General features: G+C 60.6%; 49 protein-coding genes and 1 pseudogene (1 of these 50 only partly in view). 30 read left to right on the top strand and 20 right to left on the bottom strand.

Going from position 1 to position 57,105, the window contains the following annotated elements; translation table 11 throughout:
- The first annotated feature begins 264 nt into the window (after positions 1–264).
- From D8U71_RS11115 to D8U71_RS11175, 13 genes are all read left to right on the top strand, one after another.
- The gene (locus D8U71_RS11115) at positions 265–1,887 is read left to right on the top strand and encodes a methyl-accepting chemotaxis protein (RefSeq protein ID WP_024011735.1); all 1,623 of its coding nucleotides are present in this window, start codon (positions 265–267) and stop codon (positions 1,885–1,887) included.
- On the top strand, positions 1,887–2,423 hold the full coding sequence (locus D8U71_RS11120; protein WP_110600177.1) for a chemotaxis protein CheW: 537 nt from the start codon (positions 1,887–1,889) through the stop codon (positions 2,421–2,423). The genes D8U71_RS11115 and D8U71_RS11120 overlap by 1 nt, the downstream gene beginning before the upstream one ends.
- Positions 2,420–3,694 carry a CheR family methyltransferase gene (locus D8U71_RS11125; protein WP_125927854.1) on the top strand — a complete coding sequence of 425 codons (1,275 nt, stop codon included), beginning with the start codon at positions 2,420–2,422 and terminating at the stop codon, positions 3,692–3,694. The genes D8U71_RS11120 and D8U71_RS11125 overlap by 4 nt, the downstream gene beginning before the upstream one ends.
- On the top strand, positions 3,691–4,374 hold the full coding sequence (locus tag D8U71_RS11130) for a chemotaxis protein CheW (RefSeq protein WP_122699373.1): 684 nt from the start codon (positions 3,691–3,693) through the stop codon (positions 4,372–4,374). The genes D8U71_RS11125 and D8U71_RS11130 overlap by 4 nt, the downstream gene beginning before the upstream one ends.
- Positions 4,371–6,641 carry a hybrid sensor histidine kinase/response regulator gene (locus tag D8U71_RS11135; protein ID WP_123443069.1) on the top strand — a complete coding sequence of 757 codons (2,271 nt, stop codon included), beginning with the start codon at positions 4,371–4,373 and terminating at the stop codon, positions 6,639–6,641. The genes D8U71_RS11130 and D8U71_RS11135 overlap by 4 nt, the downstream gene beginning before the upstream one ends.
- Positions 6,638–7,648, top strand: coding sequence for a chemotaxis response regulator protein-glutamate methylesterase (locus tag D8U71_RS11140; protein ID WP_125927852.1), 1,011 nt, complete (start codon positions 6,638–6,640; stop codon positions 7,646–7,648). The genes D8U71_RS11135 and D8U71_RS11140 overlap by 4 nt, the downstream gene beginning before the upstream one ends.
- Positions 7,649–7,696: 48 nt before the next feature.
- Positions 7,697–8,698, top strand: coding sequence for a PleD family two-component system response regulator (locus D8U71_RS11145; protein ID WP_024011741.1), 1,002 nt, complete (start codon positions 7,697–7,699; stop codon positions 8,696–8,698).
- A gap of 308 nt (positions 8,699–9,006) precedes the next feature.
- Positions 9,007–10,102, top strand: a protein-coding gene (gene prfB / locus D8U71_RS11150) for a peptide chain release factor 2 (protein ID WP_099758102.1) whose coding sequence is annotated in 2 segments (ribosomal slippage) — positions 9,007–9,078 and positions 9,080–10,102 — 1,095 coding nt in all. Because the reading frame shifts where the segments join, the coding sequence is not laid out codon by codon here.
- Positions 10,103–10,181: 79 nt separating this feature from the next.
- Positions 10,182–11,684 (top strand): lysine--tRNA ligase, encoded by a 1,503-nt coding sequence (gene lysS, locus D8U71_RS11155; protein ID WP_024011743.1) that lies wholly within the window; start codon positions 10,182–10,184, stop codon positions 11,682–11,684.
- Between the two features lie 105 nt (positions 11,685–11,789).
- Complete coding sequence (locus D8U71_RS11160; RefSeq protein WP_016771505.1) at positions 11,790–12,503, top strand: TetR family transcriptional regulator; 714 nt, start codon at positions 11,790–11,792, stop codon at positions 12,501–12,503.
- A gap of 221 nt (positions 12,504–12,724) precedes the next feature.
- Complete coding sequence (locus D8U71_RS11165) at positions 12,725–13,975, top strand: flavohemoglobin expression-modulating QEGLA motif protein (RefSeq protein WP_166554750.1); 1,251 nt, start codon at positions 12,725–12,727, stop codon at positions 13,973–13,975.
- Positions 13,976–14,127: 152 nt separating this feature from the next.
- A complete protein-coding gene (locus tag D8U71_RS11170) occupies positions 14,128–15,033 on the top strand; it encodes an alpha/beta hydrolase (protein ID WP_125927849.1) in 906 nt (301 codons plus the stop codon).
- Entirely contained in the window at positions 15,030–15,359 is a 330-nt protein-coding gene (locus D8U71_RS11175) for a hypothetical protein (RefSeq protein WP_125927847.1), read from the top strand. Before D8U71_RS11170 ends, D8U71_RS11175 begins: the two co-directional genes overlap by 4 nt.
- A gap of 236 nt (positions 15,360–15,595) precedes the next feature.
- Here the strand turns inward: D8U71_RS11175 and D8U71_RS11180 are convergent, their stop codons facing one another.
- From D8U71_RS11180 to D8U71_RS11190, 3 genes are all read right to left on the bottom strand, one after another.
- Entirely contained in the window at positions 15,596–16,384 is a 789-nt protein-coding gene (locus D8U71_RS11180; protein ID WP_024011746.1) for an OmpA family protein, read from the bottom strand.
- Positions 16,385–16,439: 55 nt separating this feature from the next.
- A complete protein-coding gene (locus D8U71_RS11185) occupies positions 16,440–16,844 on the bottom strand; it encodes a DUF4398 domain-containing protein (protein WP_024011747.1) in 405 nt (134 codons plus the stop codon).
- A 367-nt stretch (positions 16,845–17,211) separates the two neighbouring features.
- Positions 17,212–17,556, bottom strand: coding sequence for a hypothetical protein (locus tag D8U71_RS11190; protein WP_016771500.1), 345 nt, complete (start codon positions 17,554–17,556; stop codon positions 17,212–17,214).
- 213 nt (positions 17,557–17,769) lie between these two features.
- Between D8U71_RS11190 and ppc the strand changes: the two genes are divergently transcribed.
- The 7 genes from ppc (at position 17,770) to D8U71_RS11230 (ending at position 25,109) form a co-directional block, all read left to right on the top strand.
- Positions 17,770–20,400, top strand: coding sequence for a phosphoenolpyruvate carboxylase (gene ppc / locus D8U71_RS11195; protein ID WP_130887767.1), 2,631 nt, complete (start codon positions 17,770–17,772; stop codon positions 20,398–20,400).
- Between the two features lie 300 nt (positions 20,401–20,700).
- Positions 20,701–21,351 (top strand): adenylate kinase, encoded by a 651-nt coding sequence (adk, locus tag D8U71_RS11200; protein WP_024011750.1) that lies wholly within the window; start codon positions 20,701–20,703, stop codon positions 21,349–21,351.
- A 95-nt stretch (positions 21,352–21,446) separates the two neighbouring features.
- On the top strand, positions 21,447–22,121 hold the full coding sequence (gene tsaB / locus D8U71_RS11205) for a tRNA (adenosine(37)-N6)-threonylcarbamoyltransferase complex dimerization subunit type 1 TsaB (protein ID WP_125918686.1): 675 nt from the start codon (positions 21,447–21,449) through the stop codon (positions 22,119–22,121).
- 258 nt (positions 22,122–22,379) lie between these two features.
- Positions 22,380–22,688 (top strand): hypothetical protein, encoded by a 309-nt coding sequence (locus D8U71_RS11215; RefSeq protein WP_042606956.1) that lies wholly within the window; start codon positions 22,380–22,382, stop codon positions 22,686–22,688.
- Positions 22,688–23,548, top strand: a complete 861-nt coding sequence (locus D8U71_RS11220) for a DUF72 domain-containing protein (protein ID WP_039762423.1) — start codon at positions 22,688–22,690, stop codon at positions 23,546–23,548. The genes D8U71_RS11215 and D8U71_RS11220 overlap by 1 nt, the downstream gene beginning before the upstream one ends.
- Positions 23,549–23,577: 29 nt before the next feature.
- Positions 23,578–24,414: an isocitrate lyase/phosphoenolpyruvate mutase family protein gene (locus tag D8U71_RS11225; RefSeq protein WP_130887769.1), complete on the top strand. Its 837-nt coding sequence runs from the start codon at positions 23,578–23,580 to the stop codon at positions 24,412–24,414.
- A gap of 2 nt (positions 24,415–24,416) precedes the next feature.
- Positions 24,417–25,109: an extensin family protein gene (locus D8U71_RS11230; protein WP_123443063.1), complete on the top strand. Its 693-nt coding sequence runs from the start codon at positions 24,417–24,419 to the stop codon at positions 25,107–25,109.
- 3 nt (positions 25,110–25,112) lie between these two features.
- Here the strand turns inward: D8U71_RS11230 and D8U71_RS11235 are convergent, their stop codons facing one another.
- Positions 25,113–25,733: an energy transducer TonB gene (locus tag D8U71_RS11235; protein WP_130887770.1), complete on the bottom strand. Its 621-nt coding sequence runs from the start codon at positions 25,731–25,733 to the stop codon at positions 25,113–25,115.
- A 95-nt stretch (positions 25,734–25,828) separates the two neighbouring features.
- On the opposite strand from D8U71_RS11235, the gene D8U71_RS11240 reads away from it, so the two are divergent.
- Positions 25,829–26,608: a class I SAM-dependent methyltransferase gene (locus D8U71_RS11240; protein ID WP_177434110.1), complete on the top strand. Its 780-nt coding sequence runs from the start codon at positions 25,829–25,831 to the stop codon at positions 26,606–26,608.
- Between the two features lie 63 nt (positions 26,609–26,671).
- Here D8U71_RS11240 and D8U71_RS11245 read toward each other — a convergent pair whose 3' ends face one another.
- On the bottom strand, positions 26,672–27,325 hold the full coding sequence (locus D8U71_RS11245) for a TetR/AcrR family transcriptional regulator (RefSeq protein ID WP_130887771.1): 654 nt from the start codon (positions 27,323–27,325) through the stop codon (positions 26,672–26,674).
- 94 nt (positions 27,326–27,419) lie between these two features.
- Between D8U71_RS11245 and D8U71_RS11250 the strand changes: the two genes are divergently transcribed.
- On the top strand, positions 27,420–28,520 hold the full coding sequence (locus tag D8U71_RS11250; protein WP_130887772.1) for an efflux RND transporter periplasmic adaptor subunit: 1,101 nt from the start codon (positions 27,420–27,422) through the stop codon (positions 28,518–28,520).
- Between the two features lie 6 nt (positions 28,521–28,526).
- Positions 28,527–31,595: an efflux RND transporter permease subunit gene (locus D8U71_RS11255; protein ID WP_125927827.1), complete on the top strand. Its 3,069-nt coding sequence runs from the start codon at positions 28,527–28,529 to the stop codon at positions 31,593–31,595.
- 788 nt (positions 31,596–32,383) lie between these two features.
- Here the strand turns inward: D8U71_RS11255 and D8U71_RS11260 are convergent.
- The 3 genes from D8U71_RS11260 to plsB form a co-directional block, all read right to left on the bottom strand.
- Positions 32,384–33,073 (bottom strand): DUF4197 domain-containing protein, encoded by a 690-nt coding sequence (locus D8U71_RS11260; protein WP_130887773.1) that lies wholly within the window; start codon positions 33,071–33,073, stop codon positions 32,384–32,386.
- Between the two features lie 27 nt (positions 33,074–33,100).
- A complete protein-coding gene (locus tag D8U71_RS11265) occupies positions 33,101–33,499 on the bottom strand; it encodes a YbaY family lipoprotein (RefSeq protein WP_125925184.1) in 399 nt (132 codons plus the stop codon).
- Positions 33,500–33,618: 119 nt separating this feature from the next.
- Positions 33,619–36,120, bottom strand: coding sequence for a glycerol-3-phosphate 1-O-acyltransferase PlsB (plsB, locus tag D8U71_RS11270; protein ID WP_130887774.1), 2,502 nt, complete (start codon positions 36,118–36,120; stop codon positions 33,619–33,621).
- 236 nt (positions 36,121–36,356) lie between these two features.
- Here plsB and D8U71_RS11275 point away from each other — a divergent pair, with 236 nt between their 5' ends.
- The gene (locus tag D8U71_RS11275) at positions 36,357–36,566 is read left to right on the top strand and encodes a cold-shock protein (RefSeq protein WP_016771489.1); all 210 of its coding nucleotides are present in this window, start codon (positions 36,357–36,359) and stop codon (positions 36,564–36,566) included.
- A 138-nt stretch (positions 36,567–36,704) separates the two neighbouring features.
- Here D8U71_RS11275 and D8U71_RS11280 read toward each other — a convergent pair whose 3' ends face one another.
- From D8U71_RS11280 to D8U71_RS11295, 4 genes are all read right to left on the bottom strand, one after another.
- The gene (locus tag D8U71_RS11280) at positions 36,705–37,082 is read right to left on the bottom strand and encodes a hypothetical protein (protein ID WP_122610710.1); all 378 of its coding nucleotides are present in this window, start codon (positions 37,080–37,082) and stop codon (positions 36,705–36,707) included.
- Between the two features lie 75 nt (positions 37,083–37,157).
- Positions 37,158–37,967: a putative RNA methyltransferase gene (locus D8U71_RS11285; protein WP_130887775.1), complete on the bottom strand. Its 810-nt coding sequence runs from the start codon at positions 37,965–37,967 to the stop codon at positions 37,158–37,160.
- Entirely contained in the window at positions 37,967–39,118 is a 1,152-nt protein-coding gene (gene dapE / locus D8U71_RS11290) for a succinyl-diaminopimelate desuccinylase (protein WP_024011765.1), read from the bottom strand. Before dapE ends, D8U71_RS11285 begins: the two co-directional genes overlap by 1 nt.
- Positions 39,119–39,360: 242 nt before the next feature.
- Entirely contained in the window at positions 39,361–41,952 is a 2,592-nt protein-coding gene (locus D8U71_RS11295; protein ID WP_130887776.1) for a glycosyltransferase, read from the bottom strand.
- A gap of 214 nt (positions 41,953–42,166) precedes the next feature.
- On the opposite strand from D8U71_RS11295, the gene tcdA reads away from it, so the two are divergent.
- Positions 42,167–42,985, top strand: a complete 819-nt coding sequence (gene tcdA, locus D8U71_RS11300) for a tRNA cyclic N6-threonylcarbamoyladenosine(37) synthase TcdA (protein ID WP_125917994.1) — start codon at positions 42,167–42,169, stop codon at positions 42,983–42,985.
- 121 nt (positions 42,986–43,106) lie between these two features.
- On the opposite strand, the gene D8U71_RS11305 is transcribed toward tcdA, so the two are convergent.
- The 4 genes from D8U71_RS11305 to D8U71_RS11320 all read right to left on the bottom strand — a co-directional run bounded on the left by D8U71_RS11305 (position 43,107) and on the right by D8U71_RS11320 (position 46,268).
- A complete protein-coding gene (locus tag D8U71_RS11305; RefSeq protein WP_016771483.1) occupies positions 43,107–43,511 on the bottom strand; it encodes a SufE family protein in 405 nt (134 codons plus the stop codon).
- Positions 43,508–44,713 (bottom strand): cysteine desulfurase, encoded by a 1,206-nt coding sequence (locus D8U71_RS11310; RefSeq protein ID WP_130887777.1) that lies wholly within the window; start codon positions 44,711–44,713, stop codon positions 43,508–43,510. The genes D8U71_RS11305 and D8U71_RS11310 overlap by 4 nt, the downstream gene beginning before the upstream one ends.
- A 126-nt stretch (positions 44,714–44,839) precedes the next feature.
- Positions 44,840–45,874, bottom strand: a complete 1,035-nt coding sequence (gene dapD, locus D8U71_RS11315; RefSeq protein WP_041478134.1) for a 2,3,4,5-tetrahydropyridine-2,6-dicarboxylate N-succinyltransferase — start codon at positions 45,872–45,874, stop codon at positions 44,840–44,842.
- Positions 45,875–45,905: 31 nt separating this feature from the next.
- The gene (locus tag D8U71_RS11320) at positions 45,906–46,268 is read right to left on the bottom strand and encodes an ArsC family reductase (protein WP_269670131.1); all 363 of its coding nucleotides are present in this window, start codon (positions 46,266–46,268) and stop codon (positions 45,906–45,908) included.
- A 99-nt stretch (positions 46,269–46,367) separates the two neighbouring features.
- On the opposite strand from D8U71_RS11320, the pseudogene D8U71_RS28605 reads away from it, so the two are divergent.
- Positions 46,368–46,454: pseudogene (locus tag D8U71_RS28605) on the top strand (metal ABC transporter ATP-binding protein); the annotation flags it as partial.
- Positions 46,455–46,560: 106 nt separating this feature from the next.
- Positions 46,561–48,195: a Na+/H+ antiporter gene (locus tag D8U71_RS11330; protein ID WP_130887779.1), complete on the top strand. Its 1,635-nt coding sequence runs from the start codon at positions 46,561–46,563 to the stop codon at positions 48,193–48,195.
- A gap of 24 nt (positions 48,196–48,219) precedes the next feature.
- Here the strand turns inward: D8U71_RS11330 and D8U71_RS11335 are convergent, their stop codons facing one another.
- The 4 genes from D8U71_RS11335 to map form a co-directional block, all read right to left on the bottom strand.
- Positions 48,220–48,975, bottom strand: a complete 756-nt coding sequence (locus tag D8U71_RS11335) for a M12 family metallopeptidase (protein WP_130887780.1) — start codon at positions 48,973–48,975, stop codon at positions 48,220–48,222.
- Between the two features lie 187 nt (positions 48,976–49,162).
- Positions 49,163–50,362, bottom strand: a complete 1,200-nt coding sequence (gene dapC / locus D8U71_RS11340) for a succinyldiaminopimelate transaminase (RefSeq protein ID WP_130887781.1) — start codon at positions 50,360–50,362, stop codon at positions 49,163–49,165.
- A gap of 223 nt (positions 50,363–50,585) precedes the next feature.
- A complete protein-coding gene (locus D8U71_RS11345; protein WP_016771478.1) occupies positions 50,586–53,288 on the bottom strand; it encodes a [protein-PII] uridylyltransferase in 2,703 nt (900 codons plus the stop codon).
- Between the two features lie 40 nt (positions 53,289–53,328).
- Positions 53,329–54,111, bottom strand: coding sequence for a type I methionyl aminopeptidase (gene map, locus D8U71_RS11350; RefSeq protein WP_130887782.1), 783 nt, complete (start codon positions 54,109–54,111; stop codon positions 53,329–53,331).
- 373 nt (positions 54,112–54,484) lie between these two features.
- Between map and rpsB the strand changes: the two genes are divergently transcribed.
- The 3 genes from rpsB to pyrH all read left to right on the top strand — a co-directional run.
- Positions 54,485–55,222 (top strand): 30S ribosomal protein S2, encoded by a 738-nt coding sequence (rpsB, locus tag D8U71_RS11355; RefSeq protein ID WP_003222119.1) that lies wholly within the window; start codon positions 54,485–54,487, stop codon positions 55,220–55,222.
- 191 nt (positions 55,223–55,413) lie between these two features.
- The gene (gene tsf, locus D8U71_RS11360; RefSeq protein ID WP_016771476.1) at positions 55,414–56,277 is read left to right on the top strand and encodes a translation elongation factor Ts; all 864 of its coding nucleotides are present in this window, start codon (positions 55,414–55,416) and stop codon (positions 56,275–56,277) included.
- Positions 56,278–56,485: 208 nt separating this feature from the next.
- Positions 56,486–57,105, top strand: partial view of a UMP kinase gene (gene pyrH / locus D8U71_RS11365; RefSeq protein ID WP_003222124.1) — the 5' portion only. It continues 124 nt past the right edge of the window; the window shows 620 of its 744 coding nt (coding positions 1–620); its start codon is at positions 56,486–56,488; the stop codon falls past the right edge of the window.

Below are 57,105 nucleotides of genomic sequence, written 5' to 3' on the forward strand. Positions count from 1 at the left end.
GCAAGAAGTTGCGCAGTACTGCGCAACTTCTTGCGCACTTGGCTGCAGGGCTTGCACCGCTTGGGCTGCAGGGCAATTTACCCCTGAAATATTACGACCTACTGCGCAACTTCTTGCGCAGTAGGGGATTTGCCGGGACCGTGGTGTGGCCTTCGCGAGCAGGCTCGCTCCCCCAGGGACAGTGCTGCCAGCGAAAGCGTCTTATAAATGAAACACCGCGCTCGGCTATACTCCCCGCATTTCGATCAGGCACGAGGATTCACTGTGAAGAACTGGACGTTGCGCCAACGCATTTTGGCGAGCTTTGCGGTGATTATCGCCATCATGCTGTTGATGGTGGTGCTGTCCTACTCGCGGTTGTTGAAGATCGAGGCCAGTGAAAACAGCGTGCGCGACGATGCCATCCCCGGCGTCTATTACAGCTCGATGATTCGCGGCGCTTGGGTCGACAGTTATTTGCAGACCCAGGAGCTGCTCGGCCTCAAGGATGGCCAGGGCGTTTCCAGTGAAGACGCTGCCGACTACAAGGCGTTCGAGGCGCGTCTGCAAGAGCAGATGGCCAACTATCGCAAGACCATGGCCACCGATGAAGACCGATCCGAATTCGCCCTGTTCGAGAAGTACCACGATACCTACATGCAGATTCAGGATGCCGTGCTGGACCTGCACAAGCGCAATCTGGAAGCCGATGCCATCAAGCTGTTCAACGAGAAGCTGACCCCGGCGTGGTACACCGGGCGCATGAAGCTCAACGACATCATTGGCGAGAACAAAGTTGTTGCCGATACCGCCATGGCCAACATCGACGACGCGGTGGCAACGGCCAAAGTCAGCATGGTCATTTCCCTGCTGGTTGCGGTGCTGGCCGCCGGCCTCTGTGGTCTGCTGTTGATGCGCGCGATCATGGCGCCGATGAACCGCATCGTGACCATCCTCGACATCATGCGCACCGGCGATCTGAGTTCGCGCCTGAACCTTGATCGCAAGGACGAATTCGGCGCGGTCGAAACCGGCTTCAACGACATGATGACCGAGCTGACGTCGCTGGTATCCCAGGCCCAGCGCTCCTCGGTGCAGGTGACCACCTCGGTGACCGAAATCGCTGCCACGTCCAAGCAGCAACAGGCCACCGCCACCGAAACCGCAGCGACCACCACCGAAATCGGCGCAACCTCCCGTGAGATCGCCGCGACTTCGCGGGATCTGGTGCGCACCATGACCGAAGTGTCCACCGCTGCCGATCAGGCCTCGGTACTCGCCGGCTCCGGCCAGCAAGGCCTGGCACGCATGGAAGACACCATGCACTCGGTCATGGGTGCGGCGGATCTGGTCAACGCCAAACTGGCGATCCTCAACGAGAAGGCCGGCAACATCAATCAGGTGGTGGTGACCATCGTCAAAGTGGCTGACCAGACCAACCTGCTGTCGCTCAACGCGGCGATCGAAGCCGAGAAGGCCGGCGAGTACGGTCGCGGTTTTGCCGTGGTCGCCACCGAAGTCCGGCGTCTGGCCGATCAGACCGCCGTGGCCACCTACGACATTGAACAGATGGTCCGCGAGATCCAGTCGGCGGTGTCGGCCGGGGTGATGGGCATGGACAAGTTTTCCGAAGAAGTACGCCGGGGCATGTCGGAAGTGCAGCAGGTCGGCGAGCAGCTGTCGCAGATCATCCATCAGGTGCAGGCACTGGCGCCGCGCGTGCTGATGGTCAACGAAGGGATGCAGGCCCAGGCCACTGGCGCCGAGCAGATCAACCATGCGCTGGTGCAGTTGGGCGATGCCAGCAGCCAGACCGTCGAATCGCTGCGTCAGGCCAGTTTCGCCATCGACGAACTGAGCCAGGTGGCCGTCGGCCTGCGCAGCGGCGTTTCGCGATTCAAAGTCTGATGAGCGAAATCATCGCCAAGCGTGGCGCCGCGCCAGTGGCGAAGCAGGCGCTGTTTCTGCTGTTTCGCATCGGCAGCGAGCGCTATGCCTTGCGAGCCACCGAAGTGGCCGAAGTGCTGCCGCGCCTGCCGTTGAAGCCGATTGCCCGGGCGCCGCACTGGGTGGCCGGGGTGTTCGCCTATCGCGGGGCGGTGGTGCCGGTGATCGACCTCAGTGCGCTGACTTTTGGCCGGCCCGCCGAGGCGCGCACCAGCACGCGGCTGGTGCTGGTCAATTATCAGCCGGATCAAGCGCAAGCAGCGCAATGGCTCGGGCTGATTCTCGAGCAGGCCACCGACACGCTGCGCTGTCATCCGCAAGATTTCCAGCCCTACGGCCTCGATAACCGCGAGGCACCATACCTCGGCCCGGTGCGCGAAGATGCGCAGGGATTGCTGCAATGGGTGCGGGTCAATGACTTGCTCGATGACGCCGTGCGCAGCTTGCTGTTCCCCGATCCGCCGCGTGATCCGGCGCAGCTTGAGGCGCAGCCATGAGCAGTGAGCAGCGCTTTTTCGATTTCCTCAAGGAACGCATCGGCCTCGATGTCGCGTCGGTGGGCGCGGCGATCATCGAGCGTGCCGTGCGCCAGCGCACCACGCTGTCCCAGGCCGCCCACGCCGACGAATACTGGCAGCTGTTGCAAGGCTCGCGGGATGAGCAGCAGGCGTTGATCGAAGCGGTGATCGTTCCGGAAACGTGGTTTTTCCGTTATCCGGAATCCTTCGCCACCTTGGGCAAACTGGCCCGTCAGCGTCTCGCCGAGCTGAACAACATGCGCGCGTTGCGCATCCTCAGCCTGCCGTGCTCGACCGGCGAAGAACCCTATTCGATCGCCATGGCCCTGCTTGATGCCGGGCTCAAGCCGCATCAGTTCAAGGTCGATGGCATGGACATCAGCCCGTTGTCGGTGGACAAGGCGCGCCGTGCTGTTTACGGCAAGAACTCGTTTCGCGGGCAGGATCTGCAATTTCGCGATCGGCATTTCATGCCTGAGCAGGACGGCCACCGGGTCAACGAATACGTTCGCGAACAGGTGCGCTGGCAAGTCGGCAATGTCCTCGATCCGACACTGTTGGCGAGCGAGCCAGCCTTCGATTTCGTGTTCTGCCGCAACCTACTGATCTACTTCGACCAGCCGACGCAAAAGCAGGTGTTCGAAGTGCTCAAGCGCCTGACCCATGTTGACGGCGTGCTGTTTATCGGCCCGGCGGAGGGCAGTCTGCTCGGGCGTTTGGGCATGCGCTCGATCGGCATCCCGCAGTCGTTCGCTTTCAGCCGTCATAGCGAGCCGCACCCCGAACCGCTGCCGACGCCGAAACCGGTCGCCGTGCCGGCCAGCCAACCAATGCGCAGCGCGCCGTCGCCAGCGCCAGTGCGCAATCGGCCGTTCGCTGCCGTGACGCCTTTGCCGGTGACGAAAAAAACTGCCAACCCCGACGCCGCGACGCTGCTGGCGCAAATCGCTGCACTGGCCAACGAAGGCAAAAGCGCCGAGGCCCGTGCCGCGTGCGAACACTATCTGCGCAGCCATGAGCCGGTGGCGCAGGTGTTCTACTGGCTCGGGCTGCTCAGCGATGTCGCCGGCCTGAGCCTCGAGGCCCAGGGTTTTTATCGCAAGGCCTTGTACCTCGAACCGCAACATCCCGAAGCGCTGATGCACCTGGCCGCGTTGCTGCAGGCTCAGGGCGACACGGCGGGTGCCCGACGATTGCAGGAGCGCGCCGCCCGCAGCGGGCGCACCGCCGACAGTGAGCGTAAACGATGAGCGCGTCCGACACCTTGAACGTTACCCACGAAGACGCCCGCGCCATCGACGATTGCTGGAACCGCATCGGCATTCATGGCGACAAGTCCTGCCCGTTGCTGGAAGAGCATATTCACTGCCGCAACTGCTCGGTGTATTCCGCCGCCGCCACACGCCTGCTCGACCGCTATTCGTTGCAGCAGGACCAGCGCGAAGCAGTGGTCAGCAAAGTCGAAATCGACGTCAAGACCCGCTCGCTGCTGATGTTTCGCCTCGGCGAGGAATGGCTCGGACTGGCCACGCGCACGCTTGTCGAAGTCGCGCCGTTGCAGGCGATACATTCGCTGCCGCACCAGCGCTCGCGGGCCTTGCTCGGCGTGGCCAATGTCCGTGGCGCGCTGGTCGCGTGCCTGTCGCTGGTGGAACTGCTCGACCTCGGCGCCAGCGTCGCGCCGGCGGGCGGCGGGCGAGTCATGCCGCGCATGCTGATCATCGCTGCCCATGGCGGGCCGGTGGTGGTGCCGGTAGACGAGGTCGACGGCATTCATGCCATCGACGAACGCATCCTCGACGCGGCGTCACAGTCCGGTGCTCAGGCCAGTGCCAAGTACACCCGTGGCGTTCTGCAATATCGCGGTCGCAGCCTGCGCTGGCTGGATGAAGAACAGCTGTTGTCCGCCGTGACCCGGAGCCTGACATGACCCCCGAGCAAATGCGCGACGCCTCGCTGCTCGAGCTGTTCAGCCTCGAAGCCGAGGCCCAGACCCAAGTGCTCAGCGCCGGGCTGCTGGCGCTGGAGCGCAATCCGACCCAGGCCGATCAACTGGAATCGTGCATGCGCGCGGCGCACTCGCTCAAAGGCGCAGCGCGGATTGTTGGTATCGACAGCGGCGTCAGCGTCGCCCACGTCATGGAAGATTGCCTGGTCAGCGCCCAGGAAGGGCGTTTGTTGCTACGTCCCGAACACATCGACGCGTTGTTGCAGGGCACCGACCTGCTGATGCGCATCGCCACGCCGGCCAATGCGCCGCAACCCGCGGACATTGAAGCCTACGTGACGCTGATGGGGCGTCTGCTCGATCCGTCGGCGCCAGCCGCTGTGGTTGCCACGCCGCCAATGGCCGAGTTGCAGATCGAGCCCGCGCCAACAGCGACAGCGCCGATCATGGACGAGCCCGCCGAGCCGACCCCGCGTAAAAACAAACGCACCACCGAGGGCGGCGAGCGCGTCTTGCGCGTCACCGCCGAGCGCCTGAACAGCCTGCTCGATCTGTCGAGCAAATCGCTGGTGGAAACCCAGCGTCTCAAGCCGCATCTGGCGACCATGCAGCGCCTCAAACGCATGCAGAACAACGGCCTGCGCGCACTGGAAAATCTCAATGTGCACCTGAAGGAGCATGCGCTGAGCCTGGAAGCGCTCGAGTCGCTGGAAGATGCGCGACGTTTGCTCGCCGAGTCGCAGCAACTGCTCAGCGAGAAAAACGCCGAACTCGACGAATTCGCCTGGCAGGCCAGTCAGCGCGCGCAAGTGCTCTATGACACCGCGCTGGCCTGTCGCATGCGCCCGTTCGCCGACGTGCTCAGCGGTCAGGCGCGCATGGTTCGCGACCTCGGGCGCAGCCTTGGAAAACAAGTGCGCCTGGAGATCGAAGGTGAGAAAACCCAGGTCGATCGCGACGTGCTGGAAAAGCTCGAAGCGCCGCTGACTCACTTGCTGCGCAACGCTGTCGATCACGGCATCGAAACCCCGGAGCAACGCCTGCTCAAGGGCAAGCCCGAAGAAGGCCTGATTCGCCTGCGCGCCTCCCACCAAGCCGGTTTGCTGGTGCTGGAATTGAGCGACGACGGCGGTGGCGTCGATCTGGAGAAAGTCCGCCGCAGCATCGTCGAGCGGCAGTTATCCCCAGCCGAAACCGCAGCGCAATTGAGCGAAGAGGAGCTGCTGACCTTCCTGTTTCTGCCGGGATTCAGCCTGCGCGACAAGGTCACCGAGGTGTCCGGGCGTGGCGTCGGCCTGGATGCTGTTCAACACATGGTTCGCCAATTGCGTGGGGCCGTGGTGCTGGAGCAGACGGCGGGCGAGGGCAGCCGTTTCCATCTGGAAGTGCCGCTGACGCTTTCGGTGGTGCGCAGCCTCGTGGTGGAAGTCGGTGAAGAGGCTTACGCGTTCCCGCTGGCGCACATCGAACGCATGTGCGATCTGGCTCCCGAAGACATCGTGCAGGTCGAAGGGCGTCAGCATTTCTGGCACGAAGGCCAGCATGTCGGGCTGGTTGCGGCCAGCCAGTTGCTCAATCGCCCGGCCAGTCAGAACGATGGCGCTACCCTGAAAGTCGTGGTGATCCGCGAGCGCGAGGCGATTTATGGGGTGGCGGTCGAGCGCTTCGTGGGTGAGCGCACGCTGGTGGTGTTGCCGCTGGACGAGCGTCTGGGCAAGGTTCAGGACATCTCCGCCGGGGCCTTGCTCGATGACGGCTCGGTGGTGCTGATCGTCGATGTCGAAGACATGCTGCGTTCGGTGGACAAGCTGCTCAACACCGGGCGCCTGGAGCGCATTGCCCGCCACGGCAATCAAGCTGCCGAAGCGGCGCGCAAACGAGTCTTGGTGGTCGACGATTCGCTGACCGTGCGTGAGCTGCAACGCAAACTGCTGCTTAATCGTGGCTACGACGTCGCGGTCGCAGTGGACGGCATGGATGGCTGGAATGCGCTGCGCTCGGAGAACTTCGATCTGCTGATCACCGACATCGACATGCCGCGCATGGACGGCATCGAGCTGGTCACGCTGCTGCGCCGCGACAACCGTCTGCAATCGCTGCCGGTGATGGTCGTGTCGTACAAGGATCGCGAAGAAGACCGCCGCCGTGGACTGGATGCCGGCGCCGACTATTATCTAGCCAAAGCCAGTTTTCATGACGACGCCCTGCTCGATGCAGTGGTCGAGCTCATCGGAGGAGCGCGGACATGAGGATCGCAATCGTCAACGACATGCCCCTGGCGGTGGAGGCTCTGCGCCGAGCGTTGGCCTTCGAGCCGGCGCATCAGGTGATCTGGGTCGCCAGCAACGGCGCCGAGGCGGTGCAACGCTGCGCCGAATACACCCCGGATCTGATTCTGATGGACCTGATCATGCCGATCATGGACGGCGTCGAAGCCACGCGGCGGATCATGGCCGAGACGCCGTGCGCGATTGTCATCGTTACCGTAGATCGTCAACAGAACGTGCACCGCGTGTTCGAGGCCATGGGCCACGGCGCGCTGGACGTGGTCGACACGCCGGCCATTGGCGCCGGCAATGCCCAGGAAGCGGCGGCGCCGTTGTTGCGCAAGATCCTCAACATCGGCTGGCTGATCGGCGACAAGGCGCCACGTGCGCGCCCGGCGCCGAGTTCGCCGCGCAGTTCGCCTTCACGTCAGCGGCTGGTGGCGATCGGTTCGTCTGCCGGTGGGCCGGCGGCGCTGGAAGTGTTGCTCAAAGGCCTGCCGAAGGATTTTTCCGCCGCGATCGTGCTGGTGCAGCATGTCGATCAGGTGTTCGCCGCCGGCATGGCCGAATGGCTGGCCAGTGCCAGCGGCCTCGATGTGCGTCTGGCCCGCGAAGGCGAGCCGCCGCAAAGTGGTGCGGTGCTGCTCGCCGGGACCAATCACCATATTCGCCTGTTGAAAAACGGCACGCTGGCCTACACCGCCGAACCGGTCAACGAGATCTATCGCCCCTCGATCGACGTGTTTTTCGAGAGCGTCGCCAGTTACTGGAACGGTGACGCCGTCGGGGTTTTATTGACCGGGATGGGGCGCGATGGCGCGCAAGGGCTTAAGCTCATGCGCCAGCAGGGTTATTTGACCATCGCCCAGGATCAGCACAGCAGTGCGGTGTACGGCATGCCCAAGGCTGCCGCGGCGATCGATGCCGCGGTGGAAATCCGCCCGCTGGAAAAGATAGCGCCACGATTGCTGGAGATTTTCCCCAAATGAACAGGTTGTTCCGCAATCCAGGCCCCCGCAGTACTCAGGTGACCGCTCATGAATGATTTACAGATCGACGACATTAAAACCGACGAGAACGCCGCCATGGTGTTGTTGGTGGATGATCAGGCGATGATCGGCGAAGCGGTGCGCCGTGGGCTGTCGAATCAGGAAAACATCGACTTCCACTTCTGCTCCGACCCGCAGCAGGCCATCGCCCAGGCGGTGCGGATCAAACCGACGGTGATCCTCCAGGATCTGGTGATGCCCGGCCTTGATGGCCTGAGCCTGGTGCGCGAATACCGCAATCATCCGGCGACCAAGGACATCCCGATCATCGTCCTCTCGACCAAGGAAGACCCGCTGATCAAGAGCGCGGCGTTTTCCGCTGGCGCCAACGATTATCTGGTGAAACTGCCGGACACCATCGAACTGGTCGCGCGGATCCGCTACCACTCGCGTTCCTACATGACATTGCTGCAACGCGACGCCGCGTACCGTGCGTTGCGGGTCAGCCAGCAGCAGTTGCTCGACACCAATCTGGTGCTGCAACGGCTGATGAACTCCGATGGCCTGACCGGGCTGTCCAACCGTCGTCACTTTGACGAGTACCTGGAACTGGAGTGGCGCCGTTCGTTGCGCGATCAGACGCAGCTTTCACTGCTGATGATCGACGTCGATTACTTCAAGTCGTACAACGACAGTTTTGGCCACGTTGAAGGCGATGAAGCGTTGCGCAAGGTCGCCGCAGCCATCCGTGACGCCAGCTCGCGGCCATCGGACCTGCCGGCGCGTTATGGCGGCGAGGAGTTTGTGCTGGTCCTGCCAAACACTTCGCCGGGCGGCGCGCGGCTGTTGGCCGAAAAACTGCGCCAGACTGTGGCGGCGCTGAAAATTCCGCACAACACGCCGGCCGAGGGTTCCAGTCTGACCATCAGCATCGGTCTGGCGACCATGGTGCCGCAGGCGGGCAGTGATTGCCGGCTGCTGATTTCGGCGGCGGATCGCGGGTTGTATCTGGCCAAGAACAATGGGCGCAATCAGGTCGGGATCGAGTAACGGCCGATGCCCTCACCCCAGCCCTCTCCCGGAGGGAGAGGGGGCCGACCGAGGTGTCTCGGGCCAGACATCGACCTGAGAGATCGCAGCGATTGTGGATCTTCAGGCTTGGCGATCACGGATTCGGCGAAGCCATTCTATTTCGGCGTATTTTTCAAATATCCCCCGATCGGTCCCCTCTCCCTCCGGGAGAGGGCTAGGGTGAGGGCAGCAATCTCGGCCCATTCACCGCCAGACGGGCTGCCGCGACAGCCTGTTTACGTTATACTCGCCGGCTTTCAAAAGTTCGCCAACGAGTGCTGCCCGTCATGGAAATCAACCCGATCCTGAACACCATCAAGGACCTGTCCGAGCGCTCCGAAACTATTCGGGGGTATCTTTGACTACGATCAAAAGCATGAGCGTCTGACCGAGGTCAACCGCGAGCTTGAAGATCCGAGTGTCTGGAACAAACCTGAATACGCCCAGGAGCTGGGCCGCGAGCGTGCCGCGCTGGCGCAGATCGTCGACACCCTCGACGAACTGAACGGCGGTCTGGCCGATTGCCGCGACCTGCTGGACATGGCCGTCGAAGAAAACGACGAAGGCGCAGTGGGCGATGTCGTCGCCGAGCTGGCCCGTCTCGAGGAAAATCTGGCCAAGCTGGAATTCCGCCGCATGTTCAGCCATGAAATGGACCCGAACAACGCCTACCTGGACATCCAGGCCGGTTCCGGTGGTACCGAAGCGCAGGACTGGGCCAACATCCTGCTGCGCATGTACCTGCGCTGGGCCGACAAACGCGGTTTCGACGCGACCATCATGGAACTGTCCGCCGGTGAAGTCGCCGGGATCAAGGGCGCGACCGTGCACATCAAGGGCGAATACGCCTTTGGCTGGCTGCGTACCGAGATCGGCGTGCACCGTCTGGTGCGCAAAAGCCCGTTCGACTCCGGCAACCGTCGCCACACTTCGTTCTCCGCTGTTTTCGTCTCGCCAGAGATCGATGACAAGGTGGAAATCGAAATCAACCCGGCAGACCTGCGGATCGACACCTATCGTTCCTCCGGTGCCGGTGGTCAGCACGTAAACACCACCGACTCGGCCGTACGTATCACCCACGTACCGACCAACACCGTGGTCAGCTGCCAGAACGAGCGTTCCCAGCACGCCAACAAGGACACCGCGATGAAAATGCTGCGGGCCAAGTTGTACGAGCAGGAAATGCAGAAGCGCAATGCGGCCTCGCAGGCGCTGGAAGACACCAAGTCCGATATCGGCTGGGGTCACCAGATCCGCTCTTACGTGCTCGATGCCTCGCGGATCAAGGATCTGCGGACCAACATCGAACGCAGCGATTGCGACAAGGTGCTCGACGGCGACATCGACGAGTACCTGGAAGCCAGCCTGAAATCCGGCCTGTAACACCCTCTGTGGGAGCGGGCTCGCCCGCGATCCCCAGCCGAAGGCTGGGGGCAACGAACCTGATGGAATACTTAAAGACATGAGCGACCTACAACTCGACCCGCAAGCCCTGCAACAGGAAGAAAACTCCCTGATCGCCCTGCGCAAGGAAAAGCTTGCTGCCGAGCGCGCCAAGGGCAATGCCTTCCCGAACGACTTCCGCCGCGACAACTACTGCGATGCCTTGCAGAAACAGTACGCGGACAAGACCAAGGAAGAGCTGGCAGAGGCTGCAATCCCGGTCAAGGTTGCCGGTCGCATCATGCTCAACCGTGGCTCGTTCATGGTGATCCAGGACATGACCGGGCGCATTCAGGTCTACGTCAACCGCAAGACACTGTCCGAAGAAACCCTGGCCGCGGTGAAAACCTGGGACATGGGCGACATCATTGCCGCCGAAGGCACCCTGGCGCGTTCCGGCAAAGGCGACCTGTACGTTGAAATGACCAACGTGCGCCTGCTGACCAAGTCGCTGCGCCCGCTGCCGGACAAGCACCACGGCCTGACCGACACCGAACAGCGCTACCGCCAGCGCTACGTCGACCTGATCGTCAACGAAGACGTGCGCCAGACCTTCCGCGTGCGTTCGCAAGTGATCGCGCACATCCGCAGCTTCCTGATGAAGCGCGACTTCCTCGAAGTCGAAACGCCGATGCTGCAGACCATTCCCGGCGGCGCTGCAGCCAAGCCGTTCGAAACCCACCACAACGCGCTGGACATGGAAATGTTCCTGCGTATCGCCCCTGAGCTGTATCTGAAGCGTCTGGTGGTCGGTGGTTTCGAGAAAGTCTTCGAGATCAACCGCAACTTCCGTAACGAAGGCGTTTCGACTCGTCACAATCCTGAATTCACCATGTTGGAGTTCTATCAGGCGTACGCCGATTACGAAGACAACATGGACCTGACCGAAGAACTGTTCCGCGAGCTGGCGCAGCTGGTGCTGGGCAGCACCGACGTGCCGTACGGCGACAAAGTGTTCCACTTCGGCGAGCCGTTCGTGCGTCTGTCGGTGTTCGACTCGATCCTCAAGTACAACCCTGAGCTGACTGCCGATGATCTGAACGACATCGACAAGGCTCGCGCCATCGCCAAGAAGGCCGGCGCCAAGGTGCTGGGCTTCGAAGGTCTGGGCAAATTGCAGGTGATGATTTTCGAAGAACTGGTCGAGCACAAGCTGGAGCAGCCGCACTTCATCACTCAGTACCCGTTCGAAGTGTCGCCGCTGGCCCGTCGTAACGACGAGAACCCGAACGTCACCGACCGCTTCGAGCTGTTCATTGGTGGTCGTGAAATCGCCAACGCCTACTCCGAGTTGAACGACGCCGAAGACCAGGCCGAGCGCTTCATGGCGCAGGTGGCCGACAAGGACGCCGGCGACGATGAAGCCATGCACTACGACGCCGACTTCGTCCGTGCGCTGGAGTACGGCATGCCGCCAACCGCCGGCGAAGGTATCGGCATCGATCGTCTGGTGATGTTGCTGACCAACTCGCCGTCGATCCGCGATGTGATCCTGTTCCCGCACATGCGACCGCAAGCGTAAACGTTTCAGTTAAAAAGCCGCCTAAAACAGGCGGCTTTTTATTGCCTGTCTGGTACAAATGTATCAATTGGTTAATTTGGCATTAGTAGAGGAAGTGCTGTCGTGATGGGTGCATTAGCTCAAGAAGGTGCAGCGGGTATCGCCACTGCGGTCGCTGAAAGTGTTCAGTACCAGGGCCGCAAGGCCAGCCGACAGGGCAGTGAGCAGCGTCGCCAGGACATTCTCGACGCCGCGATGCGCATTGTCGTGCGCGACGGCGTGCGTGCCGTGCGCCATCGTGCGGTCGCGGCGGAGGCCGGCGTGCCGCTGTCGGCGACCACGTATTACTTCAAGGACATCGATGACCTGCTCACCGATACCTTCGCCCAATACGTTGAACGCAGCGCGGCGTACATGGCCAAGTTGTGGATCAATAATGAAGGGCTGCTGCGCGAAATGGTGGTCAGCGCCGACGGCAGCCCGGAGTCGCGCTCGCAATTGGCCGATGACATAGCGCGGTTGATGGCCGATTACGTGCATCGGCAACTGATCAACCGTCGCGAACATCTGATGGCCGAGCAGGCGTTCCGCCAGGAAGCGCTGCTCAATCCGCGTCTGGCCATTCTGGTGCGCTCGCATCAGCAGATTCTGTTGCAGGGCACCTGCCAGTTGTTCCAGGTACTGGGCTCGCGCGAACCGCAGCAGGATGCCAAGGTGTTGACGGCGATTATCGGCCGGATGGAATATCAGGGCCTGCTCAACGACGCCGAGCCTCTGGCCGAAGAGGACATGCTCGGGATTCTGACGCGGTATATGCACCTGGTGCTGGCGTCGGTCTAGCGTTTCACGCTACACCCTGTGGGAGCGAGCCGTTGATGATCGTTCCCTCGCTCCGCGTGGGAATGCATCCTGTGACGCTCTGCGTCACGCAGCAAAAAGGGACGCGGCGCGTCCCGGGCGACATTCCCACGCAGAGCGTGGGAACGATCAAAAGTCTGAGTTTCAGCACGTCACGTTTTCTACAGGAGTTTCGGGTGGACGATTACCAGCAGACGATACGCATGTTGTCCGATCGCATTGTGCTGGCGCAGACGCCGATCCGCGTGCTCGATGCGGTCAAGTGGGACGACAACGTGCGCAAGGGCTTCCTCAAGGCCAAGGGCAAGGAAATGCCGGCGGTGGATCGCGACTACTACCTCAACCGCCCGCTGTCGTTCGATTCGAGCCAGGTCAAACTGGAATTCCAGAACATCGAGCGCGACATCACCCGCCAGCTCGGCCAGTTCAACCCGGTCGGGCAGATCATGCGGCGCATGTGCAAGGAATACCGCATGGTGGTGCGCATGCTCGAAGCGCGCGGCACCGAGGACTTCGGCCTGATCTCGCAGGAGCTGTACGGCGCGGCGTCCGATGCCTTCCACGCCGGTGACCCGACATTGGCCGACCTCGGCCTGATGATGTCCGACTACCTGAACAACATCGACGGACGCGGCGATCTGAAGGACGAGCCGAAAATCCTCACCGCCAAAGACGCAGTGCACCTGCTGCAGACCCGACTGAACAAGGTATTCGGTGAGGCCGAAGAAACCATTCGCGTGTTCGAGTCCGACGGCATCGTCGCCGACGCCGCCGCAGGCGCTGACTACATCAAGATCCGCACCGACGCGCTGTTCAACGACCGCGACGTCCGTGCATTGGAAGTCCACGAAGGCCTGGTGCACGTCGGCACCACACTCAATGGCTTGAATCAGCCGATCTGCACGTTCCTGTCGAAAGGCCCGCCCTCGTCGACGGTGACCCAGGAAGGCCTGGCGATCCTGATGGAAATCATCACCTTCGCCTCTTACCCGAGTCGCCTGCGCAAACTGACCAACCGCACCCGTGCGATTCATATGGTGGAAGAGGGCGCCGACTTTTTGCAGATCTACGAATTCTTCCGCGAGCAGGGTTTCGAGATGGCCGAAAGCTACGGCAACGCCAGCCGGGTTTTCCGTGGCTCGACGCCGACCGGTCTGCCATTCACCAAAGACTTGTCCTACCTCAAGGGCTTCATCATGGTTTACAACTACATTCAGTTGGCCGTGCGCAAGGGCAAGCTCGAGCAGATTCCGTTGTTGTTCTGTGGCAAGACCACACTGGAAGACATGCGGACCTTGCGCCAACTGGTGGATGAAGGCCTGGTGGTGCCGCCGAAGTATCTGCCGGATCAGTTCCGTGACTTGAATGCGTTGTCGGCGTGGATGTGTTTCTCCAACTTCCTCAACCATTTGAGCCTGGACCGGATTGAGGCGGATTACTCCAATATCCTCTAGACCCAGCACCGAACCCCTTGTGGGAGCGAGCCTGCTCGCGAATGCGATTTCACCTTCAACATTGATGTCGGCTGATACACCGCTTTCGCGAGCAGGCTCGCTCCCACAGGTTTGATTTGTGTTCAGTTCTCTTCTTTGCGAGGTTTCACCGGATGAGAATCCTCGGCATCCTTTGCCTGCTCTTGACCCTCGGTGGTTGCAGTTCGCTACTGTTCTACCCGGAACCGGGCCAGATCTTCACCCCGGACAAAGCCAAACTCGAATACCGCACCGTCACCCTGCTCACCGCTGATGGCTTGAAACTCAACGCCTGGTGGCTGCCGGCCAAACCTGGCGTCGAGGTCAAAGGCACGGTCCTGCATCTGCACGGCAACGGCGGCAATCTGCCGATGCATCTGGGCGGCAGCTGGTGGTTGCCGAAGAACGGCTATCAGGTGCTGCTGGTCGACTATCGCGGCTACGGTTTGTCCGAAGGCAAGCCGAGCCTGCCGGCGATCTATCAGGACATCGACGCGGCGTTCGCCTGGCTCGACAACGCGCCCGAGGTCAAAGGCAAACCGCTGGTGCTGCTCGGGCAGAGTCTGGGCGGCGCGATGTCTGTGCATTGGCTGGCGCAGCACCCGGAGCGGCAAAAACAACTCAAGGCCCTGGTGCTGGATGGCGTGCCGGCCAGTTATCGCAGTGTCGGCCAATTCGCCCTCAGCACTTCGTGGCTGACCTGGCCGCTGCAGGTGCCGCTGTCGTGGCTGGTGCCGGACGGCGACAGCGCGATCCACTCTATGGCGCAGTTGACCGGCGTGCCGAAGCTGATCTTCCACAGCATCGACGATCCGCTGGTGCCGATGGACAACGGCATTCGCCTGTATCAGGCAGCGCCGCCGCCGCGCGTGTTGCAGCTGACCCGTGGCGGTCATGTGCAGACCTTCGGCGACCCGGTGTGGCGTCAGGTCATGCTGCGCTATCTCGACGACCCCGAACACTTCGACGGCCTGCGCCGCCTCGGCGAAATCCCCAATTATCCGAAAGCCCCGAATTCTGAAGATGAGAGTCCGCAATGAGTGAAGAACGTAACGCCATCCCACTGATCATCACCGGTATCTGCAGCATCCTCGGCACCGTCGGGGCGCTGTGGTACTACGGCTACCTGCATTTTGCCAAGCCGGAGGATGCGTTGCTGCTCAGCGAATTCACCATGCTCAAGACCGTGCCGGGCGAGGACTACAAAGTCTCGCTGACACCCGCGCCGCAAGTGGCGCAGTGCATCGATGGCGTGCTGGTGCTGTTCGATACCGAACAGAAAGGGTTGACCGGGGTGTTGATCAACGCGCAGAAAAAAGCTGTGCGGTGTATGGGCGAAGATACTCCGCAGAAACTCGAGAAGTGATTCTGCAGGTTCAGCCCTCACCCTAACCCTCTCCCAGAGGGAGAGGGGACTGACCGAGGTGTTTGTTTAAGCTACGTCGACCTGATCCATTGCGCCGAACACAAGTTTTGAAAGCGGCACAAATCGGCTCCCTCTCCCTCGGGAGAGGGCTGGGGTGAGGGGCTACGATGTCTGATCCCACAAAAAAAGCCCCGCCTGATCAAGTCAGGCGGGGCTTTTGCGTTACCGGGTGAAGCTTAGTTCGAGCTCACCGAAGAACGCGGTGCTACTGGCTGGTTGTCGTTGGAAATGGTCACTTCCACACGACGGTTCATCGCACGGCCCGAGACGCTGCCGTTATCCGCTACCGGGTACTCCTTGCCATAACCCTGAGCGACGATGCGCGAAGGATCGACGCCCATCTTGATCAGAGCCATCTGCACGGAAGTTGCGCGGCGCTCGGACAGCGACTGGTTGTAGCTCGCGGTGCCGGTGCTGTCGGTGTAACCCTCGACGATCACTTTGCGATCCGGGTTTTCCTGAAGGAATTGCGCCAGTTTGTTGATGTTCACCAGGCCGCTGGATTTCAGATCAGCCTTGTTGGTGGCGAACAGCACGTCACCGAAAGTCACCAGCGTGCCGCGATCGGTCTGCTTGGCGTTGAGGCTGTCCTGCAGCTGTTTGATCTGCTGGTCACGGGCATCCAGACGGGCCTGGGCACGTTGGGCTGCGGCGTTTTTCAGGTTGTTTTCAGCGGTGCGCAGAGCGATTGTCTGCTTGGCCACTTCGACGCGCTGGTTGGTCAGGTAAGCCAGTTGGTCAACCTTGGCGGCGTCTTCCTTGTCCAGATAAGCCTTGTCGGCCTTGTCCAGGTAATCGCTGGCGTCTTTGGTTTCCAGTGCCGCGACTTTGCTCGCCTGTGGGTTGGCCTGCAGGCCGGCGTAGTTGGTGCGCGCCTGTTCCAGGTTCGGGTTAGGCGGGGTGGAGCAGGCAGCCAGTGCAACGCTTGCGGCCAGAAGAGCGGGAATCATCAGTTGCTTACGCATAATTTGTCGTCCTTTCTATCGGTAAGAGTTTCAGCTTTGCGGTCGGGATGCGCGCTTACTGCACAGTGCGCTGGCTTTCCTGACGCAGTTCCTGAACACCTTTCTGGGAATCCTTCACAGCCTGTTCGGCCTTGGCGGCCTGAGCCTTGCGTTCAGCGACGCGAGCGTCCCATTCAGCCTGTTCGGACAGGCGACGGGCCTCGTCATACTTCTTGTCGTGCATGGCGATTTCAGCTTGTTTCAGCTTGTCCTGAGCCTGCTTCATTTCCACCGCAGCGAACTCGGTACCGCCAGCGCTGACGGCGCTGTTGACGGCCGATTGGGTCACGGCGTACTGCTCGGTCGGAGGATTACCGGCGCAACCGGCCAATACGAAGCTGGTGCCGATGGCCAGAGCGGCCAGTTTCAGACCGCGCAGGTGGGAAAACGAGGTTTGGGTTTTCATGGTCTTCAACTCCATTAGGCATCTCCTGAAAATACAACTGAATCCATCCTGGCAGAGGAGGCGAAAGCATCGCTTGTAGACGCGAATTGAAACGCTCGTTCCAGGCGTGGTTACCTGTTCCGACCGGCGGCATTTTTGAAAAGTTCAGAAAAGATGGCCTATCGCCAAAAATTAAATTGACCGTTTGGACAAGGCTCTGGGACGGGAACTTTGGGCCTTTGGAGCGGTACGCGCGGGTGAGTTTTAAGGTGATATCAGGGGGTGATCATTACCCTGTGGGAGCTGGCTTGCCAGCGATGAGGCCATCATGCTCAGCACATTTTTGACTGAACTGCCGCCATCGCGGGCAAGCCCGCTCCCACATTTTTCTCGGTGTCAGGAATCAGTGCTTTTGCTTGTTCTCAGCCGAGGACAAATCATGCAGATGCCGCCGCGACAACGCCAGAAAACGCGGCGTCGGGCCGACATCCTCATACAACGGATCACCTTCCTCATCAGTCGCCACCACCGTCGAACCCTTCACATACGGCAGGCTCGCTTCGAACTCCTCAAGCGCGGCGCCGATCAGTTCGCCGAGCAGTTCCTCGGGATGACGTTTGGGATACATCTCGGCAATTGCCGCCAGGCGCGCGGCGGCCTCGACGTCCAGATGAATCGTGTAGCCGGTGTCGGTCAGGCGACCTTTGGCGTTTTCTTCCCAATGCTGGGCGAGTTCACGAATTTTCATGATGACCTCATTTAGCGCCTGCTGATGGCAGGCCTGGGTGAGTGTCCGGCAGCGCCGGCGGCGGGCCGTCGTACGGCTTACTGTTGAGACTAGCTTTCGCCGGCAAGGTTTAAAGTCAATTCGTCGCCTGCTTGTAAGAAGCGGCGCAGAGCGGCACTCTCTGGCAAAGCATTCGTTTCTGCGCTGTCCCCGATTACCGCTGGAGAACTGCTGATGACCGATATTGATGCACGCTTGCGCGAAGATGTTCACCTGCTCGGAGAACTGTTGGGCGACACCATTCGAGACCAGTACGGCGAGGCGTTCCTCGACAAGATCGAGCAGATTCGCAAAGGCGCCAAAGCCGACCGGCGCGGCTCGATGGACGCTGAACTGAGCGCCAGCCTCAATCAATTGAGCGAAGACGAATTGCTCCCGGTCGCGCGGGCGTTCAATCAGTTTCTCAACCTGGCCAACATTGCCGAGCAGTATCAGCTGATCCATCGCCGCGAGGAGTCGCAACCGGCGCCGTTCGAGTCGCGGGTGTTGCCGGAACTGCTCGCGCGCCTGCGCAGCGAAGGGCACAGCGCCGAATCTCTGGCCCGGCAACTGGCGCGGCTGGAAATCGAACTGGTGCTGACCGCGCACCCGACCGAAGTGGCGCGACGCACGTTGATCCAGAAGTACGACGCGATCGCCGCGCAACTGGCCGCGCAGGACCATCGCGACCTGACCAGCGCCGAGCGCGAGCAGATCCAGAGCAAACTGCAGCGGCTGATCGCCGAAGCCTGGCACACCGAAGAAATCCGCCGCACCCGCCCGACGCCGGTCGATGAAGCCAAATGGGGCTTTGCGGTGATCGAGCATTCGTTGTGGCAGGCGATCCCCAACCATATGCGCAAGGCGGATCAGGCGCTGTTCGCCGCCACGGGCCTGCGCTTGCCGCTGGAAGCCGCGCCGATCCGCTTCGCCTCATGGATGGGCGGCGACCGTGACGGCAATCCCAATGTCACCGCCGCCGTCACTCGTGAAGTCTTGCTGCTGGCGCGCTGGATGGCCGCTGACTTGTACCTGCGCGACGTCGATCATCTGGCTGCCGAACTGTCGATGCAGCAGGCCAGCAATGCGCTGAAGGCCAAGGCCGGCGACAGCGCCGAACCTTATCGCGCAGTGCTCAAACAATTGCGCGAACGCCTGCGCGCCACACGCAACTGGGCGCACGCTGCATTGACCGCGCCGACCCCGGCAACCGCCGATGTGCTGCACGACAATCGCGACCTGCTCGAGCCTTTGCAGTTGTGTTTCAACTCGCTGCACGAGTGCGGCATGGGCGTCATCGCCGACGGGCCGTTGCTCGACTGCCTGCGTCGGGCGGTGACGTTCGGCCTGTTCCTGGTGCGCCTCGATGTGCGTCAGGATTCGACGCGGCACAGCTCGGCAATGACCGAAATCACCGATTACCTCGGCCTCGGCCGCTACGAAGATTGGGATGAAGAACAGCGCATCAACTTCCTCACCGAGGAGCTGAGCAACCGTCGACCGTTGCTGCCCGCGAATTTCAAACCATCGGCGGATACCGCCGAAGTGCTCAACACCTGCAAGGAAATCGCCGCCGCGCCCGCTGCGTCGCTGGGCTCCTACGTGATCTCCATGGCCGGCGCCGCTTCCGACGTGCTCGCGGTGCAACTGCTGCTCAAGGAATCCGGCGTTCTGCGGCCCATGCGCGTGGTGCCGCTGTTCGAAACCCTCGCCGACCTCGACAACGCCGGGCCGGTGATGGAGCGTCTGCTGCTGTTGCCGGGCTATCGCGCGCGTTTGCATGGCCCGCAGGAAGTGATGATCGGCTATTCCGACTCGGCCAAGGACGCCGGCACCACCGCTGCGGCGTGGGCGCAATATCGCGCGCAGGAACGACTGGTGGAAATCTGCCGTGAGCAGCAAGTCGAACTGCTGCTGTTCCACGGTCGCGGCGGCACCGTTGGCCGTGGCGGCGGTCCGGCGCACGCGGCGATTCTGTCGCAACCACCGGGTTCGGTGGCCGGGCGTTTCCGTACGACCGAACAGGGCGAAATGATTCGTTTCAAATTCGGCCTGCCGGACATCGCCGAGCAAAACCTCAATCTGTATCTAGCCGCCGTGCTCGAAGCGACCTTGCTGCCACCGCCGCCGCCGACGCCTGAATGGCGCCATCTGATGGACGAATTGGCGGCGGACGGTGTCAGCGCTTACCGCCAGGTGGTGCGGGAAAATCCGCAATTCGTTGAGTACTTCCGTCAGTCGACCCCGGAGCAGGAACTCGGACGTTTGCCGCTCGGCAGTCGCCCGGCCAAACGCCGTGCGGGCGGTATCGAAAGCCTGCGGGCGATCCCGTGGATTTTCGGCTGGACCCAAACCCGATTGATGCTGCCGGCCTGGCTGGGCTGGGAGACGGCGCTGAGCAAGGCGCTGGAGCGCGGCGAGGGCGAGTTGCTCGGGCAGATGCGCGAACAGTGGCCGTTCTTCCGCACTCGTATTGACATGCTGGAAATGGTCTTGGCCAAGGCCGACGCGGATATCGCGCAGTCCTATGACGAACGTTTGGTCGAAGCCGATCTGCTGCCGTTGGGCGCGCAGTTACGCGACCTATTGTCGCAGGCATGCACCGTCGTGCTCGGTCTGACCGGGCAGTCCCAACTGCTGGCGCACAGCCCGGACACCCTTGAATTCATCCGCTTGCGCAACACCTACCTCGACCCGCTGCATCTATTGCAGGCCGAGCTGTTGGCGCGTTCGCGGCAGCAGGATGTCGAGCAGGGCAGCCCGGTGGAACAGGCGCTGCTGGTGTCTGTAGCGGGGATTGCCGCCGGATTGCGCAATACCGGCTAAGGTTGCTGATCACCTCAGGCGGCATTCGCGACAAGGGTCGGATGCCGCTTCTCCTGGCGTAGGAAAGTGCCGCGAAGCGACAGTTATTGATGGGGTTGCGACTTGGGTTACCGCGTCGCGAGGTCACGGCGGGCGTCGGTTTCTCCGACTTTTGGCGTCTTGTGTGGGCGCAGCCTGCTGTGTATCTTGATCAGCCTTTGGCCGTTTGTGCGGCCACGACCCGTATTTTCAGGATCCGCCGGTTACGAGCGAATCCTTTGTTTTGTAAAGCTTTTATATAAAAAATTGAGGAGCACATCGATGCGCGTCATTCTGCTGGGAGCTCCCGGGGCCGGTAAAGGTACTCAGGCAAAGTTCATCACCGAGAAATTCGGCATTCCGCAAATCTCCACCGGCGACATGCTGCGTGCTGCGGTCAAGGCTGGCACTCCACTGGGCGTGCAAGCCAAGAGCATCATGGATGCCGGCGGCCTGGTGTCGGATGACCTGATCATCGCGCTGGTCAAGGACCGCATCGCTCAACCTGATTGCGCGAACGGTTTCCTGTTCGACGGCTTCCCGCGCACCATTCCGCAGGCTGAAGCGCTGGTCACTGCCGGCGTCGAGCTGGATGCCGTGGTCGAGATCGCTGTAGAAGACGAAGAAATCGTCCAGCGCATCGCCGGTCGCCGTGTTCACGAAGCCAGCGGCCGCGTTTACCACATCGTCTACAACCCGCCGAAACTGGCTGGCAAGGACGACATCACCGGCGAAGAGCTGGTGCAGCGCAAGGACGACACTGAAGAAACCGTGCGTCATCGCCTGTCGGTCTACCATTCGCAGACCAAACCGCTGGTGGATTTCTATAAGAACCTTTCCGCCAACAACGGCGGCAAGCCAAAGTACAGCCACATCGAAGGCGTGGGTTCGGTCGATGCAATCACCGCCAAGGTGTTGGCCGCGCTGAGCTGAAAAGTCTGATCGGCTGCATCATCCACGGCCCGCTTGCGGGCCGTAGTTGTTTATACTGACGCACTTTTTTCCCCACCCCTGTTTTGGAAACATCGATGAGCACCTTGCTGGCCCTGGACACCGCGACTGAAGCTTGCTCCGTTGCCTTGCTGCATGACGGCAAGGTCACGAGCCATTACGAGGTGATCCCGCGCCTGCACGCGCAGAAGCTGCTGCCGATGATCCAGCAATTGCTTGCCGATGCGGGCACCACGTTGCAAGCGGTCGACGCGATTGCCTTCGGCCGTGGCCCGGGCGCGTTCACGGGTGTGCGCATTGCCATCGGTGTGGTGCAGGGTTTGGCCTTTGCTCTGGATCGTCCGGTATTGCCGGTATCCAACCTTGCCGTGCTCGCCCAGCGTGCCTTTCGTGAACATGGCGTAAGCCAAGTGGCAGCCGCCATCGATGCGCGGATGGATGAGGTGTATTGGGGCTGCTACCGCGAGACGGCGGGGGAGATGCGTCTGGTTGGTGCCGAAGCCGTTCTACCACCGGAAGTCGCCGCGCTGCCGGCTGACGCCAATGGCGATTGGTTCGGTGCCGGTACCGGTTGGAGTTATGGTGAGCGCATCGCGGTCAATCTGAGCGGCTCTGACGCCGGCATGCTCCCCCACGCCGAAGACCTGTTGACCTTGGCGCGTTTCGCCTGGGAGCGCGGTGAAGCGATCCCGGCAGATGACGCCCAGCCGGTCTACCTGCGCGATAAAGTTGCCACCCCGAAAGCCCGCTGATTCGACACTTTCTCCTGTGGGAGCGAGCCTGCTCGCGAAGGCTTCTGGTCAGTCAATGCATGTGTTGAATGTGCTGGACCCTTCGCGAGCAGGCGCGCTCCCACAGGTTCGCTGGTCACATACAAATGTCGCCAATCGTCAGTTTCTGCCCCCTCGCTTAAAACCTTTTGCGCTTTATGTGTTCTAGTTATCACTCGGCGGTTTGCTAAGTCGGTCAAGTGCCGCTAAATTGCCATCATTGATACCGAGCATGACATTATGCGTATAGACGGCGTTTCCACTCAGTCCTACCCCATCAAGCGCAAGCCGCGTAAAGGCAATGCGGCGCTGGATGAATCCGTCGACATCATCGACGGCGAGCTGGAATTCCCGAGCGAAGAGCAGATGGCCGCTCGTGCCGCTCAAGCCACCGCGCAACGCCTCAGCAACCTGCCTGCCCGTCAACAGGACATGATTTACCACCGCGCGATGAAGAAAAGCGTTGCCATGGCTCTGGCCAGCTACCTGAGCACCGCCGGTTTTGTCGATTGGGACGCAGACGTGCTGGGCCTCGATCTGTATATCTGATGGATCTGCCTTACTACCTCGGTTGCCCGTCCTGGAGCGAAAATGCCTGGCGCGAGTATCTGTATCCGGTAGACGCAAAAACCTCCGACTTTCTCGCTCTCTACTGCCAGGTGTTCAACGCCGTCGAAGGCAACACCACCTTCTACGCCAGTCCATCGCCGGCTACCGTCCAGCGCTGGGCCGAGATCATGCCGGCACACTTTCGCTTCACTGCCAAATTCCCCGGCGACATCAGCCACAGCGGCGACTTGCGTGAGCAACTGACCGCTGCCGAAACCTTCCTGCAATTACTCAAGCCGTTAGGCGAACGTGTTTCGCCGCTGTGGCTGCAACTGTCGAAAAGCTTCACGCCGCAGCGTCTGCCGGAGCTCGCGGCGTTTATCGATGCGCTGGATTGCCCGCTCGCGGTCGAGGTGCGCAATGAACAGTTCTTCGCCAAGGGCGAGAGCGAACGTCTGCTCAATCGTCTGTTGCTGGATCGCGGTGTCGAGCGCATCTGTCTCGACCCGCGCGCGCTGTTCAGTTGCTTGTCGACCGAGTCCTCGGTGATCCACGCGCAGTCGAAAAAGCCGCGTGTACCGACCCGTCCGGCGGCGTTCACGCAGTTTCCGCAGGTGCGCTTCATCGGCCATCCCGAGCTTGAGGCCAACGATGCGTTTCTTGTGCCGTGGTTGGCGAAAGTCGCTGAATGGATCGAAGAGGGCCGCACGCCCTACGTCTTTCTGCATACCGCCGATAACCTATTGGCAGCGAAACTGGCGCAACGTTTTCACGCACAACTGATGCAACGTTTGCCTGGCTTGCCCGCGCTGCCTGAGCTATACAGAGAACCCGCCGCCGAGCAGCTTGGCTTGCTCTGAGGCGGGTTTTTCTGCCCGGGAGCCCGTCGATGAACGTCCAAGTCAGTCAACAGCAACTCCTCAAAGCCCAAGCCTTCAAGGCCCTGCATGATCGCCAGGGGATCTTCGTCATCCCCAATCCGTGGGATGCCGGCTCGGCGAAGATGCTCGCCAGTCTCGGCTATCAGGCCTTGGCCACTACCAGCGCCGGTTACGCGTTTTCCCAAGGCAAGGTTGATGGCGCGTTGAGTCTCGACGAGACCCTGGCCAATGTCCGCGCGATTGTCGCGGCGACGGATCTGCCGGTGGCGGTGGACCTGGAAAACGGCTTTGCCGATGATCCGCTGGAGTCTGCGCAGAGCCTTCTGCGTGCCGCCGAGGCGGGCGCGGTGGGCGGGTCGATCGAGGACGCTACGGGCCGTCCGGACGCGCCGATCTATTGCTTCGAACACGCCGTGGCGCGGATTGAAGCCGCCGTCGCGGCGGTGCGCACCCTGCCGTTTCCCTTCATTCTCACGGCTCGCGCGGAAAATTACCTGCACGGTAATCCCGATCTCGACGACACCATTCGCCGTTTGCAGGCATTTGCCGCGGCGGGTGCCAACGTGCTCTATGCGCCGGGTTTGCGCAGCGCCGAAGAAGTGCTGGCAGTGGTGCGAGCCGTGGCGCCGAAGCCGATCAACGTTTTGATGTCTGGCGGTTTGAAACTGACCGTGCAACAGCTCGAGGAACTGGGCGTACGCCGCATCAGCACCGGCTCGGCACTGGCGCTGGCGGCGTTCGGCGAGCTCTTCCGCGCTGCTGAAGAAATCCAGCAATCCGGCACCTTTGGTTTCACGTCACAGTCGATGCCGTACGCCAAGGCCAATCAATTCTTCAAGGACTGAGCATGGGACGTTGGCTGTTCTGGGGGGTGTTGCTCGCGATGGGTGGCGCAGCGGTGAGTGTCTGGCGCGGCTGGCTGGAGGTGCCGCCGCAGTGGAACCCGTGGGCGCCATTGGACATAAAAGCCGCGCCCAACTGGCTGACCGGTTACAAACTCATGCGCCTGCGCAGTGATCCCGAGCTTTGCGCACAGGCGCTGAGCAGCTCGGATCTGCGCGTCAGCCCCCAGGCCGACAGCCCGGGCGCCAAGTGTCCGCTGATCGCTGCTCTGCGGGTGCAGGGCGGTGAAGTGGCGCTGAGCAGCAGTTTCATCGCCAGTTGCCCGCTGGCGGTGGCCTACGCAATGTTTGAACACCACACCCTGCAACCGGCGGCGCAATCGCTTTATGGACAGAAAGTGGCGCGGGTCGATCACCTCGGCAGCTTCGCCTGTCGCAATGTCTACAACCGTGAGAGCGGCGCTCTCAGCCGACATGCGAGTGCCGACGCGCTGGACATCGCTGGTTTCCGCCTGGCTGACGGACGCACGATCAGCGTGCTCAAGGATTGGCCCAAGCAGAATCAGGATGCAGAGTTTCTGCGCCAGCTGCGTGACGGCGCCTGCGAGTCATTCAGTGTGGTGTTGAGCCCGGATTACAACGCCGCTCATCGCAATCACTTTCATGTCGATGTCGGGCGCTGGAGCGTGTGTCGCTGAGGATCAGGCGGCGAGGCGCAGGTTCTGCAGAACGATCGGGCGCGCCCAGCCATTATCGAAGTCCAGGGCTTTCTGTTGCTCGACGATTTCTTCCGGCGGGAACGGCGGGTAAGGCTTCTGCAGCAAGTCCAGGTCGAACTCGGCGATCGGCAGGTACAACGGACGTTTCTGCGGAGCAGGGCCTGGCTCCGGCACTGGCTGGCCATTGTTGATCACAATCGGGCGTACCCAGCTGCTGTCGAAATCCTGTTGCTCTTGCTGGGCTTTGAGTTCTTCTGGCAGGAACGGTGGGAACGGCTTGTCCAGCAGCTCCATTTCGAACTCGGCGATCGGCAGGAACAGTGGCTCTGGCGGGCGAACCTGGGTTTCGACCACATCGCACTCACGCTGGCTGACGATGTGCGCGTGCAGCTCGCTGCCAACGGTTGGTTCTTCCGGGCTGTTCAGGTCAACCGGTGGAAACGTGCCACAGGCAGGCACCACTTCACTCGTCTGTTCGGCCAGGGCCTGGGCAAAGAAATCCTGCCACAGGTGACTGACGCCGCTCAGTGCTTGAGTGTTATGACGGCTGAAGTCGCCATGGGGCGAAACGTAGCCAATCGATGTGGGAAGAATGCCTGACATTTTTTTCGGTTGACGCTCAGCTCTGGCAAAATGCGCGTTGAATGGTTTATCGGCGGTTTTTGTCGATCCTTAACTTTTTTGAGCGTTTTTTCATGATCGAGTCACCCGCGGCCTGCCGCATCCTTGTCCAGGCCCTCGCCCCAGCGTTTCAAACGCAAGCCGCACACTGGGCCGAACGTCTCGGCCTGCCGCTCGGCGAGGCCGACGGTGAGTTCGCCTTGCAGGTCGGCGAGCAGGGTTTGCAGTTGCAGCAGCTTGGCCCGGACGCCCCGGGGCCGGTGCGGGTCGACTTTGTCGAGGGCGGTGCGGCTCATCGTCGTTTGTATGGCGGCGGCAGCGGGCAGATGATCGCTAAAGCGGTCGGCATCGCCCAAGGCGTGCGCCCGCGCGTCCTCGATGCCACGGCGGGGCTGGGCAAGGACGCGTTTGTGTTGGCCAGTCTCGGTTGTGAAATGAGCCTGATCGAGCGCCAGCCGCTGATCGGCGCACTGCTTGAGGATGGCTTGGCCCGAGCGGCAGAAGATTTCGATGTAGCGCCGATCGTGGCGCGGATGAAATTGCTAAAGGGCAACTCCATCGAAGTGATGCGCAGTTGGGAAGGGGAGGCGCCGCAGGTGATTTATCTCGACCCGATGTTCCCGCATCGCGAGAAAACCGCGCTGGTGAAAAAAGAGATGCGCCTGTTCCGCCCGCTGGTCGGTGATGATCCGGATGCCCCGGCCCTGCTTGAAGCCGCACTGGCACTGGCCACGCACCGGGTGGTGGTGAAGCGCCCGCGCAAGGCACCGTGCATCGAAGGGCCGAAACCGAGCCATGCGCTGGATGGCAAATCGAGCCGGTATGACATTTATCCGAAGAAAGCACTGAAGCCTTAGAAGCAGCTGCAAGCTGCAAGCCAGAGCCAAGTCACTGCTTTTGCTTTTTCTTGCAGCTTGTAGCTAGAAGCTCGCAGCTGCTCCTCCCCCATAGGCCCTCATAAACAACCCCACCACCTCCCGCACATGCCGTTCCGCTGCCTCTCCGGTCAGCGGCTCGCCGCAGCCGTACAACAAACGGAAATTTCCCGCGCCTTTGATCAGGCAGAAGAAGTGCTCGGCGGCGTTGCGTGGCTGGTCGATGCTCAGCGCGCCGGTTGCATGGATTTTCGCCAGCAGACCTTCCATGCCGTTGACCACGCGCTCTGGGCCGGCCTCGAAGAAGATCAGCGACAGCTTCGGATCCTGACTGCCCAGCGCCATGATCAGACGGTGCAGGTTCACCGATTCATCGCTGTTGATCAGGTGGTGGAAGCCTCGGGCAATGTTCAGCAATACATTTTCCACCGCGATGCCGTCCGGCAATTCGAAGAACAGCGGTGGCAATTGTTCCTCGCATTTGGCGACGACGGCGGCGGAAAACAGCGTCTCCTTGTCGTTGAAATGGCTGTAGACCGTCAGCTTCGACACGCCGGCCTCGCTAGCCACCGCGTCCATGCTGGTGTTGGCGTAGCCATGGCAGAGAAACAGGGTTTTCGCCGCATCCAGGATCGCCTGGCGTTTGGCCAGATCCTTGGGGCGGCCCGGGCCGTTTGGAGCTGAAAGATTGTTCGACATTCTTCGCTTTTAATACTGGACTGGTGAGTTTGCTATTAATACCATACCCGCCAGTATAAATATTCCAAGCCTCATTCGCGAAAGGTCCGTCACCATGTTCCGCCATGCGTTGTCCTTTGCCGTGCCAGTCAGTCTGGCGTTCCTGTTATCGGCGTGCGGTCAGGAAGAGGTGACCAAAGTCACCGTACGCCCGGCCATGGTGGTACAGCCCGAGCCTTCGGCGCAGGCGATGGAGAGTTATCCGGGCGAGGTGCGTGCCCGTTATGAGCCTGATCTGGCATTCCGCATCGGCGGCAAAGTCAGCCGACGACTGGTCGACGAAGGCCAGCGCGTCAAAGCCGATCAGCCCTTGGCCGAACTCGATCCGCAGGATGTGCGCCTGCAACTGGAAGCCACCCGCGCGCAGGTCGCCGCCGCCGAGGCCAATCTGAACCTGGTCCGCGCCGAGCGCGATCGCTATAAAACCCTGATGGATCGGCAAATGGTCAGCCGCTCGGCCTACGACAACGCGGAAAATCTATATCGCTCCGGCGAAGCCCGCCTTAAACAAATCAAAGCCGAATTCAACGTTTCGACCAACCAGGCCAGTTACGCGGTGCTGCGGGCGCCACAGGACGGTGTGGTGGCCAAGCGTTCGGTGGAAGTCGGTCAGGTGGTCGCTGCCGGGCAAACCGTGTTCACCCTCGCCACCGATGGTGAGCGCGAAGTGTTGATCAGCCTGCCGGAGCAAAGCTTCGGCCGCTTCAAGGTCGGTCAGCCGGTTACCGTGGAATTGTGGGCACAGCAGAATCAACGCTTCGCCGGGCAGATCCGCGAGTTGTCGCCGTCCGCCGATCCGCGTTCGCGCACTTTTGCTGCGCGTATCTCGTTCACCAGCGGCAAAGTCCCGGCTCAACTGGGGCAGAGCGCACGGGTGTTTGTGCAAGCGGCCGACAGTGTCTCGTTGTCGATACCGCTTTCCGCGCTGACCGCTGAAAACGGCGCGACCTACGTCTGGGTGGTCAACGGCAACAACACGTTGAAGAAAACTCCGGTACGGGTCGGTCCGTTCGGCGAGAAGAGCGTAGCGGTGCTCGAAGGCTTGAATGCCAGCGATTGGGTGGTGGCTGCCGGCGTTCACGTATTGCTCGACGGCCAGCAGGTGCGACCAGTGGATCGCTCCAATCGTGTGGTCAATCTGGCGAACAAGGAGTAAGCCCCGATGCGCTTCAACCTCTCCGAATGGGCGTTGCGTAATCGCCAGATCGTACTGTTCCTGATGCTTTTGCTCGCCGTTGTCGGCGCGTTGTCCTACACCAAACTCGGCCAGAGTGAAGACCCGCCGTTCACTTTCAAGGCGATGGTCATTCAGACCCGCTGGCCCGGTGCGACCGCGCAGGAGGTCTCGCGCCAAGTCACTGAACGTATCGAAAAGAAGCTGATGGAAACCGGCGAGTACGAACGCATCATGTCGTTCTCACGCCCCGGTGAATCCCAGGTCACTTTCATTGCTCGCGATTCGATGCACTCCAAGGACATTCCCGACCTCTGGTACCAATTGCGCAAGAAGGTCGGCGATATCCGCCAGACTTTGCCGCCGGGAATTCAGGGGCCGTTCTTCAACGATGAGTTCGGCACTACCTTCGGCAATATCTATGCGTTGACCGGCGACGGTTTTGACTACGCCGTGCTCAAGGATTACGCCGACCGCATCCAGATTCAGCTGCAGCGGGTCAAGGACGTCGGCAAGGTCGAACTGCTCGGCCTGCAGGACGAGAAAATCTGGGTCGAGCTGTCCAACGTCAAGCTCGCCACCCTCGGCTTGCCGCTGGCGGCGGTGCAGCAGGCGCTGGAGGAACAGAACGCGGTATCCACGGCGGGGTTCTTCGAAACCGGCAGCGAGCGCTTGCAGCTACGCGTCTCGGGGAATTTTCAGACAGTCGATGAGATAAAGAACTTTCCGATCCGCGTCGCCGATCGTACGTTCCGCATCTCCGATATCGCCGATGTGCGTCGCGGTTTCAGCGACCCACCGGCGCCGCGCATGCGTTTCATGGGCGACGACGCGATCGGTCTGGCCGTGGCGATGAAGGACGGCGGCGACATTCTCGTCCTGGGCAAGGCGCTGGAGGGCGAGTTCTCGCGGATCCAGAAAAACCTCCCGGCCGGCATGCAGCTTCGCAAGGTGTCCGATCAGCCGGCAGCGGTAAAAACCGGCGTCGGCGAGTTCGTTCAGGTACTGGTCGAGGCACTGGCGATCGTCTTGCTGGTGAGCTTCTTTTCCCTCGGTGTGCGCACCGGCATGGTCGTCGCGCTGACCATTCCGCTGGTGCTGGCGATGACCTTCGCCTGCATGTATTACCTCGGCATCGGTCTGCACAAGATTTCCCTCGGTGCGCTGGTGCTGGCGCTGGGCTTGTTGGTGGATGACGCGATCATTGCTGTGGAAATGATGGCGATCAAAATGGAACAGGGCTTCGACCGGATTCGCGCGGCGAGTTATGCCTGGACCAGCACCGCATTCCCGATGCTCACCGGCACGCTGATCACCGCCGCCGGCTTCCTGCCGATTGCCACTGCCCAGTCCGGCACCGGCGAATACACCCGTTCGATTTTCCAGGTAGTGACCATTGCCTTGCTCGCCTCATGGGTCGCGGCGGTGATGTTCGTGCCGTATCTGGGGGAAAAACTCCTGCCGGATCTGGCGAAAATTCACGCGGCAAAACACGGCACTGGCGATGGTCAACCGGATCCGTATGCGACGCCGTTCTATCAGCGCGTCCGGCGTCTGGTGGAGTGGTGCGTGGCCCATCGCAAGACGGTGATCGTGCTCACCGTGGGCCTGTTTATCGCCTCGGTGATGCTGTTCCGTTTCGTCCCGCAGCAGTTCTTCCCGGCTTCGAACCGGCTGGAGTTGATGGTCGATCTGAAACTGGCCGAAGGTGTTTCGCTGGCCAATACCACCAGTGAAGTCAAACGCCTCGAAGCGCTGCTCAAGGAGCACGCCGGCATCGACAATTATGTGGCCTATGTCGGCACCGGTTCGCCACGCTTTTATCTGCCGCTGGATCAGCAACTGCCGGCGGCGAGTTTTGCCCAGTTCGTGGTGTTGGCAAAAACCATCGAAGAGCGTGAAGCGCTGCGCAGCTGGTTGATCGAAACCCTCAACGAACAGTTCCCGGCCCTGCGTTCGCGGGTCACCCGTTTGGAAAACGGCCCGCCGGTTGGCTATCCGGTGCAGTTCCGCGTCACTGGCGAGCACATCGAAGAAGTCCGTGCGTTGGCGCGCAAGGTGGCAGCAAAGGTTCGCGAGAATCCGCATGTGGTCAACGTGCATTTGGACTGGGAGGAGCCGAGCAAAGTTGTTTATCTGAACATTGATCAGGATCGCGCCCGCGCCCTCGGTGTGAGCACCGCCAATCTGGCGAAATTCCTGCAGAGTTCGCTGGTCGGCTCGACGGTCAGCCAGTACCGCGAAGACAACGAATTGATCGAGATTCTGCTGCGCGGCACCGTGCACGAGCGCACTGAATTGTCGTTGTTGCCGAGCCTCGCGGTGCCGACGGATAACGGGCGCAGTGTGGCGTTGTCGCAGATTGCCACGCTGGAATACGGCTTCGAGGAAGGCATCATCTGGCACCGCAACCGCCTGCCAAACGTGACCGTACGCGCTGACATTTATGGCAAGGAGCAACCGGCAACGCTGGTCAAACAGATCATGCCGACGCTGGACCCGATTCGCGCTGAGTTGCCCGATGGTTATCTGCTGGATGTCGGCGGCACGGTGGAGGATTCCGAGCGCGGGCAGAAGTCGGTGAATGCCGGGGTGCCGATGTTCATTGTCGTGGTGCTGACCTTGCTGATGGTGCAGTTGCGCAGTTTCTCGCGCACGGCGATGGTGTTTCTCACCGCGCCGTTGGGCTTGATCGGGGTGACGTTGTTTCTGATGGTGTTCCGCCAGCCGTTCGGGTTTGTGGCGATGCTCGGGACGATCGCGTTGTCCGGGATGATCATGCGCAATTCGGTGATTCTGGTCGATCAGATCGAGCAGGATATCGCATCGGGGCTTAAGCCTTGGCAGGCGATTATCGAGGCTACGGTTCGGCGCTTCAGGCCGATTGTATTGACGGCGCTGGCGGCTGTGCTGGCGATGATTCCGCTGTCGCGCAGTGTGTTTTTCGGGCCGATGGCGGTGGCGATCATGGGCGGGTTGATTGTTGCGACTGCGCTGACGCTGTTGTTTTTGCCGGCGTTGTATGCGGCCTGGTTCAGGGTTCGTCGGGAGGGTTGAGTTTCTTTGTCGTGGCGGCCTTCGGGCCGACCATGACTTGGGGTTTTGGGTGAATATCCGTTGCTGTGGGTGTTGCTGATTACGGTTCCGCCCTTACGGCGGGTCACCTTTTTCAAACGCCGGAGTGCCGGCTCAGCAAAAAGGTAACCCAAAACGCTTGCTCCTACGTTCGGCCCTCGCAGGCTCGGGTTCCTTCGCTGCGGGATCGATCCGGGCGCAGCGGCTACGGTTTGCTTCGCTGCACCTCCTTCCGCTGTGTCTGGCTGCGCCAGACGGTCGCTGCGCTCCCACGCCCGGATCAATCCCTCCACTCAGCCTTCCGACGTCGCCGGTGGATCAAGATCAAGAGCAGGCGAGCTGACACTCGGCCATTGAGTGGTGAAAAGCGTGGGTGTTCGGCTTTTGATTTGTGTTGTTGCTGCCCCTCACCCCAGCCCACTCCCGAGGGAGAGGGAGCCGATTTTGGGCGTTCCAAAATCTGCATTCGACTCGGTATCGCAAGTCGGCGTATTTCGCCTGAACACCTCGGTCAGTCCCCTCTCCCTCCGGGAGAGGGCTAGGGTGAGGGGCTTTTGATCTGTTTCTTTTGCGGATACTGACTCGGTATCTCAAGCCGACGTTGCTCTGGTAATCAGCCCGACTTCCCGCTATGACTGCGCATCGGCAGAGGATTTCCCTTGCTGAACTGCGGTGAATCGTGTCCTCGGTCCGGTCGATCCACAAAGCGGATGCGCAAAAAAACCCGCTGAACCGAGGAAGTTGAGCGGGCTTTTTTTGTGGTTCGGAAATTACAACGTACCAAACACCTTCTTCGCCAGACTCGTCGCCGCAGCGGCCGGGTTCTGACGAATTGTTTCTTCCTGCTTGCCGATCATCTCGAACAAACCATTGAGTGCCTGTTCGGTGACGTAGCTTTCAACGTTGGCGCTCTTGGCGTCGACGACACCGAAAGCCGCAGCTTGACCTGCAAAGGTGTTGTACTTCTGCGCGACGCCGACCTTGTCGGTGGCTTGCTTGACGATGGGCAGGAATTTCGCGCGGATCTGTTCGCGGCTGGATTTGTTCAGGTATTGGGTCGCCGAATCGTTGCCGCCGCTGAGGATGCCTTTGGCGTCGGCCACGCTCATTTTCTTCACTGCATCGACGAGGATTGGCTGGGCCTGGGTCACGGCGGATTCGGCGGCTTTGTTCATCGCGGTTTCCAGTTCTTCGACCTGGGCGCCCATGCCGAAGGCTTTCATCTTGCTCGCGGCTTTGCCGAGTTTGCCTGGCAGTTCGATTTTCACTTCGGGGTTATTGCTGAAGCCACCCGGGGTGCCGAGTTGTTTCACGGCGATCTGTGCGCCTTGGGTCAGGGCGTCCTTGAGGCCGCCGGTGGCGTCTTGTTGCGACAGGTCGTTGAGCGACAAGGCCAAGGCGTTGGCGGAGATCAGCAGACCGGCGCAGGCGGCGGCGAAGCGAAGGGTAGGGCGGCGCATGGCGGCTTCCTTGTGGCGAAAAATGGATTAACGAACGGCGTCGACGCGGATTTTCAGCGGCTGCGGGTCGTTGCCGTCGAGTTGCACGGCGTGGTTTTCGGTGGTGATGAACATCAGCTCGCCGTTGACTTCAATGCGCGCGCTGACCGAGTAACGGTGGCCGGATTTGACCTGCGCCGGATCGTAGCTCAAATGGAATGGCAGCGGCACCTGGCCTTTGATCGGGCCTTTCTGTTCGGCGAGGACGATGGCCGTTGCATCGGCCAGCGACACATCTTGCAGGCTCACGCTCAGGGTCGCGCTCGGGGGCAGGGCGATGCGTTGCAGGTAGAAGACTTCGCCGTCGAGGCTGGCCTTGCCGGCGGGTGTGGTTGATTGGCAGGCGCTGAGCAGGGTGGCGGAGGCGAGGGTCAGCAATTTTTTCATGGGAGAATCTCCTTTCAATGTGGGAGCGAGCCTGCTCGCGAAAGCGCTGGGTCAGTCAAACTAAATGTCGACTGACATTCCGTCTTCGCGAGCAGGCTCGCTCCCACAGGTCTAAGGCTTCAAGCCTCAGGCTGTGGCGTGATCTGATCCGCCGCATCTTCACTGCGGTGCAGCGCGACCTGGCGGATAGACAGGCGAATCTCCGCTGGCAGCACGCGCTTGGCCGCGCCTTCGGCCAGCTCGCCGAGCAGTTCGTGGTAGCTGAGCTTGCCGGCTTCGTCGCGGCGCAGGACGTCGAGGTCGAGCAGGGTCTGGATGAAGTGGCGGAACAGACTCTTGTCGAAGAATTCCGGCGCATTGAGACCATGGAGGATCGACAGGCGCTGGGCCATCACTGTGCACAGATCTTCCAGCTCTTCGGCGCTGATGCTGTTCTGGCCGCTGTTGAGCAGCAAAGATACGGTCATGTAGAAGCGCTGCAGGGTCTGCGCGATGCTTTTAGACAGCAGCGTCAGCAGCACGAAATGCCGCGAACTCGGCGCCGGGCGCATGTAAACGTCCTTCTCGAAACGCAGCAGGCCCTGCTCGACGAACGCTTCCAGCCACTGATCGATCACCGCGTCGAGTTCGTCCAGGCTCCAGCGGATGAACAGCTCCGATTGCAGGTACGGATACAGCGCGCGGGTGTAGCGCAGGATCTGCTCGCGGCTCATGCGCGAGGTGCTCTGGAAGAAACTCGCCAGCAACGACGGCAGAGCGAAAATGTGGAGGACGTTGTTGCGGTAGTAAGTCATCAGGACCGCGTTCTGCTCGTCCAGATACAGAATCTTGCCCAGCGCATCGTTCTGCTCGGCGAGCAGATCCATGTCTTTCACATGCTCGATCAGCGCCCGGCCATCGCCTTCCGGCAAGGTGGTGTGCGGCGAATACGGGACTTTGCGCAGCAGCGCCAGATACAGGTCCAGCACCCGCGCCATGGCGCGATCATCCAGGGCCAGACGCGTGGTCGACAGCAGAGCCAACGCCACCAGATTCACCGGATTGATCGCCGCCGCTTCGTTCAGATGCCGGGCGACTTTCTCGCCGAGGCGGTTGGTGGTTTCGTTGAGCCACGCCGGTTTGAACTGCGGGCCGAGCTCCTGCCGGCGCCAGTCCGGTTGCTCGGCGTCGAGGAATTCCGCCAGTTTGATCGGCTCGCCGAAGTTCACCGCGACCTGGCCAAAGCGCTGCTTGAGCGCGCCGATCACTTTGAAAATGTCGAAGATCGATTCTTTTTTCTTGCTCGCCCCGCGCAGTTCGCCGAGGTAGGTGCGACCTTCGAGCACGCGCTCGTAACCGATGTACACCGGCACGAAAACGATCGGCATCCGCGACGAACGCAGGAAGCTGCGCAGGGTGATTGCGAGCATGCCGGTTTTCGGTTGCAGCATGCGCCCGGTGCGCGAGCGCCCGCCCTCGACGAAATACTCGACCGGGAAACCTTTGGTGAACAGCGTGTGCAGATATTCGTTGAACACCGAGGTATACAGCGGATTGCCCTTGAAGGTGCGGCGCATGAAGAACGCACCGCCGCGACGCAGCAGGCTGCCGATCACCGGCATGTTCAGGTTGATCCCGGCGGCAATGTGCGGCGGGGTCAGGCCGTTGCGGAACAGCAGATACGAGAGCAGCAAGTAATCGATGTGGCTGCGGTGGCACGGCACGTAGATCACTTCGTGACCTTGCGCGACGTTCTGCACGCCCTCGATGTGGTTGACCTTGATGCCGTCGTAGATCTTGTTCCAGAACCAGCTCAGCACCACTTCGAGAAAGCGGATCGCGGTGTAGGTGTAGTCCGAGGCGATTTCGTTGCCATAGCGCAGGGCCTGGGCCTTGGCTTTCTCCGGGGAGATTTTCTCGCGCTCGGCTTCGTCGAGGATCGCCTGTTTGACCAGCGGCTGGTTGAGCAGGCCTTTGACCAGATTGCGCCGGTGGGAAATGTCCGGGCCGATCACCGCAGCTTTGAGATTGCGGAAGTGCACGCGCAGGATGCGCTGGGCCATGCGCACGGTGCGCTCGTGGCCCTTATTGTGATCGATCAGTTCGCGCAGGTGGATCGGCGCGGAAAACTGCACGCGGGTTTTACGCCCGAGGACGATGATGCTCAGCAGCCGGCGCAGGCGTCCGGTGACTGCCCAGCTGTCGGCGAACAACAGTTTCCACGGACTGTTTTCGCTGTCCGGGGACTGGCCCCAGAACACGCTGACCGGAATGATCTGCGCGTCTTCGGCAGCATTCTGAGTCAGCGCGCTGACCAGACGGGTGAGAGTCGGCGGCGCGCCGCGTTTGTCCTGGCGACCGAGCCAGTCCGGGTCCGGCGTCAAATAGAAAAACGCCGCTGGTTCGATGAGTGAACCCACCGACACCGCCAGCACCGGGCGTGGCAAACCGGCCTTGGTGCACTCTGTGTCAACCACCGCCAGATCGGTCAGCGAAGGGTTTTGCAGGACGTAGAACACCGGACGACTGCGGTCGAGGTTAAGAGTGAACGACGACTGATTGATGGTCTCGGAGCGAACCCAGAGATACAACAGGCGGCGCAGGGTGCCAAACACAAGACGGCGGAACGGGGAACGGGTCATACGGCTTCTGCGTGAGTGAATAAAACCGAGCAGGCGCTCGGGGCGGACAGTTTGCCGTATTAGGCGAAAATCGGCAAAAAAGCACCGAAGTAATCTCCTGTTGAGAGTTTTCGCACCTGTCATATACTCGGCGCTCTGTTGCCGGTGCCCTGTCATGGACGTCGGACGCAGGCTGACGTTCCTCGAAGGCTTTCCTGCGAAAAGCCCGTTCAATAATAAAAAAGGAGTATGAACAGATGGCAACACGCGAAACCGGCAACGTGAAGTGGTTCAACGACGCCAAAGGCTATGGCTTTATCCAGCGCGACGACGGCGTGGACGTGTTCGTGCACTACCGCGCGATTCGCGGTGAAGGGCACCGCTCGCTGACCGAAGGTCAACAGGTTGAGTACGCGGTGATCACCGGCGAGAAGGGATTGCAGGCTGAGGATGTTGTAGGTCTGTAACACAAACCTCCAGAACGCCAAAAACCACTGTGGGAGCGAGCCTGCTCGCGAATGCGGTGTATCAGTCACCATTCATATCGACTGACACTGCGCATTCGCGAGCAGGCTCGCTCCCACGTGGGCTCTACGTTGCCCTGGTTACGCGGTCTTCCAGGTGATTTCTTCTTCCCCGTCTTCGCTGATGCGAATCCAGCGATCAGCGGTTTCTTCACCTTCTTCTTCGACCCACGTTCCCGGTGCGCAGCGCACCTCGACGTTCAGTGCCGCGAAGGCTGCGCGGGCGCAGGCGATGTCGTCGTCCCATGGGGTCTGGTCGCTTTCCAGGAACAGGCTATTCCACTTGCCCACGGCTTTCGGCAGCCAGGTCACCGGCACGTTGCCGGCCTTGCACTTGTACGTCTGGCCCTTCTGTACCCAGTCGCTGCACGGGCCCAGCGCGGCGCCGAGCCAGGCGGCGATGGCCTTGTGGTCGACGTCGGCGTCTTTCAGGTAAATCTCGATGTCCGGTTGGCGCATGGATGTCCTCACTGCGGGTCTGAAAAATCCATTCGCGGATTTAGCCGGCCCCGGGCCTGTGCCCGAGACCAAAAGTTATTGAAGAACGAAATAATCGTAGCGCATCGACACGGTGGTCTCGAACGGCTCGGCCTGCTCGATCACCGCCGCGCGACGCTCGGCACTGGCGCGCCAGCCGTGGGGCGTCATTGCCAACAGGTTGGCGCGATCCTCGGGCTTGTCCAGCGTCAGCTTGAATTCCAGGGTTTCACTGTGCGCCAAGGCCATGCCTGCCGGCACCAGGGCCAGGTGCTTGTCGTCGGTGTACTCGCGCACTTCGTCGTACAGGCGTTCGCGCAATTCCATCAGATGGCCACGGGTCGGGCCGACTTTCATCAGCCCGCCGCCGGCGCTGAGCAGACGCTTGGCTTCCTCCCAATCCAACGGACTGAAGACGCTGGCGAGAAACTGGCAACTGCCTGAAGCCAATGGCACGCGGGCCATGCTGGCAATCAACCAGGTAATCGCCGGATTGCGCTTGCAGGCGCGTTTGACGGCTTCGCGGGAAATGTCCAGCGCGTAGCCGTCAGCATTGGGCAAAGCCTCGGCGATTTGCGCGGTGTAGTAACCCTCGCCACAACCGATGTCGACCCAGCGCTCCGGCGCATAACTCGCCGCCAATTCAGCCAGACGCCTGGCGACTGGCGCGTAGTGCCCGGCGTTGAGGAAATCACGCCGCGCCTCGACCATCGCTTGATTGTCGCCCGGGTCGCGGCTGTTCTTGTGCTGCACCGGCAACAGGTTCAGATAACCCTGACGCGCACGGTCAAACCGATGCCCGGCGGGGCAGACCACGCCGTTGTCGACCGCGTTGAGCGGCTCACTGCAGATCGGGCACGCGAGCATCAGGCGAGCAACTTGATCAGGGTCTGGTAATAGATTTCGGTCAGCACGTCGAGATCGGCTGCCAGCACGCGCTCGTTGACCTGGTGGATGGTCGCGTTGACCGGGCCCAGTTCAACCACTTGCGTGCCCATAGTCGCGATGAAACGGCCATCGGAGGTGCCGCCGCTGGTCGACGCCTTGGTCTCGCGACCGGTGATGTCCTTGATGCTCGACGACACCGCATCGAGCAGCGCCCCCGGTTCGGTGAGGAATGGCAGGCCGGACAGCGCCCAGTCGATGTGCCAGTCCAGACCATGCTTGTCGAGGATGTCGGCAACGCGTTTCTGCAGGCCTTCGACGGTCGATTCGGTGGAGAAACGGAAGTTGAACACCGCCACCAGATCACCGGGAATCACGTTGGTCGCGCCGGTGCCGGAATTGAGGTTGGAAATCTGGAAACTGGTTGGCGGGAAGAAGTCGTTACCGTGGTCCCAGTGCTCGGCGGCCAGCTCTGCCAGCGCCGGAGCGGCGAGGTGGATCGGGTTCTTCGCCAGATGCGGGTAGGCCACGTGACCCTGCACGCCTTTGACCGTGAGCTTGGCGCCGAGGGAGCCGCGACGGCCGTTTTTCACCACATCGCCGACCAGCGTGGTGCTCGACGGTTCGCCAACGATGCACCAGTCCAGGCGCTCGTTGCGCGCGACCAGACGTTCGACCACGGCCTTGGTGCCGTGATGCGCCGGGCCTTCTTCGTCGCTGGTGATCAGGAAAGCGACCTTGCCTTTGTGATTCGGATAGTCGGCGACGAAGCGTTCAGCGGCGACGGTCATCGATGCCAGGCTGCCTTTCATGTCTGCCGCGCCACGGCCGCAGAGCATGCCGTGTTCGTCGATCACGGCATTGAACGGATCGATCTGCCATGCGGTAACCGGACCGGTCGGCACCACGTCGGTGTGACCGGCGAAGCACAGCACCGGGCCGTCGTTGTTGCCGTGAGTGGCCCAGAAGTTATCCACATCTTCGATGCGCATCGGCTCCAGGGTGAAACCGGCATCGCCCAGGCGCTGCATCATCTGCTTCTGGCAGTCGGCATCGATCGGGGTCACGGAAGGACGGCGGATCAGGTCGATGGCCAGTTGAAGGGTCGGCGATAGGTCGGCGTGGGCCGTCATGGAAAACTCCGGGATCATGGGGTGTGAGCTTGGGCTTCTAATGTGGGAGCGAGCCTGCTCGCGAAAGCGGTCTACCAGGCACCTTAAAGGTTGAATGTTACAACGCCTTCGCGAGCAGGCTCGCTCCCACAAGGGATAGGGGTGGTCAGTCAGACCGGTTATCACGCCAAGCCCCGCAAAATGGCGGTTATCTTAAAGCAAAACGGCGACCATTGGCCGCCGTTTAGTGCTGCGTTGCGGATTTAGACGACCGGTGCCGGCTCAGCCTTGGCCACAGGTTTGGGCAGCGACGACAGGAACGCCATGATCAGCGCAGCCAGATACGGCAGCGACTGCACCAGCAGCATGGTCACCCAGAAGCGCATGTCATTGCTCGGAATGCCCTGCACGAGGAAGATCCCCAGCGCCGCGCCCCACAGCAACAGCATGATGAACAACTCTTCGCGAGCCTCGCTGATCGCCACCCAGAAGCCGTGGTTGTCAGCGTTTTTTGGCGTGCGGAAAAACGGAATGCTGCTGGTGAAGAAACCGTACAGCACCGCTTTGGCGATGGTGTGCGACAACGCCAGCCCGGCCAGTGCCGCGCAGAACGCATCCTTCAGATTCACACCGACGGCGCGGCGGTAGAGGAAGATGATCTTGCCGACCTTGAACACGAACAGCGCCAGTGGCGGGATCGCGAAAATCAGCAACGGCGGATCGACCCGTTGCGGCACGATGATCATCGCCGCCGACCACAGCAACGCGCCGACGGTGAAGAAGATGTTCATGCCATCGGCGACCCACGGCAGCCAGCCAGCGAGGAAGTGATAACGCTGACCGCGAGTCAGTTCGGTGTCCTTGCCGCGCAGCAGGCTGCGGGTGTGGCGCTTGATGATCTGGATCGCGCCATAGGCCCAGCGGAAACGCTGTTTCTTGAAGTCGATAAACGTATCCGGCATCAGACCCTTGCCATAGCTGTCGTGGTAATACGCCGCCGACAGGCCTTTTTCGAACACGCGCAGGCCGAGTTCGGCGTCTTCACAGATGCACCAGTCAGCCCAGCCCAATTCCTCCAGCACGGAACGGCGGGTCATGGTCATGGTGCCGTGCTGAATGATCGCGTCACGGTCGTTGCGGGTGACCATGCCGATATGGAAGAAGCCCTTGTATTCGGCGTAGCAGAGCTTCTTGAAGGTGCTTTCGTTCTGGTCGCGATAATCCTGCGGCGACTGCACCACGGCGATTTTCGGGTCGGCGAAGTGCGGCACCATGTGCTTGAGCCAGTTTGGGTGTACGCAGTAATCGGAGTCGATCACGGCAATGACTTCGGCGTCCTTGGCGGTATGCGGAATCAGGTAATTCAGCGCGCCGCCCTTGAAACCGGCCAGCGGCGAAACGTGGAAGAACTTGAAGCGCGGGCCGAGGGTTGCGCAGTAATCGCGCACCGGTTCCCACACCGCCGGATCCTTGGTGTTGTTGTCGATGATCAGGACTTCGAAGTCTGGATAATCGAGCGCGGCCAGTGCGTCGAGGGTCTGTTTGACCATCTCTGGCGGCTCGTTGTAGCACGGCACATGGATCGACACTTTCGGCCGGTAATCAGAATCGCCCAGCACCGGCAGGAATTCCCGCCGGCGCTTGTGAATCCACACCGCTTCGGCCAGTTCATGGGCCTCGGTGAGCAGGACGATGAATACCCCGAGCGCACCGAGCGCCAGGAGAAATCCGACCGTGAGGCTGAACCACGTGCTGTATTGCTGGCTGTAGTCGTAACCGATGTACACCAGCACCGAACCGCAGAGGAACGCGATAAACGTCAGGAACGTCCGACCGCGCTGGCGCAGCGCCGAGCCGTCGATCATCAGCAGGGTCAGCGACAGCAGCGCCAGCACCACCGAGCCGATGGCCAGCACGCGCCATTGCGGAATCGCCACCACCGGGCCTTCAAAATTGAATTTCTGCTGGCGCGCGGCGTTGAACACGCCCCAGTAGGCGCCGACCGAACCTTCATCGCTGGCCTTCCACGGCTGGTCGAACGCTTCGATCACGAAGTAGTTGAAGCCTTGGCGATTGAGCTTGTTGACCAGTGTGCGCAGGTAAATCGCCTGATCTGCCGGCGAGGCATCGGCGCCACCGCGCATGCGACCATTGCTCGGCCAGCCGACCTCGGAGAGCAGCAGCGGTTTTTTCGGAAAGAGTTTTCTCAGATCGCGGGCACGGTCGAAGACGAACTGGCCGGCCTTGTCCACCGGAATGAATTCCCAATAGGGCAGGACGTGGGCGGCGATCAGGTCAACGTGTTTGGCCAGTTGCGGGTATTTCTCCCAGATGTGCCATTGCTCGGAGGTGGTCACCGGTACTTTGACCGCAGCGCGCACCCGATCCAGCAGAACGATCAGGGCTTCCGGGGTGATCTCTTCGCGAAACAGCGCCTCGTTGCCGACCACCACGCGCACGACGCTTCTGGAGGTGTTGGCCAGTTCGATGGCTTTGGTGATTTCCCGTTCGTTGCGTTCCTGGTCCGGGCTGATCCAGATGCCGAGGGTGACACGCAGGCCGAATTCCTCCGCCAGTTTCGGGATGTCTCCCAGCGAACCGTCCACCGAATAGATACGAATGTTGTCGGTCAGCTTGCTCATGATTTCCAGGTCACGGCGCATTTCGTCGTCAGACGGATACTGATCCTTCTGTGGGAATTGCCCCTGCTGGAATGGCGAATACGAGAAGCCGGAGATTTGCTGCGGCCAGTTCGGCGCCGTGACCGGGCGATTGACCAGCGCCCAGAAACCGGTGAACAAGGCAGCGATGGCCAGCACCACCACCAGGTTGAGTCCAAATTTACGCGATGACATAGCTGTTTCGGGTTCCAAAGGCTGTGGAACGAAGGATCGGTCGGATAGACGCCCGAGGGGCGCGCATCCTACACCGGCGGTTAACCAGCCGTACAACTGACGGGAAAATGCCTGACATTGGGCAGCCGTCTCTGACTTAAGTTCTTACACTTGTCGCTTGCAGCTTAAAACTTGTCGCTGCGTAGCCCTATAATGCGCGCCGGTTTTTGGGGTAATGGTCATGAGTACAGAAGATCCGCGGTTTGCAGGCATCGCTCGTTTGTATGGCATCGAGGGCCTGGAACGCTTGCGCGCCGCCCATGTGGCGATCGTCGGCGTCGGTGGCGTCGGTTCCTGGGCGGCGGAAGCCATGGCCCGTTGCGGGGTTGGCGAGATATCGCTGTTCGACCTCGACGACGTCTGCGTCAGCAATGCCAACCGCCAGTTGCATGCGCTGGACAGCACCGTCGGCAAACCCAAGGTCGAGGTGATGGCCGAGCGTCTGCGCGGGATCAATCCTGATTGCACGGTGCACGCCGTGGCCGATTTCGTCACCCGCGACACAATGGCTGAATACATTACGCCGGACATCGACTGTGTGATCGACTGCATCGATGCGGTCAATGCCAAAGCGGCGCTGATCGCTTGGTGCAAACGCCGCAAGATCCAGATCATCACCACCGGCGGCGCGGGCGGGCAGATCGATCCGACGCTGATTCAGGTCTGCGATCTGAACCGCACCTTCAACGATCCGCTGGCTTCGAAAGTGCGCTCGACCTTGCGTCGTGACTACGGCTTTTCCCGCACCGTGACCCGCCACTACAGCGTGCCGTGTGTGTTTTCAACGGAACAGCTGCGCTACCCGAAACCGGATGGCAGCATTTGTCTGCAGAAGAGTTTTGTCGGCGACGGCGTGAAGCTCGACTGCGCCGGCGGGTTTGGCGCGGTGATGATGGTTACCGCGACATTTGGCATGGTCGCGGCGACCAAGGCTGTGGACAAGATTGTCGCTGGTGTTCGGCGCCCGGCGGACCGGGTCAAGCCTCAAGCCTGAAGGTATTTGATCGTTCCCACGCTCCGCGTGGTAATGCAGCCCGGGACGCTCCGCGTCCCATCCAGAGCCGAACGCGGAGCGTCCGTTGAGGCATTCCCACGCAGAGCGTGGGAACGATCAGTCAGCGAGCCAACTCATTCATCCGCTGAAGCACGGCATTGAGGCCATTGCTGCGCGATGGCGATAGCTGGCGGGACAGGCCGAGCTGATTAAACCAATCCGGCAAATCGATTTGCTTTATATCAGCCGCCGACAAGCCGTTGACCCGCAACAGCAGCAACGCCACCAACCCGCGAATCATCCGCGCATCGCTGCTTGCCTTGAACTGCCAGTGTCCGTCGCGCAAATCCCCGACCAGCCACACCTGACTCTCACAGCCATGCACCCGGTTGGCCTCGCACTTTTGCGCGTCATCCAGCGCCGGCAAGCGATCGCCGAACTGCATCAGCAACCGCGCCCGCTGTTCCCAGCCAGCCGCATTCTGAAAGATCTGCAGCGCCTCAGCCGCTTCAACCGGCAGGCTCATCGCAACATCTCCAGCGCCTGATCCAGCGCCTCGAAAAAGCGCTCCAGATCTTCCGAGTCGTTATACAGCGCCAGCGACACGCGAATCGCGCCGGCCAGTTCGAAGCTTTTCATCAGCGGCATGGCGCAGTGATGCCCGGCGCGTACGGCGATGCCTTGTTCGGTGAGCAGATGCGCCAGATCGGCGTTGTGCACGCCTTCGACGACAAAACTGGCCAAGGCCAGTTGCGGCTTGCCGAGCAGGCGAATGCCGTTGCGTGCGGCGAGGCCGCGCAACAGGTAGTCGTGCAGCGCCGCTTCGTGGGCAGACACGGCTTGCTGATCCAGTCCAGCCAGATAATCCAGCGTGGCTCCGAGGCCGATGACACTGGCGATCGGCGGTGTGCCTGCCTCGAACCCCAACGGCGCCGGGCGGAAGCGCGAATCCTGATAGTTGGCGTCGAGCACCATCTCGCCGCCGAACTGCCAATGCTGCAATTGCTCCAGCGCAGCGTTGCGCCCGAACAGCACGCCGAGGCCATCGGGGCCGTAGAGTTTGTGGCTGGAAAATACATAGAAGTCGCAACCCAGCGCCTGTACATCATGCCGACCGTGCACCACACCTTGCGCACCATCGACCACGGTCAGCGCGTTCTGCGCCTTGGCCATGCCCAGCAAAGCGGTCAGTGGCTGCCAGGCGCCGAGCACATTGGACAACTGGCTGACCGCCAACAAACGCGTGCGCGGGCCGATCAGGTGTACGGCAGCGCCGAGGTCGATCAGGCCGTCGGCATCCAGCGGCAGGATCACCAGTTTCAGATTGCGACGTTGCGCCAGTTGCTGCCACGGCAGCAGGTTGGCGTGATGCTCCAGGGCGCTGATGACAATCTCATCGCCCGGCTGAAACAGAGGCTCCAGACCATAAGCCAGCAGATTCAGCGCGCTGGTGGCGCCGTGGGTGAAGATGATTTGCCCGCTGTCACCGGCATTCAGCCATTGGCCAACCTTGCGCCGACTGTCTTCGAACGCTTGCGTCGCGTGGGCACCGGGCAGGTGTTGCGCACGATGCACATTGGCCGCGCCGTTGGCGTAGTAATGCGTCAGTGCGTCGAGCAGGGCCTGGGGTTTTTGCGTGGTGGCGGCGCTGTCCAGATAGGTCTGGTCTTGCCGTTGCAGCGCGGCGATGGCCGGGAAATCGGCGCGCCAGGGGGAGGGGATCATCATGGGTTCAGCCCTGTGAAATTGGGCGGGGTGTACGCCAAACCTTGTGGGAGCGAACCTGCACGCGAAAGCGTCCTTGAGGACGCCAAAAGCTTCGCGAGCAGACTCGCTCCCACAGGCCTACAGCGCTTAGTTGTGAGCGTGCAGCGCTTCGTTCAGTTCGATCGCCGATTTGTGGGTCTTGCATTCCACAGCACCGGTTTCCGAATTGCGACGGAACAGCAGATCAGTCTGACCGGCCAGCTCACGTGCTTTCACAACCTTGACCAGATTGTTGTTTTCGTCGAGCAGCGCAACCTTGGTGCCAGCGGTCACGTACAGGCCCGATTCCACAGTGTTGCGGTCGCCCAACGGAATACCGATACCGGCGTTGGCGCCGATCAGGCAGCCTTCGCCGACCTTGATCACGATGTTGCCACCGCCCGACAGGGTGCCCATGGTCGAGCAACCGCCGCCCAGGTCCGAACCCTTGCCGACGAAGACGCCAGCGGAAACGCGGCCTTCGATCATGCCCGGGCCTTCGGTGCCAGCGTTGAAGTTGATGAAACCTTCGTGCATCACGGTGGTGCCTTCGCCGACATAGGCGCCCAGACGCAGACGTGCAGCATCAGCGATACGCACGCCGGCCGGTACCACGTAGTCGGTCATTTTCGGGAACTTGTCCACTGAGAACACTTCCAGCAGCTCGCCGCGCAGGCGTGCTTCGAGTTGCATTTCTGCCAGTTCGCTCAGGTCGATCGCGCCCTGGCTGGTCCACGCCACGTTCGGCAGCAGCGGGAAGATACCGGCGAGGCTGACGCCGTGCGGCTTGACCAGACGGTGCGAGAGCAGATGCAGCTTGAGGTAGGCCTCAGGCGTGGAGGTCAGTTGCGCGTCTTCGGCCAGCAGCGTGGCGACCAGCGGCTTGTGGCTTTCGGCCAGGCGGGTCAGCAGCTTGCCTTGCACGGCGTCGATGCCTTTCACGGCTTCAGCCAGTTGCGCAGCCTGGGCGGTGGTGAAGGTGATGGCCTGGTTGCCTTCGGTGTAACCGAGGATCGGCGCAACAGCCGCGACCAGTTCGGCCGAAGGGTTGAGCAGTGGCTGAGCGTAGAACACTTCCAGCCATGCGCCTTGACGGTTCTGGGTGCCGACACCAAAAGCGATGCTGAACAGGGAATTGGACATGTGAATACCTCTACAAAGAGTGACGGGCTGCTTACTTCAGAGCGGCCGCGTAGATATCTGGCTTGAAGCCAATCAGGGTTTGGTCACCGAGATCGAGCACCGGGCGCTTGATCATCGAGGGTTGTGCGAGCATCAGTTCGATAGCTTTCGCCTGGTCGAGATCGGCTTTGCGTTCGTCGTCGAGTTTGCGAAAGGTCGTGCCGGCGCGGTTCAACACGGTTTGCCAGCCGTGCTCGTCGCACCATTGGGTCAGGTGCTCACGGTCAATGCCGGCGGTCTTGTAATCGTGAAAGTCGTAGCTGACAGCGTGTTCATCGAGCCAGGTGCGCGCCTTTTTCATGGTGTCGCAGGCTTTGATGCCGAAAAGGTGCAACGTTTTACTTGAAACGGCCAAGGAATCGCCCCCTTTACAGGTGCTGGAAAAAAATGGTGACGGATTATGCCATGACCGGACGGTTTCGTCGGCCACGGTTGTCGTAACGCTGTAAAACCTGTGGGAGCGAGCTTGCTCGCGAAGGGGGCCTGTCAGTCAATTTCTGTGCTGAATGACACACCGCATTCGCGAGCAAGCTCGCTCCCACATTTAGTCCGGCGTCCAGGCGTGCGACGTATGTGCAACGGTCAGCCACAGCCTAAGGCGCTAATATGGCAGTTCAACGCTGTCGATCGCCTGAGATTCTGGTTTTATGCAAACTGCTTACACCGTCCTCATCCTGCTGATGCTGGTCAGCGTCTCGCGACTGGTCGGGCGGGTCATCCCGCTGCCGTTGCCGCTGGTACAAATTGCTGCCGGTGCCTTGCTCGCCTGGCCGACGCTTGGCCTGCACGTCGCCCTCGATCCCGAATTGTTCCTGTTTCTGTTCCTGCGGCCGTTGTTGTTTTCCGATGGCTGGCGCATGCCCAAACGCGCCTTCTGGCAATTGCGTGGACCGATCCTGACCCTGGCGGTCGGCCTTGTTCTGTTCACCGTGGTCGGTGCCGGTTATTTCATTCATTGGCTGTTGCCAACGATTCCGCTGCCAGTGGCCTTTGCCCTGGCAGCGGTTTTATCGCCAACGGACGCCGTGGCGGTTTCAGCGATTTCGCAGAACCGTCTCCCCACGCCGCTGATGCACATCCTTCAGGGCGAGGCGCTGATGAATGACGCCTCAGGCCTGGTGACCTTCAAGTTCGCCCTCGCTGCAGCGGTCACGGGCGTGTTTTCGTTGACCAATGCCAGTCTGACCTTCGTCGCGGTGGCGCTCGGTGGCCTGGCTGTGGGTGTAGCGTTGAGCTGGCTGGTCGGGCGCCTGCGCGCGTGGATGATCGCCCGCGGCTGGGACGATCCGGCCACTCACGTGGTGTTCATGTTGCTGCTGCCGTTCGCCGCTTACGTACTGGCTGAACGTCTGGGCGCTTCGGGCATTCTTTCGGCGGTGGCGGCGGGGATGATGCAAAGCTGGCTCGACCTGCTGCCGCGCCAGACCAGCACGCGATTGCTTAATCGCAGCGTCTGGGCGCTGCTCGAATTTGCGTTCAATGGCTTGATCTTCCTGCTGCTTGGCCTGCAATTGCCAGACATCATCAAGGCGGTGGTCAGCCATGAGCCGACGCTGTGGCCAACGCTGTTCTATCGCTGCCTCGATGTGCTGGCGATTTTCGTCGCGCTGGTGCTGCTGCGGTTCATCTGGGTGCAGAGCATCTGGCGCTTGTCGGTGTTGCTGCGCCGAGTGCGCGGCAAGGGCGAGCTGACGCAAGTGCCCACGGCGCGTTCATGCTGGTTGCTGACGGTGGGCGGTGTGCGCGGGGCGGTGACGCTGGCAGGCGTGATGTCGGTGCCGATGCTGATCGGCGCCGAGGCTTTTCCTGAACGCGACTTGCTGATCTTCATTGCTGCCGGGGTGATTCTGCTGTCGCTGGTCTCGGCCTGTATCGCGCTGCCCTTGCTGCTGCGCGGCATCGACAAAAGTCCTGACGACAAGCGTCGTCAGGAAGTGCGCGACGCTTGGCGCAAGACAGCCGAAGCGGCGATTCACTCGCTGGAAAGCGAAGAAGTGGTCCCGCAGGATGCCGCTCAAGCGGCGCTGGCAGCGGAGCTCAAGGCGCGGATCATGTCCGAATATCGCCATCAACTTGATGTGTTCAATGATTCCGCCGAGGCTCAGGCGCTGGCATTCCAGATGGATCTGCTTGAACGGCGTTTGCGCTTGAAAGCGCTGCGCGCGCAGCGTCTGGAACTCTACAGCCTCAGTCGTCAGCACCAGATCGGTGATGACGTGTTGCGAGAAGTGCTCGGGGAACTGGATTTGAGCGAGGCCAATCTGGGCCAGGTCAAGTCGTAGCACGAGATGATTCCTGATGGCGATTCAAGGGGATTCGCAAGAGCCGCCGTCAGGAATTTCGATCGGATAAAAATGTGCGCAGATGCGTTTGTCCTGCCAACTTATTTCCGTGTTCATCGGTATCTCAAACTTCCCATCGGTTAGTTCCTTCTCGACAGGATAATGCATGATTGAAGTCGGATCGTATGGGGTGACGGTGATCGCCTCGTCTATCGGTGTAAAAATGTTCAGGTCCACGCTTTGCTTATCCATTCCCCATTTTTCCGCATATTCCTGATAGACCTTCGGTCTATTCCAGGGAATGTTAGCATCAGGGTGCAGATGCTCATGATGAAAACCGAGCGCATGACCGAACTCATGTATTACTACCGTGCGAAAATCCGCATCTCCCGGTCGCGCGTATATGAACATCGTGGGTTTTCCTGCCGCGACTGTTAGTGCGTCGGTGCCAATTTGCGAAGCGTTTTGAGTAGTGTCGGTTGTAATTCGGATTACGCCGTCTTTACTATCGATGAAGCTAAAGGTGAGGCTGACATAGTCCGCCCATTCCCATATATGGCTCTTTATCGCTTCTTTCAGCGAGGCGGGTGGGTTGTCCACAAACGAAATGGTCAGATGGCGGCTCGGGTGCCAACACTTTGCATTGAGTGCCATGGTCCGGGAGGTCAGGCCTGAGTTGTTGGTGTACGAAATATTTTTCGAGTTTTCATTGATGGCCGCTCGAAAGCTGGCAACTGGATCTTCTATTTCAAGATTCAGACAGGGTCTGGTTTTGTACATGGTCAATTCCTTTGAGGTTTTATCCAGGGTTGACTGCAAGTTGGTGGTTAAAAACTTGTAGTTTGTAAGTTGGTTATTGCGGGGGGTAGGTTATTAGTTAGTGTATTGAGGAGTAAAGGAGGGGGTTGTAAGGTAGCGTTTCTTTTTTTTAGTCCGCATCAGGTGGCCTGATGCGGACACTTGAAAGTTACTGTTGGCGAGTAACGAATGCGCGTATTCTTTCGGCGGCCTCGACACATTCCGCCAGCGGCGCAACCAGCGCCATGCGCACGCGGCCCGCCCCCGGATTGACGCCATCGACATCGCGAGACAGGTACGAGCCCGGCACCACGGTCACATGCTCCTGCTCGAACAGATCACGGCAGAACGCCGCATCATCGCCCTGCACATTCGGCCACAGATAGAAGCTGCCGTCCGGGCGCTGTATGTCCATGACCGGGCTGAGAATGTTCAGCACCGCATCGAATTTCTCGCGATACAGCGCGCGGTTGGCGCGCACATGCACTTCGTCATTCCACGCGGCAACGCTGGCCAGTTGAGTCTGTACCGGCATCGCGCAGCCGTGGTAAGTGCGATAGAGCAGGAAGCCCTTGAGGATGTCGGCATCGCCGGCAACAAAGCCTGAGCGCAAGCCCGGAAGGTTGGAGCGCTTGGACAGGCTGTGAAAGACCACGCAGCGCTTGAAGTCATTGCGGCCCAGTTCGACGCAGGCGCTGAGCAGGCCCGGCGGTGGAGTTTGCTCGTCGAAGTACAGTTCGCTGTAGCACTCGTCGGCGGCAATGACGAAGTCGTACTGATCAGCCAGGGCGATCAACTTCTTCAGAGTCTCGACCGGAATCAGCGCGCCGGTCGGATTGCCCGGCGAGCACAGGAACAGAATCTGGCAGCGCTGCCAGATCTCCGGCGCTACTGCGTCGAAGTCCGGGTTGAAGCCGTTTTCATCCAGGCATGGCAGGTAATGCGGCTTGGCCCCGGCGAGGAACGCGGCGCCTTCGTAGATCTGATAGAACGGGTTCGGGCTGACCACCAGCGCATCGTCGCCACGGTTGACCACGGTCTGGGTGAAGGCGAACAGCGCTTCACGGGTGCCGTTGACCGGTAGCACATTGCGCGCCGGATCGATCCAGCCGTTCGGCACGCCAAAACGACGCTCGCACCAGCCGGCGATGGCTTCGCGCAGGGCCGGGATGCCGAGGGTGGTCGGGTACACCGCCATCTGATCCAGACTGTTCGCCAGCGCTTCGGCGACAAAGCTCGGCGAACGGTGTTTCGGCTCGCCGATCGACAGGGCGATCGGGCGTTTGTCCGGGTTCGGCGTAACGCTGCCGAGCAGGGCGCGGAGCTTTTCGAACGGGTACGGCTGGAGCTGGTTCAAAGCGTTGTTCATGGGGGCCTCTTTTAAATGCTCAAGAGCTTTCTGTGGCGAGGGGATTTATCCCCGTTGGGCTGCGCAGCGGCCCCAAAAACCATTCACTGCGGTTCAACTTACTGTCCGCATACACAGGTTTTACGACTGCTTCGCAGCCGAACGGGGATAAATCCCCTCGCCACAGGGGATTGTATGTACCGGAGGAAAGCATGGGCTGCATTCACGGGAATAAACGGGTGATTCAGATACTGATCCGCGAAAGTTTGATATCCGGTTCCTGATTGACGCTCAACTGTTCGACGATCGCATCCTGCAGACGGCTGCACAGCAGCGGATCGGACAGCGGCTGGTTGTGCGCGTCGGTGATGAAGAACACGTCTTCCACGCGCTCGCCCAGGGTCGCAATCTTGGCGTTCTGCAGCGACAGGTCGAACTCGAGGAAAATCCCCCCGACCCGCGCCAGCAGGCCCGGCCGGTCGGGCGCGGTCAGCTCCAGCACGGTCACTGGACGCTGGGCGTCGTTGTGAATGGTGACCTGCGGGGCGAAGGCGAAGTGTTTGAGCTGACGCGGCACCCGGCGCTGGATGATCGTCGGGTAGTCGTCCGGGTTGCGCAGCGCTTCGGTCAGGCCTTCGCGGATCTGCTTGATCCGCGCCGGATTGTCGCCGATCGATTCGCCTTCGTTGTCGAGCACGATGTAGGTGTCGAGGGTGAACTGGCTGCTCGAGGTGATGACCCGGGCATCGTGAATGTTCAGGTTGAGCTGGTCCATCGCCGCCACGGTCACGGCGAAGAAGTCATGCTGGTCCGGTGCATAAATGAAGATCTGCGTGCCGCCCTCGAACTCGCGCTGGGTGGTTTCCTTGATCAGCACCAGCGGCCCGCCATCAACCGGTTGCTGCAGGATCGCGTCGCTGTGCCAGGCTACATCGCCGGCGGTGTGACGCAGGAAATAGTCATCGCCCAATTGCGCCCACAGCTGCTCGACGTCGTCCGGATCGGTGCCGCCGCGCACCAGAATGTCCAGCGCCGCGCTTTGCGTCTGGCGGATCTGTTCTTCGCGATCCACCGGGTTTTCCAGACCCCGGCGCAGGGCGCGCTTGGTCTCGGTATAAAGCTGGCGCAGCAGGCTGGCGCGCCATGAGTTCCACAGCGTCGGGTTGGTCGCGTTGATATCGGCCACGGTCAGCACGTAGAGGTAGTCGAGGCGGGTTTCGTCGCCGACCGCCTGGGCGAAATCGTGGATCACCTGCGGGTCGGACAGATCCTTGCGCTGCGCAGTGGTGGACATCACCAAATGGTTCTGCACCAGCCAGACGATCAGGCGGCTGTCCCACACCGGCAACTGGTGACGCTGGCAGAACGCCTCGGCATCGACCGCGCCGATCTCCGAGTGATCACCATGCCGGCCCTTGCCGATATCGTGATACAGACCGGCCATGTAGATCAGCTCAGGCTTGGGCAGCTTGGCCATGAGCTTGGCCGCCAGCGGAAATTTCTCCGAGACCTGGGTGTACTGCAGTTTGCGCAGGTGCTTGATCAGATTCAGCGTGTGCGCATCGACCGTATAAATGTGGAACAGGTCGTGCTGCATCTGCCCGACGATAAAACCGAACTCGGGCAGGTAGCGCCCGAGAATGCCGTAACGGTTCATCCGCCGCAGATTGCGATGGATGCCGATCTTGCACTTGAACAGCTCGATGAACAGGCTGGTGTTGCGGATATCGTTACGGAAGTTGTCATCGATCAGATGACGATGTTCTCGCAGCAGACGAATGGTGTCGGCGCGCACGCCTTTGATTTCCGGCTGTTGGGCCATCAGCACGAAAATTTCCAGCATGGCGAACGGCGTGCGGCGGAACACGTTGTCATTGCGCGCTTCGATGTAACCGTCATGCAACTGGAAGCGCGAATTGATCGGTTGCGGCGGTGCTTCGTCTTCCGGAGCGAGGATGACTTCCTCGAAGTGCTGGATGATCAGATCGCTCAGTTGGGCGATGCTCATCACGGTGCGGAAATACTGCTGCATGAAGTTTTCGACCGCCTGTTTGGCGTCGTCTCCTTCAAATCCGAGCAGGCCGGCAATGGTGCGCTGATGATCGAACAGCAAGCGGTCTTCGGAACGGCCGGCGAGCATGTGCAGCGCGTAGCGCACTTTCCAGAGGAATTCCTGGGAGGAGGCGAGCAGGGCGTTTTCGCTTTCGACCAGAAAGCCTTCGCCAGCGAGGGCGCGCAGGTTCAGGGTGCCGTACTGACGGCGGGCGACCCAAAGGATCGTCTGAATATCGCGCAGGCCACCGGGCGAGCCTTTAACGTTCGGTTCGAGGTTGTACTCGGTGTCGTTGTATTTGTGGTGGCGAGCCTTCTGCTCGGCACGCTTGGCCAGGAAGAACTCCTTGGCCGGCCACATGTGCGCGGTGCTGGTGACGTCGAGCATGCGCTGGCGCAGGCGCTCGGGGCCGCAGATGGTGCGGCTTTCCATCAGATTGGTGACCACAGTCAGGTCGGCGCGGGCCTCTTCTGCGCATTCGTCGACCGAGCGCACGCTCTGGCCGACCTCCAGACCGATGTCCCAAAGCAGCGTCAGAAAACGCTCGATGGAATCGCGGAAAACTTCGTGGTCGGCACTGTCGAGCAGAATCAGCAGATCGATATCGGAGTAGGGGTGCAGTTCGCCGCGACCGTAGCCGCCCACCGCCACCAGAGCGATGTCGGCGTCTTCGCTCCAGTTGAACTGCTCCCAGGCCTTTTGCAGGATATTGTCGACAAACCAGGCGCGGTCCTCAATCAGCCGGCGGATGTCGCGGCCATTGCGAAAACGCGTGTCGAGGACCTCGCGGGCCTGGCGGATCGCCTTCTTGAACGCCGCGATAGGACTCGCTTTGAGGGCCAGTTCAGCCTGGAACTGGCCGCGGTCGAAGAGTTCGGGATCCACCTGCGGCATCGATTGGCTTTCCTTCTATAGGCTGGGAGCGTTCTGGGTGTCAGGCCGAGATACGCGGGATGGTGTCATCGCTGCGCAAAGTGAAAATCTCGTAGCCGGTGTCGGTGACCAGCAGGGTGTGTTCCCACTGTGCCGAGAGCTTGCGGTCTTTGGTGATCGCGGTCCAGCCGTCGCCCAGAACCTTGGTGTCGGCCTTGCCCTGGTTGATCATCGGCTCGATGGTGAAGGTCATGCCAGCCTTCAGTTCCATGCCGGTGCCGGCGCGACCGTAGTGCAGAATCTGCGGTTCTTCGTGAAAGACCTTGCCGATGCCGTGACCGCAGAACTCGCGCACCACCGAGAAACCGTTCTTTTCCGCGTGCTTCTGGATGACTTCGCCGATGTCGCCGAGGCGGCAGCCGGGTTTGACGATCTCGATCGCCTTGTACATGCATTCCCGGGTGACCTGCGACAGGCGCTCGGCCCAGACCGGCACTTCGCCGACGTGGAACATGCGGCTGGTATCACCGTGGTAGCCGTCTTTGATCACCGTGACGTCGATGTTCAGGGTGTCGCCGTTTTTCAGCGGCTTGTCGTTAGGGATGCCGTGGCAGACCACATGGTTGATCGAAGTGCAGATCGACTTCGGGTAGCCCTTGTAGTTGAGCGGGGCAGGGATGGCCTGCTGCACATTGACGATGTAGTCGTGGCAGATCTGGTTGAGCTGATCGGTGGTCACGCCCGGTTTGACATGTTCGGCAATCATTTCCAGCACATCGGCGGCCAGTTTGCCGGCGACACGCATGCCAGCGATGTCCTCGGGGGTTTTGAGGTTGACGGTCATACAGGCTCTCTCTGCGCTCGGCGGCGCTTACGGATACGAATTGGGTGGCAAGCGTACATTTTGCGACCCTGAAAAACGCGATTCTACCAGACGGGAGGCGCAAATCCGCGCCTGCATGTCCAGCTTGTATCTATACAATGGTGCCCATCGAGCCGATTCCAAGGGGGCTGCGCCCGTGTCCCTGGTGCGAATACAGATTCCGGGTTCCGTTTCTGCGCACCCTGTGGTATAAAATGCGCCGCTTTCCGGGGATGCCCCGAAAAGTTTAAATCCACACACGTGTCGACACGATGACCTGGGTGCCTTGGGCTTTATGCCTCTGGTTGGTCATTGGGATACGTGGAGGCCAAACCCGACTTATCAAGGAACTATCATGTCCCAAGTCAACATGCGCGATATGCTGAAGGCCGGTGTGCACTTCGGTCACCAAACCCGTTACTGGAATCCGAAAATGGGCAAGTACATTTTCGGCGCGCGTAACAAGATTCACATCATCAACCTTGAAAAAACCCTGCCAATGTTCAACGAAGCTCTGACTTTCGTAGAGCGTCTGGCCCAGGGCAAAAACAAGATTCTGTTCGTCGGCACCAAGCGTTCCGCTGGCAAGATCGTTGCTGAAGAAGCAGCACGTTGCGGCTCGCCGTACGTCGATCACCGCTGGTTGGGCGGCATGCTGACCAACTTCAAAACCATTCGTGCTTCCATCAAGCGTCTGCGTGACCTTGAAGTTCAAGCCGAAGACGGTACTTTCGCCAAGCTGACCAAGAAAGAAGCGCTGATGCGCTCCCGTGATCTTGAGAAGCTGGATCGTTCGCTGGGCGGCATCAAGGACATGGGCGGTCTGCCAGACGCACTGTTCGTGATCGACGTTGACCACGAGCGCATCGCGATCACCGAAGCCAACAAGCTGGGCATCCCGGTCATCGGCGTTGTCGATACCAACAGCAGCCCGGAAGGCGTTGACTACATCATCCCAGGCAACGATGACGCCATCCGCGCTATCCAGCTGTACATGGGTTCGATGGCTGACGCAGTTATCCGCGGCCGCAACAACGTTGCTGGCGGTACTGTAGAATTCGCAGCTGAAGAAACTCAGGCTGCAGCTGAGTAATCGACGCCCCTGGCGTTGACTCAGTAAGCAAAAAGGGGGCTTGGCCCCCTTTTTGCCACCTCGAAAACCATTTGTCGGCGCCCACGTCTGTATTTGTCATGTGCGGCAGCCAACATGGGTGGTTCGGGAAGAATTGAACGCCCGTTCGATCGGGTGGAATGGTTGAAAACCTATCCAAGAGGAATTTGAAAATGGCAGCAATTACTGCAGCGTTGGTCAAAGAACTGCGCGAGCGTACCGGCGAAGGCATGATGGATTGCAAGAAAGCCCTGGAAAAGGCTGACGGCGACATCGAAAAAGCCATTGATGACATGCGTGCTTCGGGCGCGATCAAGGCTGCGAAAAAAGCTGGCAACGTTGCCGCTGAAGGCGCAATCGCCATCAAATCGAATGACAAGGCAGCCGTGCTGCTGGAAGTCAACTCGCAGACCGACTTCCTGGCCCTGCAAGACGACTTCAAGAACTTCGTTGCTGCCAGCGTAGAAAAAGCTTTCGACGAAAAACTGACCGACGCAGCTCCGCTGATCGCCGCTCAGGAATCGGCTCGTGAAGCTCTGGTTGCCAAAGTCGGCGAGAACGTCAACATCCGTCGTCTGGTACGCGTAGAAGGTGACGTTGTCGGCACTTACCTGCACGGTAACAAGATCGGTGTTGCTGTTGTCCTGAAAGGCGGTGACGTCGAACTGGCCAAAGACATCGCTATGCACGTTGCTGCAAGCAACCCTGAGTTCCTCCTGCCTTCGCAAGTCTCCGACGAAGCGATCGAGCGTGAGAAAGCTGTGTTCCTGCAGCTGAACGAAGAAAAGATCAAAGGCAAGCCAGAAAACATTGTTGAGAACATGGTCAAGGGCCGTATCAGCAAGTTCCTGGCAGAAGCGAGCCTGGTCGAGCAGGCGTTCGTCAAGAACCCTGAAGTCAAGGTTGGCGAACTGGCCAAGAAAGCCGGTGCTGAAATCGTTTCCTTCACCTACTTCAAAGTAGGCGAAGGCATCGAGAAGCCGGTCGACAACTTCGCTGAAGAAGTTGCTGCCCAGCTGGCTGCCGCCAAGCAATAAGACGGTTTTTCAACTGTCGCCCGAAAGAGGCTGCCCGCTAACGCGCGCAGCCTCTTTTCAGATGGGGTACCAATTTTTTATTGGTTTCCACCCGGAACTGACTTACAAAGCCATGTTCCGATGGCGCTGCAGCAGCGCCAAGCTAGAGTGAACGCCAGCTGTAAACAGCTCGCAAAGAATTTTAAATACGCCGCAGGAGAGATTCGCAATGGCTCAGCAGGGCAGTGGTTATCAGGCTCGCTATAAACGCATTCTACTCAAGCTTAGCGGCGAGGCCCTGATGGGCTCGGAAGAGTTCGGGATCGATCCGAAGGTGCTGGATCGCATGGCGCTGGAAGTCGGCCAGCTGGTCGGCATCGGCGTGCAGGTCGGTCTGGTGATCGGCGGTGGCAACCTGTTCCGTGGCGAAGCCCTGAGCAAAGCCGGTATGGATCGGGTCACGGGCGACCACATGGGCATGCTGGCCACTGTGATGAACGCCCTGGCCATGCGCGATGCGCTGGAACGTGCCAATATCTCGGCCATCGTCATGTCGGCCATTTCCATGGTCGGTGTGACCGATCACTACGATCGTCGCAAAGCCATGCGCCACCTGAACTCCAAGGACGTCGTGATCTTCGCGGCCGGTACCGGCAATCCGTTCTTCACCACGGATTCGGCAGCCTGCCTGCGTGCAATCGAAATCGACGCCGACGTTGTGCTCAAGGCCACCAAGGTTGATGGCGTGTACACCGCAGACCCGTTCAAAGACCCGCATGCCGAGAAGTTCGATCATCTGACTTATGATGAAGTACTGGATCGCAAGCTGGGCGTAATGGATCTGACTGC

This window comes from Pseudomonas sp. Sample_21, assembly GCF_004307525.1.
Classification (GTDB): Bacteria; Pseudomonadota; Gammaproteobacteria; order Pseudomonadales; family Pseudomonadaceae; genus Aquipseudomonas; species Aquipseudomonas atacamensis.

Excerpts from the sequence above, each read along its gene's own strand:
- dapE (WP_024011765.1), bottom strand. The coding sequence starts at position 39,118 with ATGACGGCCCACGCCGACCTATCGCCGACCCTTCAACTGGCCATCGAC.
- tsaB (WP_125918686.1), top strand. The coding sequence starts at position 21,447 with ATGAGCACCTTGCTGGCCCTGGACACCGCGACTGAAGCTTGCTCCGTT.
- D8U71_RS11135 (WP_123443069.1), top strand. The coding sequence starts at position 4,371 with ATGACCCCCGAGCAAATGCGCGACGCCTCGCTGCTCGAGCTGTTCAGC.
- ppc (WP_130887767.1), top strand. The coding sequence starts at position 17,770 with ATGACCGATATTGATGCACGCTTGCGCGAAGATGTTCACCTGCTCGGA.
- lysS (WP_024011743.1), top strand. The coding sequence starts at position 10,182 with ATGAGCGACCTACAACTCGACCCGCAAGCCCTGCAACAGGAAGAAAAC.
- D8U71_RS11125 (WP_125927854.1), top strand. The coding sequence starts at position 2,420 with ATGAGCAGTGAGCAGCGCTTTTTCGATTTCCTCAAGGAACGCATCGGC.
- D8U71_RS11230 (WP_123443063.1), top strand. The coding sequence starts at position 24,417 with ATGGGACGTTGGCTGTTCTGGGGGGTGTTGCTCGCGATGGGTGGCGCA.
- dapC (WP_130887781.1), bottom strand. The coding sequence starts at position 50,362 with ATGAACAACGCTTTGAACCAGCTCCAGCCGTACCCGTTCGAAAAGCTC.
- D8U71_RS11265 (WP_125925184.1), bottom strand. The coding sequence starts at position 33,499 with ATGAAAAAATTGCTGACCCTCGCCTCCGCCACCCTGCTCAGCGCCTGC.
- D8U71_RS11245 (WP_130887771.1), bottom strand. The coding sequence starts at position 27,325 with ATGTCGAACAATCTTTCAGCTCCAAACGGCCCGGGCCGCCCCAAGGAT.
- D8U71_RS11220 (WP_039762423.1), top strand. The coding sequence starts at position 22,688 with ATGGATCTGCCTTACTACCTCGGTTGCCCGTCCTGGAGCGAAAATGCC.
- D8U71_RS11255 (WP_125927827.1), top strand. The coding sequence starts at position 28,527 with ATGCGCTTCAACCTCTCCGAATGGGCGTTGCGTAATCGCCAGATCGTA.
- D8U71_RS11335 (WP_130887780.1), bottom strand. The coding sequence starts at position 48,975 with ATGTACAAAACCAGACCCTGTCTGAATCTTGAAATAGAAGATCCAGTT.
- D8U71_RS11145 (WP_024011741.1), top strand. The coding sequence starts at position 7,697 with ATGAATGATTTACAGATCGACGACATTAAAACCGACGAGAACGCCGCC.
- D8U71_RS11310 (WP_130887777.1), bottom strand. The coding sequence starts at position 44,713 with ATGATGATCCCCTCCCCCTGGCGCGCCGATTTCCCGGCCATCGCCGCG.
- D8U71_RS11260 (WP_130887773.1), bottom strand. The coding sequence starts at position 33,073 with ATGCGCCGCCCTACCCTTCGCTTCGCCGCCGCCTGCGCCGGTCTGCTG.
- D8U71_RS11305 (WP_016771483.1), bottom strand. The coding sequence starts at position 43,511 with ATGAGCCTGCCGGTTGAAGCGGCTGAGGCGCTGCAGATCTTTCAGAAT.
- D8U71_RS11190 (WP_016771500.1), bottom strand. The coding sequence starts at position 17,556 with ATGAAAATTCGTGAACTCGCCCAGCATTGGGAAGAAAACGCCAAAGGT.
- tsf (WP_016771476.1), top strand. The coding sequence starts at position 55,414 with ATGGCAGCAATTACTGCAGCGTTGGTCAAAGAACTGCGCGAGCGTACC.
- dapD (WP_041478134.1), bottom strand. The coding sequence starts at position 45,874 with ATGTCCAATTCCCTGTTCAGCATCGCTTTTGGTGTCGGCACCCAGAAC.
- D8U71_RS11175 (WP_125927847.1), top strand. The coding sequence starts at position 15,030 with ATGAGTGAAGAACGTAACGCCATCCCACTGATCATCACCGGTATCTGC.
- D8U71_RS11225 (WP_130887769.1), top strand. The coding sequence starts at position 23,578 with ATGAACGTCCAAGTCAGTCAACAGCAACTCCTCAAAGCCCAAGCCTTC.
- D8U71_RS11215 (WP_042606956.1), top strand. The coding sequence starts at position 22,380 with ATGCGTATAGACGGCGTTTCCACTCAGTCCTACCCCATCAAGCGCAAG.
- D8U71_RS11345 (WP_016771478.1), bottom strand. The coding sequence starts at position 53,288 with ATGCCGCAGGTGGATCCCGAACTCTTCGACCGCGGCCAGTTCCAGGCT.
- D8U71_RS11165 (WP_166554750.1), top strand. The coding sequence starts at position 12,725 with ATGTTGTCCGATCGCATTGTGCTGGCGCAGACGCCGATCCGCGTGCTC.
- D8U71_RS11280 (WP_122610710.1), bottom strand. The coding sequence starts at position 37,082 with ATGCGCCAACCGGACATCGAGATTTACCTGAAAGACGCCGACGTCGAC.
- map (WP_130887782.1), bottom strand. The coding sequence starts at position 54,111 with ATGACCGTCAACCTCAAAACCCCCGAGGACATCGCTGGCATGCGTGTC.
- plsB (WP_130887774.1), bottom strand. The coding sequence starts at position 36,120 with ATGACCCGTTCCCCGTTCCGCCGTCTTGTGTTTGGCACCCTGCGCCGC.
- D8U71_RS11160 (WP_016771505.1), top strand. The coding sequence starts at position 11,790 with ATGGGTGCATTAGCTCAAGAAGGTGCAGCGGGTATCGCCACTGCGGTC.
- D8U71_RS11180 (WP_024011746.1), bottom strand. The coding sequence starts at position 16,384 with ATGCGTAAGCAACTGATGATTCCCGCTCTTCTGGCCGCAAGCGTTGCA.
- D8U71_RS11185 (WP_024011747.1), bottom strand. The coding sequence starts at position 16,844 with ATGGAGTTGAAGACCATGAAAACCCAAACCTCGTTTTCCCACCTGCGC.
- tcdA (WP_125917994.1), top strand. The coding sequence starts at position 42,167 with ATGGTCATGAGTACAGAAGATCCGCGGTTTGCAGGCATCGCTCGTTTG.
- D8U71_RS11130 (WP_122699373.1), top strand. The coding sequence starts at position 3,691 with ATGAGCGCGTCCGACACCTTGAACGTTACCCACGAAGACGCCCGCGCC.
- D8U71_RS11120 (WP_110600177.1), top strand. The coding sequence starts at position 1,887 with ATGAGCGAAATCATCGCCAAGCGTGGCGCCGCGCCAGTGGCGAAGCAG.
- D8U71_RS11295 (WP_130887776.1), bottom strand. The coding sequence starts at position 41,952 with ATGTCATCGCGTAAATTTGGACTCAACCTGGTGGTGGTGCTGGCCATC.
- D8U71_RS11235 (WP_130887770.1), bottom strand. The coding sequence starts at position 25,733 with ATGTCAGGCATTCTTCCCACATCGATTGGCTACGTTTCGCCCCATGGC.
- D8U71_RS11285 (WP_130887775.1), bottom strand. The coding sequence starts at position 37,967 with ATGCTCGCGTGCCCGATCTGCAGTGAGCCGCTCAACGCGGTCGACAAC.
- adk (WP_024011750.1), top strand. The coding sequence starts at position 20,701 with ATGCGCGTCATTCTGCTGGGAGCTCCCGGGGCCGGTAAAGGTACTCAG.
- D8U71_RS11330 (WP_130887779.1), top strand. The coding sequence starts at position 46,561 with ATGCAAACTGCTTACACCGTCCTCATCCTGCTGATGCTGGTCAGCGTC.
- D8U71_RS11140 (WP_125927852.1), top strand. The coding sequence starts at position 6,638 with ATGAGGATCGCAATCGTCAACGACATGCCCCTGGCGGTGGAGGCTCTG.
- D8U71_RS11275 (WP_016771489.1), top strand. The coding sequence starts at position 36,357 with ATGGCAACACGCGAAACCGGCAACGTGAAGTGGTTCAACGACGCCAAA.
- rpsB (WP_003222119.1), top strand. The coding sequence starts at position 54,485 with ATGTCCCAAGTCAACATGCGCGATATGCTGAAGGCCGGTGTGCACTTC.
- D8U71_RS11170 (WP_125927849.1), top strand. The coding sequence starts at position 14,128 with ATGAGAATCCTCGGCATCCTTTGCCTGCTCTTGACCCTCGGTGGTTGC.
- D8U71_RS11250 (WP_130887772.1), top strand. The coding sequence starts at position 27,420 with ATGTTCCGCCATGCGTTGTCCTTTGCCGTGCCAGTCAGTCTGGCGTTC.